At 68.9% G+C, this 41870-nt stretch carries 48 protein-coding genes and 4 tRNA genes (1 of these 52 only partly in view); 9 read left to right on the top strand and 43 right to left on the bottom strand.

All coding sequences use genetic code 11. From position 1 onward, the window contains the following. Both FE256_RS02485 and FE256_RS02480 read left to right on the top strand, forming a co-directional pair. The coding region (locus tag FE256_RS02485) for a DUF349 domain-containing protein (RefSeq protein ID WP_502704853.1) at window positions 1-1271 on the top strand (1271 nt) is incomplete at its 5' end. 63 nt (window positions 1272-1334) lie between these two features. Beyond that, window positions 1335-1874 (top strand): type IV toxin-antitoxin system AbiEi family antitoxin, encoded by a 540-nt coding sequence (locus FE256_RS02480; protein WP_138172642.1) that lies wholly within the window; start codon window positions 1335-1337, stop codon window positions 1872-1874. On the opposite strand, the gene FE256_RS02475 is transcribed toward FE256_RS02480, so the two are convergent. The 12 genes from FE256_RS02475 to pdxS all read right to left on the bottom strand — a co-directional run bounded on the left by FE256_RS02475 (window position 1861) and on the right by pdxS (window position 13507). After that, the gene (locus FE256_RS02475; protein WP_138172641.1) at window positions 1861-4113 is read right to left on the bottom strand and encodes a RelA/SpoT family protein; all 2253 of its coding nucleotides are present in this window, start codon (window positions 4111-4113) and stop codon (window positions 1861-1863) included. The genes FE256_RS02480 and FE256_RS02475 overlap by 14 nt on opposite strands. Before the next feature lie 67 nt (window positions 4114-4180). Beyond that, window positions 4181-5167 carry a protein translocase subunit SecF gene (gene secF / locus FE256_RS02470; protein WP_138172640.1) on the bottom strand — a complete coding sequence of 329 codons (987 nt, stop codon included), beginning with the start codon at window positions 5165-5167 and terminating at the stop codon, window positions 4181-4183. After that, complete coding sequence (gene secD, locus FE256_RS02465; protein WP_138172639.1) at window positions 5167-6879, bottom strand: protein translocase subunit SecD; 1713 nt, start codon at window positions 6877-6879, stop codon at window positions 5167-5169. The genes secF and secD overlap by 1 nt, the downstream gene beginning before the upstream one ends. A gap of 47 nt (window positions 6880-6926) precedes the next feature. Continuing rightward, window positions 6927-7379: a preprotein translocase subunit YajC gene (locus FE256_RS02460; protein ID WP_138172638.1), complete on the bottom strand. Its 453-nt coding sequence runs from the start codon at window positions 7377-7379 to the stop codon at window positions 6927-6929. Window positions 7380-7458: 79 nt separating this feature from the next. Next, on the bottom strand, window positions 7459-8508 hold the full coding sequence (ruvB, locus tag FE256_RS02455; RefSeq protein WP_138172637.1) for a Holliday junction branch migration DNA helicase RuvB: 1050 nt from the start codon (window positions 8506-8508) through the stop codon (window positions 7459-7461). Further along, window positions 8501-9121 (bottom strand): Holliday junction branch migration protein RuvA, encoded by a 621-nt coding sequence (ruvA, locus tag FE256_RS02450; RefSeq protein ID WP_138172636.1) that lies wholly within the window; start codon window positions 9119-9121, stop codon window positions 8501-8503. The genes ruvB and ruvA overlap by 8 nt, the downstream gene beginning before the upstream one ends. A gap of 9 nt (window positions 9122-9130) precedes the next feature. Then, window positions 9131-9736 carry a crossover junction endodeoxyribonuclease RuvC gene (ruvC, locus tag FE256_RS02445; RefSeq protein WP_138172635.1) on the bottom strand — a complete coding sequence of 202 codons (606 nt, stop codon included), beginning with the start codon at window positions 9734-9736 and terminating at the stop codon, window positions 9131-9133. A 48-nt stretch (window positions 9737-9784) separates the two neighbouring features. Continuing rightward, window positions 9785-10543 carry a YebC/PmpR family DNA-binding transcriptional regulator gene (locus FE256_RS02440; protein ID WP_138172634.1) on the bottom strand — a complete coding sequence of 253 codons (759 nt, stop codon included), beginning with the start codon at window positions 10541-10543 and terminating at the stop codon, window positions 9785-9787. Between the two features lie 76 nt (window positions 10544-10619). After that, entirely contained in the window at window positions 10620-10979 is a 360-nt protein-coding gene (locus FE256_RS02435) for a hypothetical protein (protein ID WP_171024156.1), read from the bottom strand. A 356-nt stretch (window positions 10980-11335) separates the two neighbouring features. After that, entirely contained in the window at window positions 11336-11890 is a 555-nt protein-coding gene (locus FE256_RS02430; RefSeq protein ID WP_138172632.1) for a hypothetical protein, read from the bottom strand. Window positions 11891-12033: 143 nt separating this feature from the next. After that, window positions 12034-12633: a pyridoxal 5'-phosphate synthase glutaminase subunit PdxT gene (gene pdxT, locus FE256_RS02425; RefSeq protein WP_138172631.1), complete on the bottom strand. Its 600-nt coding sequence runs from the start codon at window positions 12631-12633 to the stop codon at window positions 12034-12036. After that, window positions 12623-13507, bottom strand: a complete 885-nt coding sequence (pdxS, locus tag FE256_RS02420; protein WP_138172630.1) for a pyridoxal 5'-phosphate synthase lyase subunit PdxS — start codon at window positions 13505-13507, stop codon at window positions 12623-12625. The genes pdxT and pdxS overlap by 11 nt, the downstream gene beginning before the upstream one ends. A 97-nt stretch (window positions 13508-13604) precedes the next feature. Between pdxS and FE256_RS02415 the strand changes: the two genes are divergently transcribed. Further along, window positions 13605-14945: an aminotransferase class I/II-fold pyridoxal phosphate-dependent enzyme gene (locus FE256_RS02415; protein WP_138172629.1), complete on the top strand. Its 1341-nt coding sequence runs from the start codon at window positions 13605-13607 to the stop codon at window positions 14943-14945. Further along, window positions 14942-15793: a pyridoxal kinase PdxY gene (pdxY, locus tag FE256_RS02410; RefSeq protein WP_138172628.1), complete on the top strand. Its 852-nt coding sequence runs from the start codon at window positions 14942-14944 to the stop codon at window positions 15791-15793. Before FE256_RS02415 ends, pdxY begins: the two co-directional genes overlap by 4 nt. A 23-nt stretch (window positions 15794-15816) precedes the next feature. On the opposite strand, the gene FE256_RS02405 is transcribed toward pdxY, so the two are convergent. Genes FE256_RS02405 through thrS form a run of 3 tightly spaced genes read right to left on the bottom strand, consistent with a single transcriptional unit; the run spans window position 15817 to window position 19056 of the window. Further along, window positions 15817-16428: a hypothetical protein gene (locus tag FE256_RS02405; protein WP_138172627.1), complete on the bottom strand. Its 612-nt coding sequence runs from the start codon at window positions 16426-16428 to the stop codon at window positions 15817-15819. Window positions 16429-16483: 55 nt separating this feature from the next. Beyond that, window positions 16484-17050: an HIT family protein gene (locus tag FE256_RS02400; protein ID WP_138172626.1), complete on the bottom strand. Its 567-nt coding sequence runs from the start codon at window positions 17048-17050 to the stop codon at window positions 16484-16486. After that, entirely contained in the window at window positions 17047-19056 is a 2010-nt protein-coding gene (thrS, locus tag FE256_RS02395) for a threonine--tRNA ligase (protein WP_138172625.1), read from the bottom strand. Before thrS ends, FE256_RS02400 begins: the two co-directional genes overlap by 4 nt. Window positions 19057-19137: 81 nt before the next feature. Here thrS and FE256_RS02390 point away from each other — a divergent pair, with 81 nt between their 5' ends. Continuing rightward, window positions 19138-20286 carry an SLC13 family permease gene (locus tag FE256_RS02390; RefSeq protein WP_138172624.1) on the top strand — a complete coding sequence of 383 codons (1149 nt, stop codon included), beginning with the start codon at window positions 19138-19140 and terminating at the stop codon, window positions 20284-20286. Between the two features lie 4 nt (window positions 20287-20290). On the opposite strand, the gene FE256_RS02385 is transcribed toward FE256_RS02390, so the two are convergent. The 3 genes from FE256_RS02385 to FE256_RS02375 form a co-directional block, all read right to left on the bottom strand. Continuing rightward, on the bottom strand, window positions 20291-20683 hold the full coding sequence (locus FE256_RS02385; RefSeq protein ID WP_138172623.1) for a TIGR03618 family F420-dependent PPOX class oxidoreductase: 393 nt from the start codon (window positions 20681-20683) through the stop codon (window positions 20291-20293). Window positions 20684-20730: 47 nt separating this feature from the next. Beyond that, window positions 20731-21114, bottom strand: a complete 384-nt coding sequence (locus FE256_RS02380) for a DUF7882 family protein (protein WP_138172622.1) — start codon at window positions 21112-21114, stop codon at window positions 20731-20733. A gap of 166 nt (window positions 21115-21280) precedes the next feature. Beyond that, window positions 21281-21694 carry a PPOX class F420-dependent oxidoreductase gene (locus tag FE256_RS02375; protein ID WP_138172621.1) on the bottom strand — a complete coding sequence of 138 codons (414 nt, stop codon included), beginning with the start codon at window positions 21692-21694 and terminating at the stop codon, window positions 21281-21283. Between the two features lie 173 nt (window positions 21695-21867). Between FE256_RS02375 and FE256_RS02370 the strand changes: the two genes are divergently transcribed. Continuing rightward, on the top strand, window positions 21868-22212 hold the full coding sequence (locus tag FE256_RS02370) for a hypothetical protein (RefSeq protein WP_138172620.1): 345 nt from the start codon (window positions 21868-21870) through the stop codon (window positions 22210-22212). A 34-nt stretch (window positions 22213-22246) separates the two neighbouring features. Here FE256_RS02370 and FE256_RS02365 read toward each other — a convergent pair. The 3 genes from FE256_RS02365 to FE256_RS02355 all read right to left on the bottom strand — a co-directional run bounded on the left by FE256_RS02365 (window position 22247) and on the right by FE256_RS02355 (window position 22555). After that, window positions 22247-22321, bottom strand: a tRNA-Val gene (locus FE256_RS02365). A gap of 26 nt (window positions 22322-22347) precedes the next feature. Continuing rightward, window positions 22348-22418: transfer RNA gene (locus FE256_RS02360), tRNA-Cys, on the bottom strand. A gap of 64 nt (window positions 22419-22482) precedes the next feature. Then, window positions 22483-22555, bottom strand: a tRNA-Gly gene (locus FE256_RS02355). Window positions 22556-22707: 152 nt separating this feature from the next. On the opposite strand from FE256_RS02355, the gene FE256_RS02350 reads away from it, so the two are divergent. From FE256_RS02350 to FE256_RS02340, 3 genes are all read left to right on the top strand, one after another. Continuing rightward, window positions 22708-22780 (top strand) — tRNA-Val (locus FE256_RS02350). Between the two features lie 326 nt (window positions 22781-23106). Further along, a complete protein-coding gene (locus FE256_RS02345) occupies window positions 23107-23379 on the top strand; it encodes a hypothetical protein (RefSeq protein WP_138172619.1) in 273 nt (90 codons plus the stop codon). Between the two features lie 222 nt (window positions 23380-23601). Next, a complete protein-coding gene (locus tag FE256_RS02340) occupies window positions 23602-24087 on the top strand; it encodes a DUF2510 domain-containing protein (protein ID WP_171024155.1) in 486 nt (161 codons plus the stop codon). 58 nt (window positions 24088-24145) lie between these two features. Here the strand turns inward: FE256_RS02340 and FE256_RS02335 are convergent, their stop codons facing one another. The 22 genes from FE256_RS02335 to FE256_RS02235 form a co-directional block, all read right to left on the bottom strand. Beyond that, window positions 24146-24829 carry a hypothetical protein gene (locus FE256_RS02335; protein WP_138172617.1) on the bottom strand — a complete coding sequence of 228 codons (684 nt, stop codon included), beginning with the start codon at window positions 24827-24829 and terminating at the stop codon, window positions 24146-24148. Next, window positions 24826-25248 carry a hypothetical protein gene (locus FE256_RS02330; protein ID WP_138172616.1) on the bottom strand — a complete coding sequence of 141 codons (423 nt, stop codon included), beginning with the start codon at window positions 25246-25248 and terminating at the stop codon, window positions 24826-24828. Before FE256_RS02330 ends, FE256_RS02335 begins: the two co-directional genes overlap by 4 nt. Before the next feature lies 1 nt (window position 25249). After that, window positions 25250-26257 carry a DUF8696 domain-containing protein gene (locus FE256_RS02325; protein ID WP_138172615.1) on the bottom strand — a complete coding sequence of 336 codons (1008 nt, stop codon included), beginning with the start codon at window positions 26255-26257 and terminating at the stop codon, window positions 25250-25252. Window positions 26258-26274: 17 nt separating this feature from the next. After that, window positions 26275-28713: an immunoglobulin domain-containing protein gene (locus FE256_RS02320; RefSeq protein WP_138172614.1), complete on the bottom strand. Its 2439-nt coding sequence runs from the start codon at window positions 28711-28713 to the stop codon at window positions 26275-26277. Next, window positions 28713-31148, bottom strand: coding sequence for a phage tail tape measure protein (locus FE256_RS02315; protein ID WP_138172613.1), 2436 nt, complete (start codon window positions 31146-31148; stop codon window positions 28713-28715). Before FE256_RS02315 ends, FE256_RS02320 begins: the two co-directional genes overlap by 1 nt. 2 nt (window positions 31149-31150) lie before the next feature. After that, complete coding sequence (locus FE256_RS02310; RefSeq protein ID WP_138172612.1) at window positions 31151-31333, bottom strand: hypothetical protein; 183 nt, start codon at window positions 31331-31333, stop codon at window positions 31151-31153. Window positions 31334-31362: 29 nt separating this feature from the next. After that, complete coding sequence (locus FE256_RS02305) at window positions 31363-31755, bottom strand: hypothetical protein (protein ID WP_138172611.1); 393 nt, start codon at window positions 31753-31755, stop codon at window positions 31363-31365. Window positions 31756-31764: 9 nt separating this feature from the next. After that, entirely contained in the window at window positions 31765-32361 is a 597-nt protein-coding gene (locus tag FE256_RS02300) for a hypothetical protein (protein WP_138172610.1), read from the bottom strand. Next, the gene (locus tag FE256_RS02295; protein ID WP_138172609.1) at window positions 32358-33362 is read right to left on the bottom strand and encodes a phage tail tube protein; all 1005 of its coding nucleotides are present in this window, start codon (window positions 33360-33362) and stop codon (window positions 32358-32360) included. Before FE256_RS02295 ends, FE256_RS02300 begins: the two co-directional genes overlap by 4 nt. After that, on the bottom strand, window positions 33359-33670 hold the full coding sequence (locus tag FE256_RS02290; RefSeq protein WP_138172608.1) for a hypothetical protein: 312 nt from the start codon (window positions 33668-33670) through the stop codon (window positions 33359-33361). Before FE256_RS02290 ends, FE256_RS02295 begins: the two co-directional genes overlap by 4 nt. A 14-nt stretch (window positions 33671-33684) precedes the next feature. Continuing rightward, the gene (locus FE256_RS02285) at window positions 33685-34161 is read right to left on the bottom strand and encodes a hypothetical protein (RefSeq protein WP_138172607.1); all 477 of its coding nucleotides are present in this window, start codon (window positions 34159-34161) and stop codon (window positions 33685-33687) included. Next, window positions 34158-34520: a head-tail connector protein gene (locus tag FE256_RS02280; RefSeq protein ID WP_138172606.1), complete on the bottom strand. Its 363-nt coding sequence runs from the start codon at window positions 34518-34520 to the stop codon at window positions 34158-34160. Before FE256_RS02280 ends, FE256_RS02285 begins: the two co-directional genes overlap by 4 nt. A 79-nt stretch (window positions 34521-34599) precedes the next feature. Beyond that, on the bottom strand, window positions 34600-35013 hold the full coding sequence (locus tag FE256_RS02275) for a hypothetical protein (protein ID WP_138172605.1): 414 nt from the start codon (window positions 35011-35013) through the stop codon (window positions 34600-34602). Then, the gene (locus FE256_RS02270) at window positions 35010-36284 is read right to left on the bottom strand and encodes a phage major capsid protein (protein WP_138172604.1); all 1275 of its coding nucleotides are present in this window, start codon (window positions 36282-36284) and stop codon (window positions 35010-35012) included. The genes FE256_RS02275 and FE256_RS02270 overlap by 4 nt, the downstream gene beginning before the upstream one ends. Window positions 36285-36299: 15 nt before the next feature. Next, window positions 36300-36974: an HK97 family phage prohead protease gene (locus FE256_RS02265; RefSeq protein ID WP_138172603.1), complete on the bottom strand. Its 675-nt coding sequence runs from the start codon at window positions 36972-36974 to the stop codon at window positions 36300-36302. Next, entirely contained in the window at window positions 36971-38140 is a 1170-nt protein-coding gene (locus tag FE256_RS02260; protein ID WP_171024154.1) for a phage portal protein, read from the bottom strand. Before FE256_RS02260 ends, FE256_RS02265 begins: the two co-directional genes overlap by 4 nt. After that, window positions 38137-38310 carry a hypothetical protein gene (locus FE256_RS18005; protein ID WP_171024153.1) on the bottom strand — a complete coding sequence of 58 codons (174 nt, stop codon included), beginning with the start codon at window positions 38308-38310 and terminating at the stop codon, window positions 38137-38139. Before FE256_RS18005 ends, FE256_RS02260 begins: the two co-directional genes overlap by 4 nt. 13 nt (window positions 38311-38323) lie before the next feature. Continuing rightward, entirely contained in the window at window positions 38324-39778 is a 1455-nt protein-coding gene (locus FE256_RS02255) for a terminase large subunit domain-containing protein (RefSeq protein ID WP_171024152.1), read from the bottom strand. Between the two features lie 70 nt (window positions 39779-39848). Then, complete coding sequence (locus FE256_RS02250) at window positions 39849-40259, bottom strand: hypothetical protein (protein ID WP_138172600.1); 411 nt, start codon at window positions 40257-40259, stop codon at window positions 39849-39851. Window positions 40260-40751: 492 nt separating this feature from the next. Beyond that, a complete protein-coding gene (locus FE256_RS18620; protein WP_354645959.1) occupies window positions 40752-40967 on the bottom strand; it encodes an HNH endonuclease in 216 nt (71 codons plus the stop codon). A 248-nt stretch (window positions 40968-41215) separates the two neighbouring features. Beyond that, window positions 41216-41650, bottom strand: coding sequence for a hypothetical protein (locus tag FE256_RS02240; RefSeq protein ID WP_212743461.1), 435 nt, complete (start codon window positions 41648-41650; stop codon window positions 41216-41218). Between the two features lie 5 nt (window positions 41651-41655). Beyond that, window positions 41656-41870 carry the final stretch of a hypothetical protein gene (locus FE256_RS02235; RefSeq protein WP_138172599.1) on the bottom strand. It continues 577 nt past the right edge of the window, so the window shows 215 of its 792 coding nt (coding positions 578-792); its start codon lies beyond the right edge, outside the window — the gene reads right to left on this strand; the stop codon is at window positions 41656-41658.

The following is a 41870-nucleotide window of genomic DNA, read 5'->3' as shown; positions in this document are numbered from 1 at the left end:
GGCTCGACCGCCCCGGCCCGCGCCCGGGTGCGCGCGTGGCCGCGCCGGTCGAGCCGTGGGGTCGCGTCGACGAGGACGGCACCGTGTCGGTTCGTGAGGGCGACGAGTGGCGCGTCGTGGGACAGTACCCCGACGGGACCGCGGACGAGGCGCTCACCTACTACCAGCGCAAGTTCGCCGATCTGGCCGGCGAGGTCACGCTCCTCGAGGTGCGCCACCGCCGTGGGGGCGCGTCCGCGTCCGACCTGCGATCCACGGCCGCCACGGTGCGCGACAAGGTCGACGGAGCCGCCGCCGTCGGCGACCTCGCCGCTCTTCTGGAGCGCCTGGACGCGCTGACCGCCGAGCTGGCCGAGGCGACCGAAACCGAGGCCGCCGCGGCCAAGGAGGCCGTCGAGGATGCCGTGCGCGCACGCACCGAGATCGTTGAGAAGGCCGAGGCCCTGGCCGCCCGTGACCCCCAGACGGTCCAGTGGAAGCAGATGACGGCCGACATGTCGGCGCTCTTCGACAGCTGGCAGGCCCACCAGCAGACCGGCCCCCGGCTGCCGAAGTCGACCGCTCAGACTCTGTGGCGCCGTTTCCGCGACGCTCGCGCCACGGTCGACCGTCACCGCCGCGAGTTCTTCTCGGCACTCGACGAGACGCACAAGGCCGCGCGCGACATCAAGACGCGCCTGGTCGAGCGGGCCGAGGCTCTCGCTCCCCGTGGCGAGGACGGCATCCCGGCCTACCGCGATCTTCTCGACGAGTGGAAGGCCTCGGGCCGCGCCGGCCGCAAGGTCGACGACGCGCTCTGGGCCCGGTTCAAGGCCGCCGGAGACGCGTTGTACGGTGCGCGCATCGACCGCGAGACCGCTGACGCCGAAGCGTCCAAAGAGAAGATCGAGCAGAAGCGGGCGCTCCTCGACGAGGCGGCGCCGATCGTCGACGAGAAGAACCTGGCGACGGCGCGTCAGAAGCTCACCGCGATCCAGCGCCAGTGGGACGAGATCGGGCGCATCTTCCCCCGCGACAAGGAGCGTGTCCTCGACGACGAGCTCCGCAAGATCGAGCAGAGCGTCCGCACCCGCGAAGACGCCGAGTGGAAGCGCAACGATCCCGAGCAGAAGGCGCGTGCCAACGACATGACGCGTCAGCTCACCGACGCGATCGACAAGCTCGAGGCCGAGCTCGCCGCGGCCGAGGCCAAGGGCGACAAGCGCGCCGCCGCGCAGGCGGCCGAAGCACTCGAAGCGCGTCGCACCTGGCTGCGCGCGCTCGGGGGCTGAGCGTTCTCCACAGTTTGGCGCCCCGCGGCGCCGCAGGAGAGGCCGTCCCGTCACACTGACGGGATGGCCTCTCCATTTCTGTATTTCCCCGGAGAACGACTCTCGCTGCCGGAGTTGACCGCCGCGTGTCTCGACGGTCTGCTGATCCCGATCGGCGAGGGATTCATGCCGGCCGATGCCGTAGAGACGCCCTGGATGCGGGCGCGGAGCCTGGCGCCGCTCCTCGGCGACCGGTGGGCCGCCGTGCGTTCGACCGCGGCCTGGGTGCACGGCGGCCTCGCCGTCGAGCCGTCCCGCCATCGTGTGCAGCGGGCGAGTGCCGAGCGGGCGCGTCCGCTCCGCGGCGGCAGAGTGCTCGTCCACGACGTGCGGATCGCTCCGGACGACGTGGTGACGATCGCCGGCGTCCGCGTCGCCCGCCCCGAGCGGACATTGGTCGATCTCGCTCGCTCGCAGGATGCCGACGATCGCGGGATCGCGCGACGATGGGCCGGCACCGCCCCCGACGTCGCCGAAGGCGCACGGGCGTGGCTCGCGCGGCATCCGCGCTTCCCCTACGGAAAGCGGGCCGACGATCTGCTCTCGGCGGTCAGGACGAAGTGACCCGGTACACGTCGTACACGGCGTCGATGCGGCGCACCGCATTGAGCACGCGGTCGAGGTGCACGGTGTCGCCCATCTCGAACACGAACTTGCTCAGTGCGAGGCGATCGTTCGTCGTCGAGACGGTGGCCGAGAGGATGTTGACGTGGTGCTCGCTCAGGACGCGCGTGACGTCGCTCAGCAGCCCGGAACGGTCGAGAGCTTCGACCTGGATCTGCACGAGGAAGACGCTCTTGGTCGTCGGAGCCCACTCGACCTCGATGAGCCGCTCGGGGTCCTCTCGCAGTGACTTGACGTTCGTGCAGTCGCCGCGGTGCACCGAGACGCCGCTCCCGCGCGTGACGAAGCCGACGATCTCATCGCCGGGCACCGGCGTGCAGCACTTGGCGAGCTTGACGAGGATGTCGGGGGCGCCGCGCACGAGCACGCCGGAATCGCCGCCGCGCGGGGCGCGGCTGCGTCCGACCTGCGGCAGGTCGATCGGTCCCGTCGAGGTGTCGTCGGCGCTGACGAGCGCGGTGACCTTCTCGATGACCGACTGGGTCGAGACGTGTCCCTCGCCGACCGCGGCGTACAGGGCCGCGACGTCTTCGTAGTGGAAGTGCCGGGCGACCTCGGCGAAGGAGTCTTGGTTCATCAGGCGCTGCAGCGGCAGGTTCTGCCGGCGCATGGCCCGAGCGATGGAGTCCTTGCCCTGCTCGATCGCCTCTTCGCGGCGCTCCTTGGTGAACCACCCGCGGATCTTGTTCCGCGCGCGGGTGCTCTTGACGAAGCCGAGCCAATCCTGGCTGGGGCCGGCGTCGGGGTTCTTCGACGTGAAGACCTCGACGACGTCGCCCGACTGCAGTTCGGTCTCGAGCGGCACGAGCCGGCCGTTGACCTTGGCACCCATCGTGCGGTGGCCGATCTCGGTGTGCACGGCGTACGCGAAGTCGACGGGAGTCGCGCCCTTCGGGAGCCCGATCACGCGTCCCTTCGGCGTGAAGACGTAGACCTCTTTCGCGCCGATCTCGAAGCGCAGCGAATCGAGGAACTCCCCGGGGTCGGCGGTCTCGGCCTGCCAGTCCGAGATGCGCGCGATCCAGGCCATGTCGGTGTCGGAGGCCTTGGCATCCGTCTTTCCCCCGGCCATGCGCTCTTTGTACTTCCAGTGCGCCGCGACGCCGAACTCCGCCTGCTGGTGCATCTCGTGCGTACGGATCTGGATCTCGACCGTGCGACCGCTCGGACCGATGACCGTCGTGTGGAGCGACTGGTAGAGGTTGAACTTCGGCGTGGCGATGTAGTCCTTGAACCGGCCGGGCAGCGGCGTCCAGCGCGCGTGGATCGCACCGAGAACGGCGTAGCAGTCGCGCACGGTGCCCACGAGGATCCGGATGCCGATGAGGTCGTAGATGTCGTCGAACTCGCGGCCGCGCACGACCATCTTCTGGTACACCGAGTACAGCTGCTTCGGACGGCCCATGACGCGACCGCGCACGCGGAGCTCGCGCAGGTCGGCATCGATGTTGTCGATGACGGTCTGGACGTACTGCTCGCGCTGGGGGGTGCGCTGGCGCACCAGGCTCTCGATCTCGGCGTAGAGCTTGGGGTGGAGCACGGCGAACGACAAGTCTTCGAGCTCGCTCTTGATGGCCTGGATGCCGAGCCGGTGCGCCAGGGGCGCGTAGATCTCGAGTGTCTCGGTCGCCTTCTTGGCCGCCTTGTGCGGCGGGACGAAGCCCCACGTGCGCGCGTTGTGCAGACGGTCGGCGAGCTTGATGAGCAGCACCCGGATGTCGCGCGACATCGCGACGATCATCTTTCGGACCGTCTCGGCCTGGGCGCTTTCACCGTACTTGACCTTGTCGAGCTTGGTCACGCCGTCGACGAGCATCGCGACCTCGTCGCCGAAGTCGGCCGCGAGTTCGTCGAGCGGGTAGCCCGTGTCTTCAACGGTGTCGTGCAGCAGCGCCGCGGCGATGGCCTTGGGCCCGAGCCCCAGCTCGGCGAGGATCTGCGCGACGGCGAGCGGGTGCGTGATGTACGGCTCGCCGCTCTGTCGCTTCTGCCCGTCGTGGGCCTTGTCGGCGACGGCGTAGGCGCGCTCGATGATGCCGAGGTCGCCCTTGGGGTGGTGCGTGCGAACAGTGCGCAGCAGCTTGTCGACGTCGTCGCGACGGGCGGCGCGCGAGAAGATGCGCGGAACGAGACGTCGCAGCGAGGACGGCGGTGGCGCGGGGGACGTGGTCTCGGTCACAGGTCCCCTCCCCCGGGTTCGGCGGTCAGCCTTCCCATCCTACGTCGGGCGGGACCGGTGCCCGCCGTCAGGCGGGCACACCGGCCTTCGCGCGAGCGGCGAGCACGCGGGCGTCGCGCTCCTTGATCGGGGTCTCCCGCTCGCGCAGCAGCGCGTAGAGCGGAACGGCCACGAACAGCGTCGAGTAGGCCGCCACGATCGTGCCGACGAAGATCGACAGCGAGATGTCGCTCAGGGTCCGCGCGCCCAGGGGCACACCGATGAAGAGGATCGCGCCGACCGGGAGGATCGCCACCACCGTGGTGTTGATGGAGCGGATCAGCGTCTGGTTCGCGGCGAGGTTGACCGACTCGGCGAACGTGCGTCCCGAGATCTCACCGTCCTCCCGCGTGTTCTCCCTCACCTTGTCGAAGACGACCGTGGTGTCGTACAGCGCGTACGAGAGGATCGTCAGGAAGCCGATGACCGCGGCGGGTGAGATCTCGAACCCGAACAGCGCGTAGACGCCGATCGTGATGACGAGCACGTCCACCAGACCGATGATCGCGGCGACCGACATCTTCCACGTCCGGAAATACAGGGCGAGGATCACGAAGGTCAGGGCGAGGAAGATCCCGAGTCCCCACAGCGACTGCCGCGTGACGTCTGCTCCCCAGGTCGGGCCGATGAACGAGTTCGTGATCTCGCTCGAGGGCACCCCGTAGCCCTCGGCGAGGGCGGTCGAGACGCTCTGCGTCTGCTGGTCGTCGAGCTGGTCGGTCTGCACCCGCACGGCCTGGTCGCTGATCGTGGTCACGCGTGTCGCGGCATCCGGAACGACGGATGCCACGGCCTCGGTCGCGATGGCCTGGTCGAACGACGTGGGGTTGGAGACGGTGAACTGCGATCCGCCGGTGAACTCGATCGAGAACTGCACGGGACGGAACAGGGGCACCAGCGCCGCGCCGATCACGAGGACCGCGGCGATGATGAACCACAGGCGCCGGCGCTGGACGAACGGGAAAGAGGTCTTGCCCGAGTAGAGGTCGTTACCGAGCTGCGTCATGGAGCGCATCAGTCGTCTCCCTCCTTCGTGGGGCGGGTATTGCCCTGGGCTGCGGCGAGTTCGGCGCGTTTGCGTTCCGCGATCGTCTGCCGACGCTGAGCCTCGCCGCGCGAGCGGTTGGCGCGACCCGAGACGGCAGCCGCAGCCGGGGCGCGGAACTGCGCGCGACCGCGATAGACCGCGCCCAGTGCCGCGGGGTCCATGCCCGACAGCGGGTGGCCGTTGCCGAAGAAGCGCGTGCGCGCCAGCAACTGCATCACGGGGTGGGTGAAGAGGATGAAGATCAGGATGTCGATCGCGGTGGTCAGGCCCAGCGTGAACGCGAAGCCCTTCACCGTGGCATCCGCGAGGATGTACAGCACGACCGCGGCGAGGATGTTGATCGACTTCGAGATGTAGATGGTGCGCTTGGCGCGTGCCCAGCCGTCTTCGACAGCCGCGGTGATCGACTTACCGTCGCGCAACTCGTCGCGGATGCGTTCGAAGTAGACGATGAACGAGTCGGCGGTGAATCCGATCGTCACGATCAGGCCCGCGACTCCCGCGAGCGACAGGCGGAAGCCCATGCGCCAGGCGAGGATGCAGAGCGTGACGTACGTCAGGACCGCCATGACCGCCAGCGAGGCGATGATCACGGTTCCCAGGGCTCGGTAGACGATGAGCGAGTAGATCGCCACGAGCCCGAGACCGATGAGGCCCGCGATGAAGCCGACCTGGAGCTGCTGCGAACCGAGCGTCGCCGAGACGGTGTCGGAGCTGACGACCTGGAAGCTCAACGGCAGCGCGCCGTACTTGAGCTGATCGGCGAGGGCCTTCGACGACTCTTGGGTGAAATTGCCCGTGATGCTCGGGCGGCCGTCGACGATGACGCCGCGCATCTCGGGTGCGGACAGGACGGAGCCGTCGAGGACGAATGCGAACTGGTTCAGCGGGGGCTGTGCGCCGTAAAGGCGCTGGCTGATCTCACCGAACTTCTGCGTGCCCTGGTCGTTGAAGACGAGGTTGACCGCCCAGCGACCGGTGTTCTGCTCCTGGCCGTTCGTGGCGTCGGAGATGTCGGTTCCGTCGAGCTCCACGGGCCCGAGGATGTACTTTTGTCCGTCGTTCAGACCGCACGTGATCAACGGCTGGTCCGCGGGCGCCTGTGCGGGGTCGACCGCCGGGTTCGCGCAGTCGAACGCGAGGAACTGCGCCTGCAGTGCCGGCGTGATGTACGCCGGGTCGCTCGCGTTGGTGGGCGAGGCCGTGGGCGTCGAGGGGAGGTTCGGGTCGGGCGTCGGGTACGGAGTGGCGTTGCCGTCCTCGCCGACGAACGACGTCGACGGCGACCCCGCGAACAGCACCGGTCGCAGCTGCAACTGCGCGGAGCTCTGAATCCGCTGACGCGTGGCCTCGTCTGCCTGGCCAGGGATCTGCACGACGATGTTGCGACCGCCCTCGGTGGCCACGTCGGCCTCGCCGACGCCCGACGCGTCCACGCGCTGGCGGATGATCGAGACGGCCTGCTGCAGCTGCTCGGCGTCGGGCTCGGCCCCGTCCGTCGTCTGCGCGGCCAGGATGATCTGGGTTCCGCCCTGGAGGTCGAGGGCGAGGTCGGGGGTCCAGGAGCTGGCCTGGAAGGCGTACACGCCCAGCGCGTTGATGCCGAACAGCACGCCGGTGATGGCGAGCAGTCCGGTCAGTACGCGCCAGGCGTGGCGGACGGGAGTCGAGGGCGCCACGGAGTCGGCTTTCTGTGCGGCGGTGAACGGAAGGGGCAGAGGGCGCGTCAGGCCTGGGGGCGGTCCTTGTCGTCGCGCTCGGTCTCGGTGGCCTGGCGCGCGCGGTGGTCGTCGCTGATCGAGGTGATGTCTCCGTCGGCGACACCGGCGACGTACTCGGCCTCGGACTCCTCTGCCTCGATGAAGTCGTCTTCGGTGACGAAGCCCTGCGCCGGGTTCACGATGCGCAGCACGGCCTGGCTGTGGACCTTGATGACGACGCCCGGCGCGATCTCGACGTGCGCGGGCTTGTCGAGGTCTTCACCGTCGTACTCGACGATCGTTCCGTACAGGCCACCCTGCAGCAGCACCTCGGACCCCGGAACGGTCTGGCGCGCCTTTTCTTCCTGCTCCAGCTTCTGCTTCTGCATGCGGCGACGCGAGCTCCAGAACATGAAGACCAGGAGGCCGATCAGAAGAATGATCAGGCCGTAGTTGGCGAAGAAGTTCGCGAAGTCCATGGAGGCGGTGCACCTTTCGATTCCGGCGCGCCGTGCGGCACTGCCAAAGGGGGTCGGGGAATCCCTCGCCGAGTATAGGTCATCCCCCTTGGCTGAACCGGAGCAGCCCGTCGGGGTGGGGAACGTCGAGATGTTCGTACGCCTCGGGGGTGGCCACGCGTCCGCGCGGTGTCCGGCCCATGAATCCGATGCGAACAAGATACGGTTCCACCACCGACTCGATCGTCTCGGGCTCCTCGCCGACGGCGACGGCCAGCGTGCTGAGACCCACCGGACCGCCGTGGAATCGCCGGACGAGCGCGTCGAGTACCGCCCGGTCGAGGCGGTCGAGGCCGATGGCATCCACGTCGTACAGGTCGAGGGCGGCGTCGACGGTGCGGACGTCGGCGTCGCCGGCATCCGTCCCGGTGGAGGGACCGTGGACGACGAGGTAGTCGCGCACGCGGCGGAGCAACCGATTGGCGATGCGCGGAGTGCCGCGCGAGCGCCGCGCGATCTCGGAACGGGCGGTTCCGGGCAGACCGACGTCGAGCATGGATGCCGACCGCGAGACGACCCGTTCGAGTTCTTCGGGCTCGTAGTACTCCAGGTGCGCCGTGAAGCCGAAGCGGTCGCGCAGCGGGTTGGGGAGGAGCCCCGCGCGCGTCGTGGCGCCCACGAGGGTGAAGGGCGAGAGATCGAGCGGGATGCTCGTCGCGCCCGCGCCCTTGCCGACCATGATGTCGATGCGGAAGTCCTCCATCGCGAGGTACAGCATCTCTTCGGCCGAACGGGCCATGCGGTGGATCTCGTCGATGAAGAGCACCTCGCCCGGCGTGAGCGAGGACAGCAGCGCGGCAAGGTCGCCGGCGTGCTGGATCGCGGGGCCGCTGGACAAGCGCAACGGTCGGCCGCTCTCGTAGGCGACGATCATCGCGAGGGTCGTCTTGCCGAGTCCGGGAGGGCCGGACAGCAGGATGTGGTCGGGCGAGCGCTGCTGGATGCGGGCGGCGTCGAGGAGCAGCTGGAGCTGGCCGCGCACCTTCTGCTGGCCGACGAATTCGCTCAGCGATGTCGGGCGCAGGGCGCCCTCGATCGCGAGTTCGGTCTCGTCGTCGGGCGTTCCCGCGTCGCGCACGACGTCAGCCACCGATGGGCTCCTTGCGCGCGGGGCCGAGCAGCGCGAGCGTGAGGCGCAGTAGCGCCTGCACCGAGGCGCGGTCGGACTCGGCGGCGTCTTCGGCGACGGATGCCACGGCCTCGGCGGCAGTGCGCTCGCTCCAGCCGAGTCCGATCAGGGCCTGCGTGACCTGGAGGGGCACCTGTCCGTGCGGGGCGACGGCCGCCGGTGCCTCCGTCGGCACGACGGCGAGCTTCCCGGCGAGCTGGACGACGATGAGCTTCGCGGTCTTGGGGCCGATGCCCGAGACGCGCTTGAACGGGGCGTCGTCGTCATCGGTGACGGCTTGGGCGATCTGCGGGACCGTGAGCGACGACAGGACGCCCATCGCCGACTTGGGGCCGACGCCGGTGACGCCGATGAGCTGTGTGAAGACGGTCAGCTCTTCACGGGTCTCGAAACCGAAGAGCGACAGGGCGTCTTCGCGCACGACGAGATGCGTGTGCAGGTGCACCTGCTCGCCGACGTGGGTGGTGCGGGCGACCTGCGGGGTGACGGCCACCGAGAGCCCGACTCCCCCGACGACCACGACGAGCGCATCGTCGCCGACGTGCGCGGCGACACCCTGCAGCGAAGAGATCATGTCCCGAGCCTACGCGCCGGTTCGGACCTTTGTTCGAGCGACACGCGTCGCCGGCGACGTCTGGCGCTTCTCGGCATCCCGCCACGCTTTCTGAGCGGGGGTCAGAGCTCCCCCGGTGGTGGCGGTCGCCTCTCCCCCGCGCCAGGCGTGGCAGAGCGCCAGCGCCAGGGCGTCGGCGGCGTCAGCCGGTTGCGGCAGCGCGTCCAGCCGCAGCACCCGGGCGACCATCGTCTGCACCTGGAGCTTGTCGGCCGACCCGTAGCCGGTGATCGCTGCCTTGACCTCGCTCGGAGTGTGGGTGGCGGCCGGGATGCCGTGCTCCGCCGCGAGCAGCAGAGCGATGCCGCTCGCTTGCGCGGTGCCCATCACGGAGTGGCGGTTGTTCTGCGCGAAGACGCGCTCGACGGCGACGACCTGGGGGTCGTGGGCGGCGAGGACGTCGCGGATCCCCGCGGCGATCGTCGCCAGGCGACGTTCGATCGGATCGGTCACCGCGGAACGCACCACGCCGACGTGCACGAGCGTGGCCGAGCGGTCGGGGGCGACGTCGACGACGCCGATACCGCAGCGCGTCAGGCCGGGGTCGACGCCGAGGACGCGCAGAGAACGAGACACGGCCCCCACGCTAAGCGCCGGGGCCGTGCGAGAGGGCAGGGCGCGCCCTTACTCGTCGTTCTCGAGCTCGGCCTGCACCTCGGGGGTGAGGTCAAAGTTGGTGTACACGTTCTGCACGTCGTCGCTGTCTTCGAGGGCGTCGATGAGGCGGAACACCTTGCGGGCGGTGTCGGCGTCGACCTCGACCTTGAGCGAGGGGACGAACTCGACGTCGGCGGAGTCGTACTCGATCCCGGCTTCTTGAAGCGCGGAACGGACGGTCACGAGGTCGCTCGCCTCGGTGATGACGCCGAAGCCCTCGCCGTGCGGCTCGACCTCTTCGGCGCCGGCCTCGAGGACGGCCAGCATGACGTCGTCTTCGGTCGTGCCCTCGGAGGGAACGACGATGACGCCCTTGCGGCTGAAGTTGTAGGCCACGCTGCCGGGGTCGGCGAGGGTGCCGCCGTTACGGCTGAGTGCGGTGCGCACCTCGGCCGCGGCGCGGTTCTTGTTGTCGGTCAGACACTCGATGAGGAACGCCACACCGTTGGGGCCGTAGCCCTCGTACATGATCGACGAGTACTCGACGGCCTCGCCGCCGATCCCGGCGCCGCGCTTGATGGCGCGGTCGATGTTGTCTTTGGGGACCGAGGTCTTCTTGGCCTTGAGCACCGCGTCGAAGAGCGTCGGGTTGCCCTGGAGGTCCGCTCCACCGAGCTTGGCGGCGACCTCGATGTTCTTGATGAGCTTGGCCCACGACTTGGCGCGGCGGGCGTCGACGACCGCCTTCTTGTGCTTGGTCGTGGCCCATTTGGAGTGTCCGGACATGGGTTCCAGTCTAGAACGAGGGCGGACCGTGCTCAGTGAAGGGCGGTGGCGACGTTCTCAGGTGTGCGGAGGCCACTTAGGGAGAGCGGGGCGCAGCGCACAGCTGCTTGAGCGGGGACACTTGTTCGGAGAGCCACACGTCGTAGGCAAACGGGTCGTCGGAGCGCAATCGGTTGAGCAGCTGTCGTCGTGCTTCATCGGCCCGCACCACCTCCGCGGAGTCGGAAGCTCCACGGACGGCTTCCGGATAGATGTCCCCGTAGCCAGAGAGAGTGGAATCGTCCGACTGCTCCCCTCCGTCGATGGCGGCGTCGAAGTGGGCGGCGATCATGCCGACACACACGTCGCGCTCGTCGCGCGGCATCGGCGAACCGGAATTTACGTCTTTACGGTCGATCGGGCGGAGCTGAGGGAATGTCTCCAGAATGCGCCTCATGGACGTTGGTGATGCGGCGACGTATATCGCGTCTCCCACGGCGATTGAAGCACTCTCGGGAAGAATCTCATGCTCGTCGATAAGTCCCGCGAGAGCGGCTTCGGGCGACGCGAAAGCCCGGACTCGAATGGCATCGCTTTCGAGAACGCATAAAGAGGATTGCATTGAAGAATATGCGTAACTCTGGTCCCGCCATTCATATAGGCGGTCACAAGTGAAAAGCGCCACGACTTCCGTATGGAGAGGGTCTCCCGGGGGCGAGGACTGTGCGCTGCAGCCGGCAGTCGCGAGAACGGTGGCTACCGTTCCCGCGACCGCCCACCGCCGTGCGCGGTGACGAGTCGTCACGGCAGGGGTCAGGTCCAGTTGAATCCGACGCCGAGCACCGGGGCGTTGGCCGCGGAGAAACGTGCTGCCTTGTGGTGCAGGCTGCTCTGCCAGTCCACGGTCACGGAACCGGACGAACCACACCCGCCGGAGTGCCAGTACAGCTGGCCACCGACATAGGGGTTACTGGCGGGAATCCGAGCGCCGCGGCCCTGGAAGCAGATCGAACCACCGACGGCATTGGGATCGATTTGCCACGAGTAGCCGATGCGCGACGTGCTATCGCCGGCGATGGAGCAGTCGAACTTCGTGGACTCCATCCACTGGCCGGTGAAGGCGACCGCGTTCATCGGACTGTTACAGGAGTTGAGGACGCTCACGTCGTGCACCACCTCGGCGGTCAGTGCGTCGAGGGTCGGTTGCTCGTTGTCCACCGCTGCGCGCTCGGAGATCAACGTCTGAATTGCGCTCTCGTCGGAAGGGATAACCTCCTCCGCGGCGGTGGCCGGCAATGCTCCGGCTGTGATGAGGGCGGCGACGGCGACGGCGACCGCGCCCGGCTTGATGACAGATCCTATTCTCACGTTACGTATCCCCACTAGTTTCGATAGTGCGCGAATCGACATTGCTCGCGCACATCCACGGTATGGCAGGTGTCGCGAGTCCGCAACACACTGAATTGCGGAATTCGGGCTTGATCGAAATGTCGGGTCTATGCCGATGTGTGTTAGGCGGCGCTGTGGACGCGTTCCAGGAACCGCGCGTGGAAGCGCGTTTCGCCCGTGGATTCGGGGTGGAACGCCAGGCCGAGGAGGTTCCCCTGCTCGACCGCGACGATGCGTCCGTCGGGCAGGGCGGCGAGCGGGGTGGCATCCGGACCCGCCTCGGTGACCACGGGCGCACGGATGAACACGGCGTGCACCGGCGGATCGCCCAGCACCGGCACGGCGAGGTCGGTCTCGAACGACTGCGTCTGGGAACCGAAGGCGTTGCGCTGCACGCGCACGTCCAGACCGCCGAGCGTCCGCTGACCTTCGATCGCGCCGTCCAGGCGATCGGCGAGCAGGATGAGCCCGGCGCACGTGCCGAGCACCGGGAGGCCCTCGGAGATCGCCGCACGCAGCGGGTCGAACAGGCCGAAGGCGCGCGCGAGCTTGTCGATGACGCTCGACTCGCCGCCGGGCAGCACGAGACCGTCCACCTCGGCGAGCTCGGACGCGCGCCGGACGGGCCGGGCGTCAGCGCCCAGGTCCGCGAGCACGCGGAGGTGCTCGCGGACGTCGCCCTGGAGGGCGAGGACGCCGACGCGGGGGGTGCTACCAGCCACGCTCGGCCAGGCGGTGCGGGGCGGGAAGGTCGGCGACGTTGATGCCGACCATGGCCTCACCGAGTCCGCGCGAGGCCTCGGCGACGATCTTGGGGTCGTCGTGGAACGTGGTCGCCTTCACGATGGCGGCCGCGCGCTGCGCGGGGTTGCCGGACTTGAAGATGCCTGAGCCGACGAACACGCCGTCCGCGCCCAGCTGCATCATCATCGCGGCGTCGGCCGGGGTGGCCACTCCCCCGGCGGTGAAGAGCACGACGGGGAGGGTCCCGGTCTCCGCGATCTCGGCGACGAGCTCGTAGGGGGCCTGCAGCTCCTTGGCGGCGACGTACAGCTCGTCCTTGGTCTTGGACCGCAGGGCGTTGATCTCGCCGCGGATCGTGCGGATGTGCTTGGTCGCCTCGGAGACGTCTCCGGTGCCGGCCTCGCCCTTGGAGCGGATCATCGCGGCGCCCTCGGTGATGCGGCGCAGAGCCTCGCCGAGGTTCGTCGCGCCGCAGACGAAGGGCACGGTGAAGTTCCATTTGTCGATGTGGTTCACGTAGTCGGCGGGCGAGAGCACCTCGGACTCGTCGATGTAGTCGACGCCCAGCTCCTGCAGGATCTGCGCCTCGACGAAGTGGCCGATGCGGGCCTTCGCCATCACCGGGATCGACACCGACGCGATGATGTCGTCGATGAGGTCGGGGTCGCTCATGCGGGCGACGCCGCCCTGGGCGCGGATGTCGGCGGGCACGCGCTCGAGCGCCATGACGGCGACGGCACCGGCGTCCTCGGCGATCTTCGCCTGGTCGACGGTGACGACGTCCATGATGACGCCGCCCTTGAGCATCTCGGCGAGTCCGCGCTTGACGCGGGAGGTTCCGGTGTCGGTCATTGTGGATTTCCCTTCGCGCTTCGGGCGCGCTCTGTTTGGCTTAGGCCAAAAGGTAGCACGTCGCAGGACATATGCTGGAGAAGGCGAGAGGGGGCCCATGTCCGTCGATATCACCGGTCGCTCGGCATCCGAGATCTCGGCCGATCTGCGCGAACGCATCGAGCGTGGACAGCTGCAGTCGGGCGATGCGCTCCCGCCGGTGCGCGCCCTGGCCGCCGAGCTCGGCGTCAACCGCAACACCGTGGTCGCCGCGTATCGGATGCTCGCCCAGGCGGGCCTCGTCGTCGCCCGCGGCCGCGGTGGAACGCGCGTCGCCGGACAGGCGCCGGTCGCGCAGGAGGGCTACGCGGCGGGGACCGTGCTCCGCGACGTCGGCACCGGCAACCCCGATCCCGCCCTGATTCCCGATCCCGCAGCCGCGCTCGCTCGCTCCGGTCGCCCCGTCCTGTACGGCGAGCCCGTCGTCGACCCGGGTCTGGAGGCGTGGGCGCGCGAATGGATGGCCGAGGGCCTTTCGGCTCCCACCCCGCGCATCACCGTCACCAGCGGTGCGAGCGATGCGATCGAGCGTCTGCTCGCACAGGCTCTGCAGCGCGACGACGCCGTCGCCCTCGAAGACCCCTGTTTCCTCTCGGCGCTGCATACCGTCCGGCAGGGCGGCTATCGCGCCGTGCCGGTGGCGGTGGATGCCGAGGGCATGACGGTCGAGGGACTCCGCGCCGCTTTGGCCGAGGGCGTCCGCGCTGTGATCTGCACTCCGCGGGCGCACAACCCCACCGGCGCGAGCCTGACCGAGACGCGGGCCGCCGAGCTCCGGGCCGTCCTCGCGGACCACCCGTACGTGCTCGTGATCGAGGACGACCACTTCTCCCTCCTCTCACGCGCGCCGCTGCACTCGGTCATCGGCGCGACGCAGCAGCGATGGGCGCGCATCCGGTCGGTGTCGAAGTTTCTCGGACCGGACATGTGCCTCGCGGTCGTGGCATCCGATGACGAGACGGCCGACCGCCTCGCCCTCAGACTCACGCCCGGCACAACCTGGGTCAGCCACATCCTGCAGCGGCTCACTCTCGCTCTCGTCACCGACCCGGAGGTGCGCGACGGGATCGAACGGGCCGCCACGCATTACGCGGATCGCAACGCGGCGTTCGCCGCCGCCTTGGCCGCACGCGGGCTCCCGCTCACCGTCGGTGACGGCCTCAACCTCTGGGTGCCGCTGCCGGCTCCGGCAGCGCGGGTGCGCGAAGAACTCATGCGCCGAGGCTGGCTCGTCCGCGACGGCGATCACTTCTTCCTCTCTCCCGATGCCGCCGGCGACTACCTCCGGCTGACCGTGCACGGGCTCACCGAGGTCGAGGCCGCAGCCCTCGCGGACGACCTGGCGACCGCCGTGGCCACGCTCCGACCGCCGACGCGAAGTGGGAGGATCGAGGGATGAAGGTCCTCTCGATCCAGTCCGCCGTCGCCTACGGCCACGTCGGAAATTCGGCCGCCGTCTTCCCGCTGCAGCGCATCGGCGTCGAAGTGCTGCCGGTGTACACGGTGAACTTCTCGAATCACACCGGGTACGGCGCGTGGCGGGGACCGCTCATCTCGCCCGCCGACGTCGCCGACGTGATCGCCGGCATCGAGGAGCGCGGGGTCTTCGGAGAGATCGACGTCGTGCTCTCGGGCTACCAGGGCGGCGAGGGCATCGCCGACGTCATCATCGACGCCGTGGCCCGGGTGAAGAAAGCGAACCCGGATGCCGTGTACGCGTGCGATCCGGTCATGGGCAACGCCAAGTCCGGGTGCTTCGTCGCCCCCGCCATCCCCGAGTTGCTGCGCGAACGCGTCGTGCCCGTCGCCGACATCCTCACGCCGAACCAGTTCGAGCTCGGCTTCCTGACCGGAACCGAGCCCGGCAGCATCGCCTCGACGCTCGAGTCCGCCGACCTCGTCCGCGCGCGCGGGCCCCGGACAGTGCTCGTCACGAGCGTCGAGCGCCCCGACCGCGAGCCCGACACGATCGAGATGATGGTCGTCGACGACGCCGGGGCGTGGATCGTCCAGACCCCGCTCATCCCGATGAAAGCCAACGGTTCGGGCGATGTCACGGCGGCGCTGTTCACCGCCCACTACCGTCGCAGCGGCGACGCGGCCGACGCGCTGGCGCGCACGGCATCCAGCGTCTTCGATCTGCTGTCGAACACCTACGAGTCCGGCTCCCGCGAACTGCGGCTCGTGGAGTCGCAAGAGGCGTACGCGCATCCGCGCCTCCAGTTCGCGGTGCGCCGGGTGCGCTGACCGCCACGCCCCGGCGAGCGGCGTCAGCCGCCGTAGACCTCCGTGTACGCCTCGATCCAGGCGTCGCCGTCGTCGGGGCAGAGGAACGTCGTGCCGAAGACCATGACGCTCGCGATGGGCGCCTCGGCGGACGTGCGGTCGTCGCCCTGCAGATCGGCGGGGACGAGCTGGGCGAACAGGGGCGACGTGGCCACGTGCGTCCGCAGCAGATCGGCGTCGATCGCGTGGGCGTTCAAGATCGCGGTCTCGCAGGCATCAGCGGCGAGGGCCAGTGACAGGCTCTCCTCCTGCGCGGTCCACGCGGCGCCCTGCTCCTCGACGTACGCCTTCTGCTGCGCGATGAACTCCTTCTGCTCGGGGGTGACGGCCACGAGCGGTGTGCCGTCCAAGGGCAGCTGCTGCTCCTCGAAGAACCGGTCGCGCTCGGCGAACGCGTCGCCCCACTCGTCGCCGGCGTCGGGGCTGGCCGAGGCGTCGGGAAGCGGCGTCGGGGTGGACGGGTCGGCGGGTGCCGTGAGGGGCGCTCCGGCCCCCTCGGGGCCGAGGGGGCTCGGGAGTCGAATGCACCCGGTGGTGGTGCCGAGCGCCGTGGCGACGATGAGCGACAGGACGAGGGGACGGACGAGAGCCTTCATCTGGCCACCGTAGCCGCGGGACCCTCGATCGATCGGCGGGGTTGCGCGGCGGAGGTCAGGCGTTCCAGGCGGCGGCGACCGTACGCCGCACGTCGCCGAGCAGCTGTGGCAGCGCCTTGGTCTTGGCGATGATCGGGAAGAAGTTGGCATCCGACGCCCACCGCGGAACGATGTGCTGGTGCAGGTGCGCGTCGACGCCGGCGCCCGCGATCGCCCCCTGGTTCATGCCGAGGTTGAAGCCGTCGCAGCGCGACACCTCGCGGAGCACCCGCATCCCCCGCTGCGTCAGCGCACCGATCTCCGCCACCTCTTCGTCAGTCGCCTGGTCGTACGTGGCGATGTGACGGTACGGGCAGACGAGCAGGTGTCCCGAGTTGTACGGGAACAGGTTGAGCAGGACGTACGCGCTCTTCCCGCGCGCGACGATCAGGCCGTCCTCGTCGGACTTGTCCGGAGCCGCGCAGAACGGGCAGTGCAGTTCCATCGGTTCACGCCCGGCCGAGATGTATGCCATGCGGTGCGGCGTCCACAGGCGCTGGAACTCGTCCGGCACGCCCGGAAGCTCCGCGGCGGCGGCGAGGGCTTCGTCGCCGGCCGCGGTGGCATCCGGTTCTGTCGTCACGCGAGGTCCTCGGCGGTGTCGACCAGCGTGCGGCCCGCGATCGCGCCGGTGATGCGCGCGACGGCCTCGTCGACGGGGATGCCGTTGAGCTGCGTGCCGTCGCGGAAGCGGAACGAGACCGTGCCACCGGCGCGGTCCTGCTCGCCGGCGATCAGCTGCAGCGGCACCTTCTGCGTGGTGTGCGTGCGGATCTTCTTCTGCATGCGGTCGTCGCTGTGGTCAACCTCGGCACGGACGCCCTTCGCGCGCAGCTCGGCGACGATGCCGTCGAGATACTCGCCGTACTCTTCGGCGACGGGGACGGCGACGACCTGCACGGGCGAGAGCCACACCGGGAAGGCGCCGACGTAGTGCTCCAGGAGGATCGCGAAGAACCGTTCTACCGAACCGAACAGGGCGCGGTGGATCATCACGGGGCGGTGCTTCTCGCCGTCCGGGCCGGTGTACTCGAGCTCGAACCGCTCGGGCTGGTTGAAGTCGAGCTGGATCGTCGACATCTGCCACGTGCGGCCGATGGCGTCGCGGGCCTGCACCGAGATCTTGGGGCCGTAGAACGCCGCGCCGCCCGGGTCGGGCACGAGCTCGAGACCGGAGGCCTCGGCGACCTCGCGGAGGGTCTCGGTCGCCTCGGTCCACAGCGCGTCGTCGCCGATGAACTTGGGGTTGCCCTCTTCCTTCGTCGACAGCTCGAGGTAGAAGTCGTTCAGGCCGTAGTCGCGCAGCGTCTGGAGCACGAAGTCGAGGCTGTGGGTCAGCTCGCCCTTGACCTGGTCGGCCGTGACGTAGATGTGGGTGTCGTCCTGGGTCATGCCGCGCACGCGCGTGAGCCCTGCGAGCGTGCCGCTCTTCTCGTAGCGGTAGACCGACCCGAACTCGCTCAGGCGCAGCGGCAGCTCGCGGTAGCTGCGCCCGCGCGAGCGGAAGATCAGGTTGTGGAAGGGGCAGTTCATGGGCTTGAGGTAGTACTCCTGGCCCTCGCGCGACACGTGCCCGTCGGCATCCACGACCTCGTCGAGCACCATCGGGGGGTACATGCCGTCGGCGTACCACTGCAGGTGACCGCTGGTCATGAACAGGTCGCCCTTGGTGATGTGGGGCGTGTTCACGACCTGGTACCCGCTGGCGAGCAGGCGCTCGCGCATGTACCGCTCGATCTCGTACCGGATGATCCCGCCCTTGGGGTGGAAGACGCTCAGCCCCGGACCGATCTCGTCCGGGAACGAGAAGAGGTCGAGATCCTTGCCGAGCTTGCGGTGGTCGCGCTTCGCGGCTTCCTCGAGGCGGTGCTGGTAGGCGCGGAGATCGTCCTTCGTCGCCCACGCGGTGCCGTAGATGCGCTGCAGCTGCGGGTTCTTCTCGCTGCCGCGCCAGTAGGCGCCCGCGATGCGCGTGAGATCCCAGCCGTTGCCGATGAGACGCGTGCCCGGGACGTGAGGTCCACGGCAGAGGTCTTTCCACACCGTCTCGCCGTCGCGGTTCACGTTGTCGTAGATCGTGAGCTCGCCGGCACCGACCTCGACGTTCGCCCCTTCGGCGGCCTCAGCCGAGCCGCCCTTCAGGCCGATGAGCTCGAGTTTGAACGGCTCGTCGACGAGTTCGGCCCGCGCCTCGTCGTCGGTGACGACGCGACGGACGAAGCGCTGGTTCTCGCGGACGATGCGCTCCATCTCTTTCTTGATGACCTTGAGGTCGTCGGGAGTGAAGGGATCGTCGACCTGGAAGTCGTAGTAGAACCCGTCGGTGACGGGCGGGCCGATGCCGAGGTTCGCCTGCGGCTTGACGCGCTGCACCGCCTGGGCGAGGACGTGCGCGGTGGAGTGCCGCAGGATCGACAGGCCCTCGGGGCTGTCGATCGTGACCGGCTCGACCTCGTCGTCGGCCGTGACGGTCGTGGCGAGGTCTTTCAGCTCACCGTTCACGCGCAGGGCGACGACCGAACGGTCGGGGAAGAGGGCGAAGCCGTCGGCGGGGTAGGTCTGCTCCGACGGCAGGGCGGCATCAGTCAAGGCGGTCTCCTGGATGGGTCGATTCCAGGCTACCCGTCGGGCGTGGCCTCGACGGCACGCGGCGTGCTCCATAGTGGAGCGGTGACTCTGGCCATCATCGGCGGCGTGCTCTGGATCCTCGGCGCGGTCGCCCTCCTCACCGGGATGCTGCCCGCCGACGAGGCCCTCGCCGTCGCCGACCGCGTCTGGCCGATCCTGCTGTTCGTCGTCGCGGTCACCGTGGTGGCGGAGCTGGCATCCAAGGCGGGGCTCTTCGACGTCGTCGCTGCGCGCCTCGCGCGCCTCGCGCAGGGGCGGACAGTGTGGCTCTGGGTTCTCGTCGTGGCCCTGGCGACCGTGGCGACGGCGTTCCTGTCGCTCGACACGACGGCCGTGCTGCTGACCCCGGTGGTGGTGGCGATGGCGGTCGCACGCAAGCTCGACCCGCTGCCTTTCGCGTTCGTGACGGTGGTCCTGGCCAATACCGCGTCGCTGGTGCTTCCCGTGTCCAACCTCACCAACCTGCTGGCATCCGCTGCGCTCGGCGGACACGACCCGCTGGCGTTCCTCGCGCTCCTCGGACCCTCGGCACTCATCGCGATCGCCGTGTCCGTCGCGGTCCTCACCGCCGTGTTCCTGCGAAAACTGCCTCGCACCTACCCGGATGCCGCCGCCCCCGCCGTCGCCGATCCCGTGCTGCTGCGCGTCTCGGCGATCGTCACGCTCGCGCTTCTGCCGTTGCTGGTGATCGGGCTCGACCCGTGGATGCCGGCTCTCGCGGCCGCTGTCGTGCTCGTGGCCGTGTTCGCCGTGCGCGCGCCGCGGGCTCTCGGCATCCGTCTCGTCCCCTGGTCGCTCCTCGTCTTCGCGGGTGGGTTGTTCCTGGCCGTGGGCGCCCTGGAGGCCATCGGGATCGGTCGGATCACCTCGGTGCTGGCCGGAACGGGCGAAGATCTGACCGCGCTCTGGCAGCTCGCGGGGGTCGGCGCGCTCGCGGCGAACGGCATCAACAATCTGCCCGCGTACTTGGCGATGGAATCGGTGGCGGGCTCCCCCGCGCGTCTCGCGGCCCTGCTGATCGGGGTGAACGCGGGCCCGATCGTGACGCCGTGGGCGTCGCTGGCGACGCTGCTGTGGCACGACCGGCTGGTCGCGGCCGGGGTCCAGGTGCGATGGAGCCGGTTCGTGCTGATCGGCGCGGTGATCGCTCCGCTGATCCTCGTGCTGGCGGTGCTCCCGCTGGCGCTGTGAGCGCTCAGTCCTCGTAGGTGTGGGCCGAGGCGCGGCGCGGCTCGACGAACCAGACGGCGAGCCCCGAACGCATCGAGTAGGGCTCACCGGTGTAGAGGCGGGAGATGCGGTCGACGAACGGCATCGCATCGTCGCCGTCGAGGCGATCGGTGGCCACACCGCGCACGAACGCCATCGCGAACGGGTTGTCGGCTCCGGTCACCGAAACGGCCACGCGAGGGTCGCGTCGGAGGTTCTTGTCCTTGAGCTTGTCGATTTCGGTGAAGAACATGAGCCGATCCCCGTCCGCGTCGACCCAGAGGGGCACGGAGTGCGGGGAACCGTCGCGCATGAGCGTGGACAGGTGGGCGATGGCGGTCGTCTCGAAGATCGGCCGTGCCGCGTTCCAGTCGGTCATGTCCTCCTGAACGGCCCGTGACGGCGCGGGTATTCCCCGCGCGGGTGTCAGACGGTGGCCGGCTGGGCGACCTGCGTGTTCGGCACCTCGCGGAACACCATCTCCGGGCGCGGCTCGGGCTCTCGCGACGCGGACTCGTCGGGCTCGGGGATCACGTACAGACCGCGTCCGGAGTTGGCGTTGTACGTCAGCGCGTGCAGCCAGGAGTTGCTCAACTGCGGGTTTCGGCTGCCGTGATACTTGAACACCATCGACACGTGCGGATGGACGTACACCGTCGTGCGTCCCCCGCCGATACTGATGTCGTCCTTCCACGTGAAGGGGAAGCTCTCACCGCGGCGCACCTTGGCCATGATCACGGCCTGCAGGTGGGCCAGCAGACGATCCTCGAACTCGACCTTGATGCTGCTGTCGTAGATGAACTTCCCCACGGGTACCTCCGAGAGCGCATCCCCGAGAGACCGCGCATTCCTGAACAGAATGACGAACGCGGATGCCGGGGGATGCCACCGCTATGGATATCCACCCTCGCGCGGTTCTCGAGGTGGGGCACCCGCTTGCATTCGCCGAGGAATCTCGCTAGCGCGGTCGGGTAGGTCAATCGGAGCGGGAGATACGCAGAATGACGCGGTCGCCGGGGCGCCGTTGGACGCGGCGCACGAGTGCTTCGAACCCCGTGATCGCGCGGAACTGCCATCCGTACTTGCGACGGAACGCCGCACCCGCGCGGCCGTCCTCGGTGCTCGGGCCCGCGATCCGGGCGCGGGCCTGGACGGTGATGGCATCCGGCTCGACCGCGCCCATCCGCGAACACGGGCGCAGGGTCACCCTCGGGTCGTTCCGAAGGCGTTTGACCTTGCCGGTGTTGCGCTCGGTGGTGACGAGGAGTTCGTCGCCGTCGCGTGCGATCCAGACGGGTGTGGCGACCTCCTCGCCGTTTCGGCGGAACGTTCCGAACGAGACGAAGGACGACGACGCGATCTCGCGCCAGAGGGTGTCGGGGACGGTCATGGTCCTACGCTAAGCGGCTTCGCGTCCGCGGCAACGGGGATTGCGGAGGACGCGCATTCGCGCTCAGGTGAGAATGCGGAAGTGCCGAGTCGCCCACTGTTCACACGAATGGAACACGCCGTGCCTCGTCGTGGGGTGGGGTCCGTGCGACCCTTCGAGAGGAGGAGGTTCGCATGTCCCGCCACCACATCGCGACCCACGTCTATGACTACCGCGAGGGTTGGGTCCGCATCGCCCCGACGGCCATGACCTACGAGCACGCGCTCGACCTGCGGGATCAAGGTTTCACCCTGGTGCGCTCCCGTCGCGGCTGGTTCGGAACGCGCGAGTTGCCGGTGAGCTGGTACATCCGACGCGGCCGGCCGGAGTCCGCCGATCCGTCGATCCGAAACGTCTCCCCCGCCCCCGAGCAGGCCCCCAGGCCAGGTGAGCGGCTCCGCGACGTCGTCGAGCATCCGCCTCAGCCTGCGGCGGGTAGGGCGCGCAAGCGCGACCGGGATCGCGAAGCCGGACGTTAGAAAAAGAAAACCCCCGGCGAGCCGGGGGTTTCTGTGGTGCGCGATACTGGGATCGAACCAGTGACCTCTTCCGTGTCAGGGAAGCGCGCTACCGCTGCGCCAATCGCGCCTATGAAGGCTGTTCAGTTGTCGTCGAGGTGGCGACGGGATTCGAACCCGTGTAAACGGCTTTGCAGGCCGGTGCCTAGCCGCTCGGCCACGCCACCGTGTGTGGTTCGACCCACGTGTCATGATCGTTCGCCGGGAACCTGACGAATATCTTCACACTCGAGCGGATGACGAGACTCGAACTCGCGACCCCAACCTTGGCAAGGTTGTGCGCTACCAACTGCGCTACATCCGCATTTTGTTCCCGGGGCTTGCCCCGAGCACTCGTAAGACATTACCCGATTCCGGGGCGTGCGCAAAACCAGACGCGGCCCGCGCGTGTCCATCGTCGTGGTCGGAACGGTCCCCGCGGATCGGGTAAGGTAGTCGAGTCCCGTTGGGGACGAAGGGCGATTGGCGCAGTTGGTAGCGCGCTTCCTTCACACGGAAGAGGTCATCAGTTCGAGTCTGGTATCGCCCACAATGAAACCCCCGATCAGTCGGGGGTTTCTTGTTTGTGACCTCGCGAATCAGGGGTCGCGTGGAGCAAACGTGGAGCAGGCTGCCCCCGACTCTCGACTGACGTCGGTAGCTCTGACGCCTTACGTTCGACGGCATGACTTTGCCGCCCCCGCTGTCCTGCCCTGTCTGCGGGACGGTGATCGCAGCGACGTGGTGTCACGCGTGCCGACTCGATGTCGTGCCGGTGTCGGCCCCGCAACGTACCCTGATCTCCTCGGCCGGAGAAAGGACATCCGGCCACCCGTGGGAACGAACAGACGCTACGCCGACGCCGTCGACCGGCGCATGAACGACCGCGCGCTCGTCACCATCGCGCGCGGCGCCCCGCCCCAGACCCTGACCGATGTCGAGCTGCGACTTGACGAAGTGCCGTTGACGATCGATCCGAAGCCGCGGCGCAAGGTCAGGGCTTGGGTACGGTTCGGCAGCGTTCCAGTGCGCGTCGAAGCCCTCGCCGCACGGTGGACCCCGGACGCGGTCGGCATCGTCTTCCAGATCGAGGAAACCGAATACCGGTGCTGGATCTGGTCGAGCGCCGCTGACGAACATCCGAGCTGAGATCACCTGCCCAGCCGTCGCGGGCGGCCACGCGCTACGGCTGACGCCCATAACGCGTCGCGCCCGCCGGTCAGCACGACGGGTCGCGCCGCGCCGGTGTCACGCGACGCGTCGGGGATGCCTGCGCGACGCGTTCCGCGTTGCCCGCTCGACGCCTGTTCACCCACCGTCCTCACCGTCGCGCTACGCTCCGGCGCGCACACAGAGGAGGACAGGCCGAAAATGAGCGCACCCGCAGGCTGGTATCCCGACCCCGAGCGCCAGGGCTTGCAGCGCCACTGGAACGGCGAGGCCTGGACCAACGACCGACGCGCGACGCCGTCTCCTCGCGCCCCCCTGGCGCGGCGCCGCATGAGCCCTCACGCGATTCTCGCCTCCGCGCTGGGGGTGGGCGCGATGCTCATCCTCACGATCGTCATCGTCGTGTCACTCGCCAACAGGAGCGAGCCGATTTCCTCCGCCGCCCAATACTCTCCGGCCGAGTACGACTACCTCGTGGCGGTCCGCGACATCGTGAACGTTCCGTGGTCAGCCGACGTCGAGTCGCACATGCTCGAGACAGGTCACCAGGCTTGCGATCTGTACGCCGACTTCCCCGACATCCCGCGGTCCGAGATGGTGGAGCGAGCGCGCGGCTACGGCGCAGCGACCGACGAGCGCCTGGCGGCCGTGTTCGCCGAGGCCTCGGCGCACCTTTGCCCCCGGTAAAGACGAAAGCTCCCCCTCCCAGCCGCCGTGTGAAGGGGGCCGGGAGGGGGAGCTTTCGTCAGAGAGCGAGACGTCCAGCGAGGGACGGGAAGAGGGTCACCCAGTGGGCGTAGATCGCCGTAGCGGTGGGCGCGTCGCCGCCCATCAATTGCTTGAAGGTAGCCGGATCGCCCTGGATTATGCACCGCCATTGCTCGGCCATCCACTCACGGATGTTCGTCGCACCGTAGTAAGCCGAGGGGATCTGCGCATGCCGCGCGGCCCACGTTTCGGCGAACGGCGTGCCGTAGTTCAGCGCTGAGAGTGGACCCCACGGCGTACCACGGAGGTACGTCAGCACCGCGTCGATGTGGTGCCCGAACTCATGGACGATCGCAGACGCACCGTCGCGATAGTTCGTCGCACACGCGATCTTGTGGTTATGGAAGATCGCGTCGGCACCTCCGACCGTCGCGGAATCGTACAGCCCGGCGTAGTTCGATGCCCACCCGATCCACGCGCCCGGGCCGTCCGCCAACCAGGTCGCTGACCCGAACCGGTACGTCAGCCGCGTAAGCCGCACGCCGCCGTAGAGATACCACTGCTCCATCTCGGCACGGATCACCGCGGGGATGCGCGCGTACTCCACCTCCCATGCAGCCCGCTGGGCGGCGAGGTTCGCGGAGGGCTCAGCGAACTGGACCGGGATCACCGACGAGGCCACGGGCACGCGGACGGGTGCTGTCGGCGGCTGGACGATCACACGTACTCCCACCAAACCTGTACGACCGCGTCGGCCGGCACGCCACCCGTCGTCACTGCCGTGATATCGACGGTGAGCAGCGCGCCCGCGGTGATCGTCGGGCCGGTCACCGAGACTCCCGCGCGGCGCGTCGACCGATCCAGCCCGACCGTTGCGTATGACGCCGTGTTGACGGAGAGCGCGGCGACCACCTGCCCGGATGCGCCGCCGAGGGTGCCGACGGTGATCCCCAGCCGAGTGACCTTGATCGGTGCGGGCGGGGACTCCCACAGCAGCACGCCCGAGCGCACCGCGAGATCGCCCGCGAAAGCCCAGGTGACGCACTGCGCACCCCCGCCCGTCGCCTGGGCCGGGAGTACGCCGGGGTCGAGCTTGCCGTTGGCGTCGAGGACCGGGATGTGCACACGCTGGTCCGTCATGTCAGTCCCCCGTCACCGTGATGATCGCCGCGTCCGTCGTTACCGAGCCGGACGTGTTGGTGAACGTCGCGCGGAACCGCGGCGACGGTCCTCCCGCGAACACGGTCCCCGCGTACGTCGTGTCCGTCGCGCCCGCGATCGTCTTCCACGTGGCCCCGTTATCCAGGCTGGTGTACCACTGCATAGAGGTCGCGCCGGTCGCCGCCGCGGTCAGCGTCAGCGATGCTCCGGAGGCGACCGTCTGTGACTGCGGCTGCGTCGTCACGACGGGCGCCGACCCCCCACCGCCCCCACTCGCGGTGACCGTCAGCGTCGCGGCTTGTGTCGCCACCGAACCTGATGCGTTCGTGAAGATCGCACGGTACTGCTTGCCGTCGTCAGCGACCGCGACAGAGGGGATGGTGTAGCTGGCGCTCGTCGCACCCGCGATGTCCGCCCACGCTCCTCCGTTGATTTGCCACTGCACCGTCGGTGCGGGCGTCCCGCTCGCGGAAGCGGTGAACACGGCGACGGCACCAGCTACCCTCGTGAGGCTCGCCGGCTGCTGAACGACGACGGGCGCGGCCGGCGTCGCCCGGGGTGCCACGACGAGCACGACCGACCCGGGCACGGCCGGGTCCGTCTCGAGAGACACTTCTGCGCCGGCCTGCTCGAGCACGCTCAGCCGCCCATCCAGCGCCGACCACCGCGGCACCTGCACGGGCTGCACGGGCACGGTCGAGAGGTCGACGTCGGGAAGCGCGGTGAACAGCACCGGTCCCGCACCGGAGGGCACGAGCACCCACCGTTCGGAGATCCCCTCGACCCCGTCGACCGCGATGTACCACGCGCCGGCCGACAGCGTGGCATCCGCCGCGCCGGCCACGAGCGGCACCTGAAACTCGGCGACGGAACGGTAGACGCCGGTCACCGCTTCGGGCTCGAGCAGCGCACAGCGCACTCTCTCCCCTGCGGGTGCGTCGTCGCCGTCCGGTGTCGGATCGGCGAATCGGAACTGAATCACGGGCATGATCTCTCCCTCTTGCTTTATGAGACGGTCAGGCGCGCTGCGCGCGTCCAGTCGTCACCTGTCGGGCCGATGACGTTGCACCGGTAGCGGCTGCCGTTGTCCGACAGCGCTACCCCCGTCCGGGTGTAGCTGGCTCCGGTCGCACCGGGGATCGGCGTCCACGTCGCGCCGGGCCGCGGCTGCTGCTGCCACTGGTAGCTGCTCACATCGCTCGCAGCGACAGCGAACGTCGCGTCGTCGCCTGCGAACACCGAGGCGTCCGCGGGTTGCGCGGTGACGCGAGGCAGCGTCCCGGGGATCTGCCGGAGCCCGTACGTCCCGACGATCCCGTTCTCAACGTCACGGGATACCGTCAACCTCACGGATGTGATCCGGGCGACGAACCCCGGGAGCTTGCCTCGCCAGTCACTCACCCGCACCGGGTCGCCGATCTGCCACCGCGGATCGGCCGGCACGGTGATGTCCGATACCTGCGCGCGCGGCTTGGACGTGTCAGCGAGCAGCCCGTCCACGAATGTCGCCACCCGGGCGGCATCTTGCCGCCACGGGCTCTGTGCAAGCTCGTGCGTGCGCGTGCCCCATGCGGTCACACCCGCCGTGTTCGAGCGATCGACGACCAACTCGACGGCCTTTCCCGACTCAAACGCCGTGCCGTTGATCCATAGCCCGGGATCTCCGGCCTTCATCCCGAACGGGGTGTTGTCCGTCACCCACTCCGAAGGCCACGCCGCGTACAGGACGAACCCGCTGCTGTTCACGAACGTCACCCGCCAGGACGTCATGCTGACCGGCGACAGCCACGCCCGAACCTGCCCCCCGGTGTACCGCGTCGCGCCGGATGCGGAGTAGCAGAGCACCACCGCGGCGGGCGCCTGCCACGCCCCCGCCGCGGTCGTAATGACCGACATCGCCTGCGTATCGACGACGAGCGGAGTCGACGAGGTCACCAGCACAGAGGAAGTCCCGACCGGGATAGAAATGCCCGAGTCCGGCGCGTCGGCCACAACGGACGGCTTATCGTTGTCCGGTCCCGGAGCCCACGGTGTGCCGGTGACGCTACGAACCTTCGCGGTAACCCGCGTGATCAGAGCGTCGGCGGAGACGGTGGGACGTACGTCATCGACGAGATCCACGCCCCACGTCGCGACAGGCACGGTGACTGCGGCGAGGTCCGCGCGTGAGCGGAAGAAGAACCGGCCGGCCTCACTGAACCCGACCATGCCGAGTTCGGCCTGCGCGATCTCCTGCGCCACCGCCCACGACTCCCGCCCATCGACATCCGGGATGCTCACAAGATCGAGGGCGCCGAGGGACACGTCCGCTTCCGACACGAACCCGACCACGGCCGAGGTCGGCTGCGCAGGGGTGTTGACTTGCCCCTCACGCCAGTAGACAGCGACAGCCTGCACGCCAGGCGACCACCGCAACGTGTCGACGTCAGACGTCGTCGCACCACCCGGCCAGGGACTCGTCGAAGACGCGGCCTCGACGCCGTCAATCCACAGCTTCGCGTACGCGATCGGCCCCACCTCCACACAGAGGTGGTGCCAACCAGCCGATACGGGGGCGCTGATCAGCGTGCTCGAAGTGCCCAAGTCGCGCCGCCACACCACAGCCGCAGCCCCCGCGGTGACGTCAAGAGTGACAGCCTCCCCGACGTAGCTCGCCAAGCGGAGCACCTGCGGAATGTCCTGACCAGCGACAACCCGCACCCACGCCTCGAACATCGTCGAGTTCCCCACGAACGCGCGCCGGTTGGCGAGGTAGCCGACGATGATCTCCGCCGAGCCGTCCGGATTCGCGGCAGCCGCCGGACCGAACCGGCCCGCCGTCCACGTCGAGGACACGGACGCACCCCGCGGGACCGTCCACCCGATGTCCGCGAGCCACCCACCGACGCCCGGGACGGACAGCTCGCACGACGTCGACCGCGGGGCCGGCGTCACCCGGATGCCGTTCGCGTGCAGAATCGACACGATCACACCGGCCGTGTTCGTCGGATGCCGGAATACACCGACGCTGCCGTACGGGCGCAGCCGGACAGGCACGGTGAGCCGTTCGCTCGCGTCGCGCGCGTCGACACGCAGCGATCCGTCGCCCTCGGCCGCGTCCAGTCGCGACACCCGCCCAGAGAACACCGGCACCTCGAGCCCGCCGTATCCCAGACGCACGTCCACCTGCGACGTCAGCCAGGAGGCCGCGTCGCGCATCGGGACGGGTGCTGCCGCCCCGTTCGCGTCACCGTCGACTCGGAGCGTGGCCGAAACTCCCCCGACGACATCAGACGCCGAGGGAGGCAGCTCGCCCGACATCTGACGCTCGATCACAAGAGCCTCGGCCCACCCGGACGCCGACGCCACATCGTCACCCGGGGTCGCCACGACAGCATGCACGGTCAACGTGTCGGCCGAACGCGACGCCAACGCCTCATCGAACCCGCTCGGACCAGCCTGCATCAGCGCCTCCCTCGCTCCTCTTTCACGAACGCCTCGTACAGCACCCTGCGGTCCAGCTCGAGCACGACGTGCGTCACACCACCGCCACCTCCGAAGCCGTGCTCGGATGCCCGGCTGAGCGGCACGACCGCTTCGGGGCCAGCCTCGCCGATCAGCGCGAGTGTCGGTCCGAGCACGACACCGCCCGACGCCAGAGCCGGCACGATGATGTCGGGCACAGACAGATGCGCCCCGGGGAATCCGAGGAACCCGGGAAGCTGGATATCGACCGCGCCGACCGTGTTGTTCCACAACCACGCGAACGCTGTAGCGATCCCATGACCAGCCTCGAGCAGACCGCGCCCGAGGCTGGCGATACCCACTCCCGCCTGTAGGGGAAGGGAGTTGAACCACCCGACCACCTCGCCCACCTTGCCGCCAACCCAGTCGACGCCGTCACCAATCCAGGTCGAGACGTTGGTCCAGGCCTCGCCCATCCACTTCGTGACGTCATCCCAATTCGTCCACAGCCACACCACCGCCGCGACCAGCAGTCCGATCGCGACGATGATCGCGAGGATGATCCACGTCACCGGAGACGCGTACCACGCCGCATTATTTGCCACGGTCGCCGCTGTGTTCGCGACGGTCGCCGCGGTCGCCACCGTCTGCGCTGCCCGGAAAGTCGCGATCGCCACCGCGAGGCCTCCGACGGCGCCCACAGCGCCCAGGACGTCCCCGCCGAACGCTGCCACCCAGATACCCGCGTCGCCCATCACGCCGCTCCACTCGAGGAAGTCGGTCACCGAGTTCTGCACGGCACGTCGCTGCGCCTCAATCTGCGCTTGCGGCCCCTCCTCGATCGTCGTCGCGAGCTGCTGCGAGGCTCCCGCCACCCGCCCCAGAGAGTCCACGGCTGTGCTCGGGTTCATCGCGTACAGCGCACCTTGCAGATCCTCCGCCTTGGTGCCGAAGAGCTGCACGGCAAGGGCGTTGCGCTCCACCGGGTCGGTGACCCCGAGGAGCCCATCTCGCACCATCTGGAGCGCCCGCTGCGCGTCCGGTCCACCGGAGGCGATAGCGGCTGCGGCCCACTCGCCGTCAATACCGAGGCGGCGGTACGCCTTGCCGAGCGCAGTGGAATCGTCGGCCGCGTTGGCGTTCGCCTTCGCGGCGGCGTCGGTCGCCTCCGTAACGGACTTCTGCGCGTTCGCGAGGGAGTCCTGCGCAGACTGCACCCCCTGCGACCCTTCGACGCCGGCCTGGTCAGCCCTCGCCTTTTCGTCGGCGAGCGCTCGGGTTTCCTTGCGCTGCTGCTCGAGCTGAAAGACCGCTTGGTCGTAGGCCAGCTTCGCCTCCGCTGCGTCCAGCCCCGACGGCGTCGGCGCGCTGCGCGCCGCGTCGAGGTCGCGCTTGGCGCGGTCGACGGCGTCCTGGAGAGCCGCCTGCTCACCGGCAGTGACGCGGTTCCCGAGAGAGCGCTGACGTTCTATCGCCGCCGCGTAGTCAGCTTCCGCCGAGGCGATGGTGTCGGAGTTTCCACTACCGACGGCCTTGAGTCGCTCTTGCGCACGCTGCACGGCAAGCTCTGCGCCGCGCTCTGACAACTGTGATCCGGCTAGGCGGTCGGCGAGCGCATCGAGATCCCGCACCGCCTGCTGCCGTGCTGCGTTCAGGCCCTCTTGCGCGCGCGTCTCGTCACGCTGCGCCCGCGCGAGGCTCTCCCCCGCCTGCTGTGCCGCAGCCATCGCCGCAGCCGTGTCCGCCGTCGACCGCCGTACCGGTTCCTGCCCGCGAATGACGAACTCCTTGAGAGCGTCCGCGAGGAAGTCGCTGTTACGCGCGCCCGCGGCCATGCCCTGACTCAGAAGCCCGAGTGACTGTTGCCCGTCGAGGCCGAGTTTCCTGAAGAACGGGGAGTACTCGATGAAGGTGTCCAACAGATCGTCGCCCTGGTTGGCGACGGACTGGAGTCCGGCAGCCGTGATGTCGAACGCCTGGTCGGCATCCTTGGCGAGTCCGTTTCGGAGCAGAGCGCCCGCGGCGCCCGTCGTCTTGATGACGTCCTGCTCCATGACGTCGGAGAGGGTGGTGGCCTTCGTGACGAGATCGGTCATTTCGCCGTCAGCGAAGTTGCCGATGTTGCGGCGAACGGCGGAGATCGCAGCGTCCACGTCGGCGCGGTCGGCGAACCCCTTCGACCAGACGTCACCCGCGATCGCTCCCCACCGTGCCGATTCGTCGGCCGTCGCGCCGAGCGACGCCGCCAGACGGGCGTTCGCCTGCCCTGTATCGGCAGCGCCAGCGAACGCTTCGGTAACCTGCGCCTTCGCCCAGGCCGTTGCGATCGTCGCAGCGGCGCCGATAGCGACCGCCTCGAAGCCCTTGAAGACCTGCCGGGCCTGAGCGTCGTCGGCGAGGATGTTGATCTGGAAATCTTTCGCCGCACCGGGCATGGTTACCCCCTACTTCGACGGGAGCGCGATTCGGGCTCGCGCTGCTTCTGCTCTCGATAAGCGATTTCCGCGTCCACCGCGAGAGCCAACTGCTCCCACAGGTCGACATCCATCGCGTAGATCACATCGGGCGTGTAGCTCGGCCACATGTCCCCCCGGCCCACGACGAAGATGCGCTTGCGCACCTGATCCTCGGTATAGGGCTCGGCTTTGTTCAGTCGGTCGACGGCGGCGCTGTTGGTGCCGCGGGATCGCCGCCCGCGGCCTCCGTCGCGGAAGGGTTGTGGCTCTGCTCACCCTCCGCCTTCGCGTCGGCGACCGCCTCCGCATCGGCGATCTCACCTGCCCCGTGTCGCATGCGGCCGTGCCAGTACCGAATGCGTTCGTCGTCGAGCAGATCCGGCATCCGCTCCGGCACGCCGTTGCGGTGCAGGGTGGCGAAGACGGAGATCGTGACCGCCCAATCGACGGACTGGATCACGTCGACCATGTCGGCGGGCGAGGTCTTGAACTCACGCCGGTACTGCGACTGCGCCAGGATTTTCTCCTGCACGTTGGGCTTGATGACGTCGACCTCGCGGCCGTCGTCGAGAACGAGTGTGGGCACGTGTATCTCCTAATCGCTGATCTCGGCCAGGGCCTCGTCGATCGACGCGTCCACGCGCGCCGCGGCGGCCTCTGCCCCTCGAAACGCCGGCTCCCAGAAGTAGGGCATGCCGGCCTGGTACTGCATCCGGTCGCGGTGACCGAACGTCGGATGCCGGAAGCGCTTGGCCTGCCAGAACGTGGCACCCGTGCGCTTCGCGTTCGTTGTCCGCACTGCGATCGACGTCCGCTTCTCCGTGATGACGACGCGCGTGCGGAGGCTTTTCTTGATGCCCTCGCGCAGCCCCACGCCGTCTTCGTCGTTGGACCTGGATCGGCCGGGACGTTTCACGTCGCGGTCGCCGTAGACGTTGAGTCGCCGCTTGACGATCCGCTTCGTCTTCGCGTTGTACGTCCTGCGCGTGCGCTGCCCGACGACTGCGACACCGCGGGGCAGCGGACCATCCAGGATGGCCCGCTGCTCCGAGATGATCTCGTCGCCGGACTGACGAAAGTCCCGACGCACCCGGCGCGCGAGCGCCGGACTGAACTCCTTGATGCGCTCGAACCGGGTACGGACACTGGAGGTGTCAAGCGCGATGTTCGGCGTGACACCCCCGCGGGTCATGGTGCGGTGTCCGCCGACCGGTAGACGATCCAGATCGGCTGTGTCGCGGTCCCGTTGTCGAACGCGGTGAACGGAATCGACTGCGTCACGGTTTCGCCGCCGTTCGATGCCGGCACCTCGCCCCCGAGACGAATCGCCGGGAGGACGACCTGGAGAACGGCGGTGCCGTTCGTGAATGTCAGCACGCACGCGAGAGACGTCTGCGCGAGGTAGGCGTCTCGCAGCACGTTGTCGGTGTACTCCGCAGTCAGCTTCCCGGTGATCTGCGGCTTGCCGAGCACGGGCGCGCGTCGGCGAAGACCCGCACCGCCGAGGTTGAACCCCTTCTGGTCGAGGTTGCGCTTCACCGTCACGGAGAAATCGGCGATGTTCACGGCACTCGTCACCGCGAGCGAGGCCAGCGCGGTCGTCGTCGGCTCCGTCAGCACACCGTCCCCCAGGAAGATCTGCCCCTGCACGTAGGAGAACAGGCCGTCATCGGAGGGGTACGCCGCCGCCACACCCGGGGACGTGACGAGGATGCGCGACAACAGCGCCGACGCCGTCACCGCAACGTACTCGCCTTCCTTCGCGTCGATCGTGAGGGAGTCGAACGCACACCCACGGAAGATATGCGCGTTGTTCGCCGCTCCCCCGAGCAGCGGCACCACTTCCTGAACCGCGTACGTCGGGACCGGGTCCGTGGTCGACAGGGTGTGCACCTGCTGCGTGAGCCCGGTCGAGACGTTGGTCGTGACGACGGAACCCATGACCGCGTTGATGAGGAACCCGAGGCCACGCGTCGGCGCGTCCACCGTGATGTCCATCGTGCCTTCGACGTGAGAGATGGACTGTCGCGACGTCCGGTCGACGCCCTTCGTCGGACGGAGCCCCTTGCTCATCGCCGTCTTGACGTCCCACTTCGCTTTCGCTTCCGACTCGAAGAATCGTGTAGCGGGCGTGATGGTGGCGAACGCGGCTTCGAGGCCGAGCCCCACCGAGAAATCGAGTTGCGTGGTCACTTCTCACCCTCCTGGCTTTCCTGATCGGCCTTCCGCTGACGCGTGCGCGCAGGTCCGGGCGACGCGTCGCCCTCACCGGCCGGCGCGACGGTTTCCCCCCTGATGTCCGCTTCCTCCGCCAGCGACGCGGCGTACGCGTCGTGCACGGACTGCGGCACGTCCACGACCTCGTAGATCTCGACCTGTCCGACGAATGCCGCCGCGAGGTGATCGGGCACCTCGAACACCTCGCCGACCTCGATCCCGCGCAGCCCGAGCACGTCGATGTCGAGCGCGCCCAGCGGCCCGACGTTCTTAAACTTCGCCACCCTTGTCTCCCTTCCTACGCGGCCCGCACTCGGTGCGTGCACACGAACTCCGCGGCGACTTCCACCTGGAACCCGCCCTCAACCTCTGCACCCGCCCACGAAGCCGACCCGGGCCAGCACCACGCGACGACGCCGCCGAGCGTGATGTTGTCGCCGTCGGCGATGTACGCCCAGATCTTCGACAGCAGCTCGTCGCAGCGGGCGTACGCGGCATTCACCACGTCGTCGCCGCGCCCCGACCGCCACGCCCCCACGTTCATGCCGAGCGTGATCATCTCGTCATACGACCGCCGCGGCCCGATCGTCTTCGGGTCCACGGCCTGGTCGACGTCGCCGAACGCGACCCAATCCGGATTCTCCGGGGCACCCGAGAACCCGGCCTCGATGTCCACCGACCGATCGGCGGCGAGAGCAGCACGCACCGCAGCGATGAGCCCCGCGCGGGCCTTGAGCACCGAGCTGGTCGCGCTCACGACCACAAGCTCGCTCATGCGCCGAACCCCGGCCGCGGCGGGTAGTCGGCCAGGATGCCGGCCACGGTGCGAGGAAGGTCGATACCGCCGATGCCCTCGTTCGGGGCCAGCTCCTCGCCCGTAGGGCGCGCCCGCGGCCCCTTCTTGTCTTGCTGCCACCACAGCTTCGCCGTGCGGCGAGCAGCCAGCACGAACAGTGCCGGGACGTGCCCGTTCACCTCGTGCCGGGTCGGTTCGACGTCGCGGCCGGTCTTACGGTCCACGCGCTCACACGCGGCCTTGATGTACATCTCCAGCTCGGCGGCGTCGTCCTGCCCGACGCTGTACTCGAGCGCTTTGCGCAAATCGTTCGCGCGAAGCGGCCAATTCTTCGCCACGGCCTCTCCCCTCCTGTGCGACGACCGAGGGGCGCGGCACCCGGTCAGGTGCCGCGCCCCTCGGCTCAGACGCCTCGGTTCACTCCGCTCGCGCGGCGTACCCGATTGCGATGTACTGCGCGGCCTCCGCCGCGGGCAGCGTCACGACACCGCCTGCGGCGGGCCAGGGCTCGCCGTCACGCGAACCGCTGATCGTGATCAGCATCCGCACGGCCACGTCGCCCTCGAGCGACTCGAGCACCACCTGCGGTTCGGGATCGATCGGCTGCCCGGCGAGGAGGAGGTCGAGCTTGCGCTGCGACTCCGCCGCCTCCGCCCGCAGGCGAGCGATCTCGGCGTCCTTCTCGGCATCGGTGGTCGCCGCCGCCACGGGCGCCTCCGGCGCAACAGACGCCGCGGCATCCGTGGCATCCGCCGTCTCCGCCTCCGCGGGAGCCGCAGGGGTCGCCTGCGCCTCCTCCTCGGGACGAGCGGCCTGCTTGCGGGCGGTCACGCTGCACCACCGACGAACGACTTGACCGCCGAGGCGTCCATGAGAGCACCGTCCGCGCGGAGCTTGCCGCGGAAGGCGATCTGGTCGGCACCGAAGAGCGCCTGGTCGGAACGCTCGATGCGGGTCGACCCCACGAGACGGACCCAGTAACGGGAGAAGTCGCCGTAGAAGATCGACTTCGACCCGGCGCCGAGGGGCGAGAGGAACGGGTCGCGGTACACAGGCGCACCGAGGAGCTGCGCGGGTGCGCCGGTCTGACCGTTCGGCTCCCAGTAGTAACGGCCGCTGTTGTCCTTCAGCTTCCGCGCCGCCGCGACGGCGGTGTTCGCTGCGACCCACGAGGCGTTCGCCTGGTAGGGCGCGAGAACCGATTCCTGGACGTCGATCAGGTTGTCCCACGTCGGCGCACCGCCGACGCCCGTGGCACCGGTCACGCCGGCCGTGGCCGCGGTGGCGATGCCGGTCGGCTCGGTGCCGCCCGCGCCCGTCGCCAGCTTCTGCCCGAACAGGACGGCGATGTTCTCGCCGATCAGGCGGGACACGAGCCCCTCGATGTCCACGAGGGAGTCGTCGACCAGCTCGCGGCTGATGCCGCGGTAGTCGCCGTACCCGTAGGCCTTGAGGGTGATCTGCGCGAACGCGGGATCGGTACCGGTGAGCTGCGTCGCCTCAGGAGCGGGCGCCGCGGCGCCGAAGCTCGTGAGGCGCGGCAGGATCACGTCGTCGCCCTTCTCCGTGGTGAGCACGTACGCGCCGGCCGCGTAGATGCCGGAGAACTGACGCAGCGGCTCGATGAGCTGCGAGAGGAAGGTCTTGCCGACGGTGTTACCGCCCGCCGTCGGCGTCCCCACGCTCAGCGCGCGCGCCTGCGCCGCCACCACAGCGGGCGTACCCGCGGGCAGCAGTCGGCTGATCGCCCGTGCCTCTTCGATCGACGCCGCGTACTCGAGAGGCGAGGACGCCGAGCGCAGCGCGTTGCGGATCTCGTTCGCGAACGCGGCGACGTCGGCCGCGGGGCCGAACGCCGACGGGTTGCCGAGCACGTCCGCGGCGAAGTCGATCGCGCGCTGCTCGATGTCACGCTGCTGGCGCAGCAGCGTGATCCGGTCGTCGAAGTCGTCGAATGCTCGGGTGAGCTTCTCGAACTTCGCGTGCTCCTCGGCCGTCAGGGCTCGCTCGGCGGCGATGTCCGCAAGCGGCTTGCCCTCCGTCTCCCACGCCCGCTTCTGCTCGTCGGCGAGGGACTTGATGCGTTCCTGGATGCTGGTCATCCGGGTTCTCCTTTCTCAGATCCCGCGCTTGCGGGCTCGGGTCACGAGCGCGGGATGCGTCTCGCGTGTCATGGCGGCAGCGGCGCGGCGCACCGCTGCCTCTCGCTCGCCGGGCTCGGCGGGCGGGGGGATGAGGGACGCGCGCACGGCGTCGAGGTCGATCGCGCGGAGCATCGCCGTGGACGACGACCAGTAGGCCGGGTCAGCGACGGGGCTCACGTCGTGCAGGGTCGCGCGGGTGACGCGGCGGACCAGGCGCCCGTCCGCGTCCTGGCGCCACTGCTCGTCGAGCGCGGTGAACGAGAACGACGAGAACCGGTAGTCGCCGCGCTCGGCGAGCACCGCGGCGTCTCGACCCGCCGACGTGTTCGGCAGATCATCCTCGTACCGGATGCCGGTGTCATCGACGAAGACGCGAAGCGTCCCCGAGTCGGTCGCGCCGAGCAGCAGACGGCTGTCGTGCTCGGACCGGCAGATCACCCGCGTGTGCAGTGACAGGTCGAGCGCGCCGCCCTTCCCAGGCGCCCCGAACGCTTCCGGGGCGAACTCCTCGCAAAAACCGCCGAGGTCGCGGCTGAGCGTGTCGAAGACGAGCGCGTACCCGCCGATGACGCCGAGCCCGCTACCTCCGTCGGTGGCGCGGAACTCGACCGCCTGATGCGTGCCGCGGCGTTCGATGGTGATCGTCATGATGCCTCCTCTGTGAGCGCGAGCGATGTCGCGTTCGACGTCGATTCCGACTCGGACCGGTTCTTCCGGAACAGCTCGTACCCACGGTCGAGCTGCGCGTCGGTGAGGGGACTGCGACCACGACGCCGTCGCGCCTCCTCCGGCGTGAGCGTCAGGTTCTTCAGCTCCTCCGAATCCACCCGCGCACGATCGAGCAGGCTCGGCTCGGCGAGCGCCTCGAGGTGGAAACGCAGCTTGTGACCAGGCGGCAGAATGTCGCCGAATGCGGCAGCGACGTTGAGTGTGATCGGCTGGAGCGTTCGCACGTTCAGCAGCTCTTGATCCATCTCGCGGTTGCTGTACGTGCGGGAGTTGCCCGCCTTCCCGCCGATGTCCTCGGGCGGCAGCCGGTAGATCGTCGCGATAATGGTCGCGCTCGCCTCGATCGTTGCGAGGAACTGCGCCTCTTCCGCGGTGAGGGAGATCTTGGTGTAGTCCCACTCTCCGGGCAGTGCCACCGGCTTGCCGTCTTTCGCGGCGTTCACGAAGTCGTCGCGCGCCTCGCGCAGCAGCGTGGGCGACAGCTTCGACGTCTTCGCCGACAGAACACCGGGCGGCACCGACGCGTTGCGGAACCAACGCCGGCCGTACTCGCTCGCGAGCGTCGCCATGTCGAACGTTGCCGCGAAGTGCTCGATGGGAGAGAGCCCCATCGCCCGTCCGGGCTCCACGAAGTTGCGGAGGTGGATCAGGTTGCCGCCCCGCTTGACGAGCTGTATTTCTCGCCCCAGCACGTGGTAGACCGGGTTCAGCGGATTCGAATCGTTGACCGTCACCCACTCCGGGGGTAGCCACCGCACGTACCGGCGATACTGGTCGACCAGCCCGAACGCGTTCCCGCGGAGCTGCAAGAGCGTGACCATGAGCTTGCTCCAGTCGTAGACCGACAGGAACGGGTCCGGGTCGGTCAGCCACGGCGGCGCTTCGGCGGGCTCCTCCTCGCCGTTGCCGACCTCACGGGCGACGGAGATCGGCGTGCTCGCGATCAGGTCGGCGATCAGCCCGACCGCACCGTAGACGGGCGCGAGTTGCGTGACCTTCCGCGGCCCGACGAGCGACGGGGAGAACGAGCCCCACAGGCTCGACGAGTCGAGGTCGCGCTTCTCCGCACGAGGAAGGAAGCTCACCGCTGACCACCTCGCCACGGCTTGATCGCGTACGACGCAGCCAGCGCGCCGATGCCAGCGACGATCAGCGCGACGGGGATCGACCACAGGCTGATCCCGACGACGATCAGCGCGATACCGACCACCTCGAGCACGGTGGTGAGAAGCTCCGTGCGGTCATGTTCAGGCACGATCGGCCTCCTTTCAGTCGGAGCGGTTCGCCTCACGGAACGCCGCGAGCGGGTCGTACGACAGTTCGGGCAGCAGCTTCGAGAGCATCTGCCGGGCGTACGCGACCGAGACGAGCGCGGTGATCGGGCGCATGCTCTTGCTGCGGGTGAACTTCCACCCGTCGCCGAACGCCTGCACCGCCGCCTCCTGGAGCGCGTCGGTGATCTCTTCCTGCCCGGTGTGACGAAACTGACGGGTGAGCACCGCGTCGAGCAGGCCCGGCCCGGCCACGGCGATGTCCGTATCAGCCATCACTCGCACATCGACGCCGAGTTCTTGCAGCTTCGGCACGAGGAACCCGGCCGTCTTCAGCTCGACGTACACCGGCCCGTCGTCCCTCTTGAGCACGTCGAGGATGCCGGGGATATCCCGATCTCGGTCGCCGTGGATGAGCCAGCCGGTCGGGTCGGCGTCGTCGTAGTCGAGGATGCGGGGCGCGTCGGCGAGCACCTCGCCGTGGATCGCGCCGTCCTCCCGAGGACCGGCGACACCGATCGACGCCCACGTGGAATCCGGCGACACATCGATGACGTACACCACCGGCTGACCTTCGGCGGGCTCCGAATCCGGGTCGGCGACGGCCTCCCACTTCGCCTTCGGGATCTTCCATTCGACGGTGAGTTCGTCCGCCCACCAATTCAGGTACGGGCGGAAGAACCCGTCTTTGAGGTTCTCCCGCTCGCTGATCACGTTCGCGAGCGACTGCGTGAACCCGAGGGCCGGCATGCAGCCCCAATAGGTGAGCGGGTCGTCCGGGTCGGCATCCATCGGCGCCGAGTACTCGATGTACAGCGACCGGTAGCGGGGATCGTTCAGCAGCGCCAGGTCGGCGCGGAGCAGCTCGACGCGCGCGCGGCCCTGCTCTTTCTTCTCCCACAGGAACGGCGACTTGCGTTGCGAGTATCCCGCCGTCGAGATCCAGAGACGCTGCGCGTCCGCGACCGCGATCATGGCCGGCGAGATCGCCTGCTCGAGACGGTCGTCTTTCTGCGCGAACAGCTCGTCGCCGATGCCGAGCCCGAGGGTCGATCCGTGCCCGGCCGTCTCCGTAGCCGCGTCGATCGACCACTTCGACCCGTTCTTGAACAGCATGTGATGCATGCCGTTCGTCGCGCGCAGCGTCGTCCCGGTGCGACTCGGCTGGAGCAGCCGACCGATCGGCGACCGCTTGATCCGGTAGTGCTGCTCGTCGGTCAGCTTCTCGAGCGCCTTCGCGTACGTCTGTGCGATGTAAAGAATGTGTTGCCGCTCGGGCCACATGAGCGCACGGTGCGTGCCCCACGGGATGACGATCGTCGTCTTGCCCGACTGCCGCGGAAGGATGATGACGATCTCGCGATACCAGAGCTGACCGAACGCATCGACCTCGAACGCCGTGTCGAAGATCTCCCGCTGGTACGGCATCGGCTCCTGACCGAGAACACGCATGACGCCGACAACCTCACGGCCGCGCGACTCCCGCGCCGGGTTCCGCGGCGTCACCCACCGCGGGACCGTCTCAATCCCCTGCGGCGCCCCTGATCGCGTCCATGATCGCGGCGGCGTCATCCGCACCACCTCCCGCGATCAGGTCCGCGAGCACACGTCGCACCGCCTCGACGGTGCTCGCGAAGTACCTCGCGTTCTTCGGGTCATCCAGCGACCGCGCGCCGCGGAAAACCAGCTCGTGCCGCAGCCGCGTCGCCGCGTCCTTCGGGTCGACGAGCGCTTCTCTCGCCGCTCGCTCGATCGCGGATGACGGCTCGAGCAGATCCAGCGGCTCGACCTCGTCACGATGCAACCACCCGGCCTCACGGATGCGCTCAGCCGCGACGATCGCGGCCGTAGTCGCGTCACCGCGCGCGTCGAACAGCGCGTCGTCGATCATCTGAGCGAGCGGATCATCCAGCCCCGGGCGGCGCACCGACATGGGCCGTTCGGTCGCGCCACCCTCAGCCCCAGCACGAGGAGCTGTAGGGCTCTTGGCACGTGTAGGGCGAGCCCTCGTCGCGCCCTCAGACGGGGACTCGCCGGCCTCCGCTGCGCGCTTGCGCTCGCGGTACGCGGCCATGTCATCCGACTTCCACTTTCGGCACTTGTCGCACCCGCATTTCAGCCGGTATCTACCGCGAGTGCCGTGCGGCGGCAACGGTTTCCCACCCACGGCACCACCTCCGCTCAGTGACCATCTGACGCCGCCGAATCAGCCCGCGACCCGTTGCCCATCGGCACCCGCCCGCAGCCGCTCAGCACCGCGCTCAGCCCTACAGCGCCCTACAAGTGCGTAGAACGAACCGGGGAGAGAGATTTTTGGGCGGAGCGAGGGTGAGCGCTGGTGGGGGGTCGGGAAAAAACTGCACATGATCCTGGGGGTGGCGCCTCGCCCCGGCACTGCGCGTCCGCTCTCACGACGTCGGGCGTGTCAGGCCCACCGTCGCGAGCGCGTGCCGCGCGGCACGGACGGGGCACGATCGCGGCGACGAGCGTTGCACCCGAAGTGCGCGGGTCGCAGGTTCCACAGATCCCATGTGCCGCCCTTCGACGCTGGGATGACGTGGTCAAGGGAAGGGCCGAGCGGATGCCGAGCGCGAAGGTCGAACCTGATCGGTCCGCGCCGACCACGGCACAGCCAGCACACGGACCCTCGCGGGCACACGATGCCGAGGAGCCGCGCGTACTCGGTAGCGCTGAGCTTCTCGGCATCGTGTGGCACCGCTCACCTCCCGGTCGTCCGGGCTCAGGCTCGGCGCGCCCGTTCCCGTTCCACCCGGGACACCGCCCGCTCCGGGGGGTCCGCCTGCTGCGAGACGATCGCTTCGACAGGCGGAAACATTCGCGGCCGATCCGGCACCACCGCGAACCCGATCACACCCGAGACGGGCGCGATCACCCGCGGGGCGGCCACGCCCACGTCCCGGGCTCGGTACCCTCACGCCGCGACGTCAGCCACAGCGTGTCGTTGCCGTCGAGCAACGCCTGCCCGTTGATGCCGTCGGGCCACACCCGCACCACCACCACGGGTACGACGTCGCCGACACGCGCCTCGTTGCCGACGTGCACCTGAGCACCCGAATGCGTTCCGCCGACGCCGCTCGCAGTCGCGTCGCTGCGGCGCCGGTTGATCGCGTGCACGTCGGCTTCCGACAGCGTGTAGAGCACGATCCGGCCGCGCGTCGGCGGGCGCTGCGGCTCCGGAATCCCCGGGTTCGCGCTCAGGAACTCATCGAACTTGCGCGCTACCTCCAGAACATCCAGCGTCGGATGGTTCACGCCGGCCTGGATCGCCAGAGCCAGCGCCTTCTCTCGCCTCGAGAGGGTCATGGGGATCACGCGAGCACCTGCACGGGCACGCGCAGGGTCGACGTCGCGTAGGTGGGAGCTAGCGCCTCGAGCACGGCCGGGGTGGGCTCACCCACCAACAGGACCGCGTCGAACCGCAGGCCACGCGCCTCATCGAGAGAGGTCAGGATCGTCACCGCACCCACGGGCAACGGCGCGAGCTGACGGACCGCCCGCGCGCGGAGCGGCTCGGGCGCCGCTC

Origin of the sequence: Microbacterium sp. 5K110, assembly GCF_005774735.1 — a bacterium.
Classification (GTDB): domain Bacteria; phylum Actinomycetota; class Actinomycetes; order Actinomycetales; family Microbacteriaceae; genus Microbacterium.
Note: the sequence above shows the minus strand (reverse complement) of the source record. Positions and strands in the feature narration are given on the sequence as shown.

Coding starts and splice junctions, on each gene's coding strand:
- FE256_RS02240 (WP_212743461.1), bottom strand. CDS start 41,650: ATGACCCTCTCGAGGCGAGAGAAGGCGCTGGCTCTGGCGATCCAGGCC.
- FE256_RS02460 (WP_138172638.1), bottom strand. CDS start 7,379: ATGGACTTCGCGAACTTCTTCGCCAACTACGGCCTGATCATTCTTCTG.
- pdxY (WP_138172628.1), top strand. CDS start 14,942: ATGAAGGTCCTCTCGATCCAGTCCGCCGTCGCCTACGGCCACGTCGGA.
- FE256_RS02480 (WP_138172642.1), top strand. CDS start 1,335: ATGGCCTCTCCATTTCTGTATTTCCCCGGAGAACGACTCTCGCTGCCG.
- FE256_RS02385 (WP_138172623.1), bottom strand. CDS start 20,683: ATGACCGACTGGAACGCGGCACGGCCGATCTTCGAGACGACCGCCATC.
- FE256_RS02440 (WP_138172634.1), bottom strand. CDS start 10,543: ATGTCCGGACACTCCAAATGGGCCACGACCAAGCACAAGAAGGCGGTC.
- FE256_RS02415 (WP_138172629.1), top strand. CDS start 13,605: ATGTCCGTCGATATCACCGGTCGCTCGGCATCCGAGATCTCGGCCGAT.
- FE256_RS02315 (WP_138172613.1), bottom strand. CDS start 31,148: ATGCCCGGTGCGGCGAAAGATTTCCAGATCAACATCCTCGCCGACGAC.
- FE256_RS02330 (WP_138172616.1), bottom strand. CDS start 25,248: ATGACGGACCAGCGTGTGCACATCCCGGTCCTCGACGCCAACGGCAAG.
- FE256_RS02405 (WP_138172627.1), bottom strand. CDS start 16,428: ATGAAGGCTCTCGTCCGTCCCCTCGTCCTGTCGCTCATCGTCGCCACG.
- FE256_RS02270 (WP_138172604.1), bottom strand. CDS start 36,284: ATGACCAGCATCCAGGAACGCATCAAGTCCCTCGCCGACGAGCAGAAG.
- FE256_RS02370 (WP_138172620.1), top strand. CDS start 21,868: ATGTCCCGCCACCACATCGCGACCCACGTCTATGACTACCGCGAGGGT.
- FE256_RS02435 (WP_171024156.1), bottom strand. CDS start 10,979: ATGAGGCGCATTCTGGAGACATTCCCTCAGCTCCGCCCGATCGACCGT.
- FE256_RS02345 (WP_138172619.1), top strand. CDS start 23,107: ATGAACGACCGCGCGCTCGTCACCATCGCGCGCGGCGCCCCGCCCCAG.
- FE256_RS02325 (WP_138172615.1), bottom strand. CDS start 26,257: ATGCCCGTGATTCAGTTCCGATTCGCCGATCCGACACCGGACGGCGAC.
- FE256_RS02285 (WP_138172607.1), bottom strand. CDS start 34,161: ATGAGCGAGCTTGTGGTCGTGAGCGCGACCAGCTCGGTGCTCAAGGCC.
- FE256_RS02375 (WP_138172621.1), bottom strand. CDS start 21,694: ATGACCGTCCCCGACACCCTCTGGCGCGAGATCGCGTCGTCGTCCTTC.
- FE256_RS02300 (WP_138172610.1), bottom strand. CDS start 32,361: ATGACCCGCGGGGGTGTCACGCCGAACATCGCGCTTGACACCTCCAGT.
- FE256_RS02265 (WP_138172603.1), bottom strand. CDS start 36,974: ATGACGATCACCATCGAACGCCGCGGCACGCATCAGGCGGTCGAGTTC.
- pdxS (WP_138172630.1), bottom strand. CDS start 13,507: ATGACCGACACCGGAACCTCCCGCGTCAAGCGCGGACTCGCCGAGATG.
- FE256_RS02340 (WP_171024155.1), top strand. CDS start 23,602: ATGAGCGCACCCGCAGGCTGGTATCCCGACCCCGAGCGCCAGGGCTTG.
- secF (WP_138172640.1), bottom strand. CDS start 5,167: ATGCGCTCCATGACGCAGCTCGGTAACGACCTCTACTCGGGCAAGACC.
- ruvA (WP_138172636.1), bottom strand. CDS start 9,121: ATGATCTCTTCGCTGCAGGGTGTCGCCGCGCACGTCGGCGACGATGCG.
- FE256_RS02250 (WP_138172600.1), bottom strand. CDS start 40,259: ATGTCGGTGCGCCGCCCGGGGCTGGATGATCCGCTCGCTCAGATGATC.
- FE256_RS02255 (WP_171024152.1), bottom strand. CDS start 39,778: ATGCGTGTTCTCGGTCAGGAGCCGATGCCGTACCAGCGGGAGATCTTC.
- FE256_RS02320 (WP_138172614.1), bottom strand. CDS start 28,713: ATGCAGGCTGGTCCGAGCGGGTTCGATGAGGCGTTGGCGTCGCGTTCG.